This is a genomic window from Enterococcus sp. DIV1537a, from assembly GCF_051712085.1.
Classification (GTDB): domain Bacteria; phylum Bacillota; class Bacilli; order Lactobacillales; family Enterococcaceae; genus Enterococcus; species Enterococcus faecalis.
Genome location: NZ_JBIOOE010000001.1, coordinates 921,713 through 979,383 on the forward strand (window position 1 = coordinate 921,713; position 57,671 = coordinate 979,383).

The 57,671-nt window shown below is 36.5% G+C and carries 54 protein-coding genes, 2 tRNA genes, 1 other RNA gene and 1 other annotated feature (1 of these 58 cut by a window edge); of the genes, 45 read left to right on the forward strand and 12 right to left on the reverse strand.

From position 1 onward, the window contains the following. The first annotated feature begins 1,055 nt into the window (after positions 1 to 1,055). From IGJ41_RS04695 to IGJ41_RS04830, 28 genes are all read left to right on the forward strand, one after another. The gene (locus IGJ41_RS04695) at positions 1,056 to 1,523 is read left to right on the forward strand and encodes an ArpU family phage packaging/lysis transcriptional regulator (RefSeq protein WP_002380819.1); all 468 of its coding nucleotides are present in this window, start codon (positions 1,056 to 1,058) and stop codon (positions 1,521 to 1,523) included. Between the two features lie 301 nt (positions 1,524 to 1,824). After that, positions 1,825 to 1,896 (forward strand) — tRNA-Trp (locus tag IGJ41_RS04700). Positions 1,897 to 2,033: 137 nt separating this feature from the next. After that, entirely contained in the window at positions 2,034 to 2,336 is a 303-nt protein-coding gene (locus IGJ41_RS04705; RefSeq protein ID WP_078122819.1) for a hypothetical protein, read from the forward strand. 128 nt (positions 2,337 to 2,464) lie between these two features. Then, positions 2,465 to 3,256 (forward strand): S1 family peptidase, encoded by a 792-nt coding sequence (locus tag IGJ41_RS04710; RefSeq protein WP_085444122.1) that lies wholly within the window; start codon positions 2,465 to 2,467, stop codon positions 3,254 to 3,256. 70 nt (positions 3,257 to 3,326) lie between these two features. Continuing rightward, positions 3,327 to 3,638, forward strand: coding sequence for an HNH endonuclease (locus IGJ41_RS04715; RefSeq protein WP_078122817.1), 312 nt, complete (start codon positions 3,327 to 3,329; stop codon positions 3,636 to 3,638). A 322-nt stretch (positions 3,639 to 3,960) separates the two neighbouring features. After that, positions 3,961 to 4,395, forward strand: coding sequence for an HNH endonuclease (locus IGJ41_RS04720; protein ID WP_197080401.1), 435 nt, complete (start codon positions 3,961 to 3,963; stop codon positions 4,393 to 4,395). A gap of 128 nt (positions 4,396 to 4,523) precedes the next feature. Beyond that, positions 4,524 to 4,835, forward strand: coding sequence for a P27 family phage terminase small subunit (locus tag IGJ41_RS04725; RefSeq protein ID WP_002358082.1), 312 nt, complete (start codon positions 4,524 to 4,526; stop codon positions 4,833 to 4,835). Beyond that, on the forward strand, positions 4,832 to 6,511 hold the full coding sequence (locus IGJ41_RS04730) for a terminase TerL endonuclease subunit (RefSeq protein WP_438713968.1): 1,680 nt from the start codon (positions 4,832 to 4,834) through the stop codon (positions 6,509 to 6,511). Before IGJ41_RS04725 ends, IGJ41_RS04730 begins: the two co-directional genes overlap by 4 nt. A 56-nt stretch (positions 6,512 to 6,567) precedes the next feature. Continuing rightward, positions 6,568 to 7,332: a hypothetical protein gene (locus IGJ41_RS04735; protein ID WP_438713970.1), complete on the forward strand. Its 765-nt coding sequence runs from the start codon at positions 6,568 to 6,570 to the stop codon at positions 7,330 to 7,332. Between the two features lie 48 nt (positions 7,333 to 7,380). After that, positions 7,381 to 8,544 carry a phage portal protein gene (locus IGJ41_RS04740; protein WP_174097973.1) on the forward strand — a complete coding sequence of 388 codons (1,164 nt, stop codon included), beginning with the start codon at positions 7,381 to 7,383 and terminating at the stop codon, positions 8,542 to 8,544. Further along, a complete protein-coding gene (locus tag IGJ41_RS04745; protein ID WP_156209164.1) occupies positions 8,531 to 9,250 on the forward strand; it encodes a head maturation protease, ClpP-related in 720 nt (239 codons plus the stop codon). Before IGJ41_RS04740 ends, IGJ41_RS04745 begins: the two co-directional genes overlap by 14 nt. Beyond that, positions 9,247 to 10,434, forward strand: a complete 1,188-nt coding sequence (locus tag IGJ41_RS04750) for a phage major capsid protein (protein ID WP_016633429.1) — start codon at positions 9,247 to 9,249, stop codon at positions 10,432 to 10,434. Before IGJ41_RS04745 ends, IGJ41_RS04750 begins: the two co-directional genes overlap by 4 nt. 76 nt (positions 10,435 to 10,510) lie before the next feature. Further along, positions 10,511 to 10,792 (forward strand): hypothetical protein, encoded by a 282-nt coding sequence (locus tag IGJ41_RS04755; RefSeq protein WP_002380686.1) that lies wholly within the window; start codon positions 10,511 to 10,513, stop codon positions 10,790 to 10,792. Further along, complete coding sequence (locus IGJ41_RS04760; protein WP_025188916.1) at positions 10,767 to 11,153, forward strand: hypothetical protein; 387 nt, start codon at positions 10,767 to 10,769, stop codon at positions 11,151 to 11,153. Before IGJ41_RS04755 ends, IGJ41_RS04760 begins: the two co-directional genes overlap by 26 nt. Next, on the forward strand, positions 11,150 to 11,542 hold the full coding sequence (locus tag IGJ41_RS04765) for a hypothetical protein (protein ID WP_438713973.1): 393 nt from the start codon (positions 11,150 to 11,152) through the stop codon (positions 11,540 to 11,542). Before IGJ41_RS04760 ends, IGJ41_RS04765 begins: the two co-directional genes overlap by 4 nt. Further along, positions 11,539 to 11,934 (forward strand): hypothetical protein, encoded by a 396-nt coding sequence (locus IGJ41_RS04770; RefSeq protein WP_438713975.1) that lies wholly within the window; start codon positions 11,539 to 11,541, stop codon positions 11,932 to 11,934. The genes IGJ41_RS04765 and IGJ41_RS04770 overlap by 4 nt, the downstream gene beginning before the upstream one ends. Positions 11,935 to 11,966: 32 nt before the next feature. Next, entirely contained in the window at positions 11,967 to 12,560 is a 594-nt protein-coding gene (locus IGJ41_RS04775) for a major tail protein (protein WP_002358071.1), read from the forward strand. A gap of 73 nt (positions 12,561 to 12,633) precedes the next feature. After that, complete coding sequence (locus tag IGJ41_RS04780; protein WP_104854287.1) at positions 12,634 to 13,107, forward strand: Ig-like domain-containing protein; 474 nt, start codon at positions 12,634 to 12,636, stop codon at positions 13,105 to 13,107. A gap of 56 nt (positions 13,108 to 13,163) precedes the next feature. Continuing rightward, on the forward strand, positions 13,164 to 13,511 hold the full coding sequence (gpG, locus tag IGJ41_RS04785; RefSeq protein ID WP_002358069.1) for a phage tail assembly chaperone G: 348 nt from the start codon (positions 13,164 to 13,166) through the stop codon (positions 13,509 to 13,511). An 80-nt stretch (positions 13,512 to 13,591) separates the two neighbouring features. Further along, on the forward strand, positions 13,592 to 13,714 hold the full coding sequence (locus tag IGJ41_RS04790) for a hypothetical protein (RefSeq protein ID WP_002396883.1): 123 nt from the start codon (positions 13,592 to 13,594) through the stop codon (positions 13,712 to 13,714). An 18-nt stretch (positions 13,715 to 13,732) separates the two neighbouring features. Then, entirely contained in the window at positions 13,733 to 18,481 is a 4,749-nt protein-coding gene (locus IGJ41_RS04795; RefSeq protein WP_438713978.1) for a phage tail tape measure protein, read from the forward strand. After that, positions 18,481 to 19,380, forward strand: a complete 900-nt coding sequence (locus IGJ41_RS04800; protein ID WP_002371567.1) for a phage tail domain-containing protein — start codon at positions 18,481 to 18,483, stop codon at positions 19,378 to 19,380. The genes IGJ41_RS04795 and IGJ41_RS04800 overlap by 1 nt, the downstream gene beginning before the upstream one ends. A gap of 2 nt (positions 19,381 to 19,382) precedes the next feature. Then, positions 19,383 to 20,507 (forward strand): siphovirus ReqiPepy6 Gp37-like family protein, encoded by a 1,125-nt coding sequence (locus tag IGJ41_RS04805; RefSeq protein WP_438713981.1) that lies wholly within the window; start codon positions 19,383 to 19,385, stop codon positions 20,505 to 20,507. A 10-nt stretch (positions 20,508 to 20,517) separates the two neighbouring features. Then, positions 20,518 to 21,573 (forward strand): structural protein, encoded by a 1,056-nt coding sequence (locus IGJ41_RS04810; protein ID WP_438713983.1) that lies wholly within the window; start codon positions 20,518 to 20,520, stop codon positions 21,571 to 21,573. Positions 21,574 to 21,584: 11 nt separating this feature from the next. Continuing rightward, the gene (locus IGJ41_RS04815; protein ID WP_104854291.1) at positions 21,585 to 22,301 is read left to right on the forward strand and encodes a pyocin knob domain-containing protein; all 717 of its coding nucleotides are present in this window, start codon (positions 21,585 to 21,587) and stop codon (positions 22,299 to 22,301) included. 11 nt (positions 22,302 to 22,312) lie between these two features. Continuing rightward, the gene (locus IGJ41_RS04820) at positions 22,313 to 22,711 is read left to right on the forward strand and encodes a phage holin family protein (RefSeq protein ID WP_002358058.1); all 399 of its coding nucleotides are present in this window, start codon (positions 22,313 to 22,315) and stop codon (positions 22,709 to 22,711) included. Positions 22,712 to 22,764: 53 nt separating this feature from the next. Beyond that, the gene (locus tag IGJ41_RS04825) at positions 22,765 to 24,003 is read left to right on the forward strand and encodes a LysM peptidoglycan-binding domain-containing protein (protein ID WP_438713986.1); all 1,239 of its coding nucleotides are present in this window, start codon (positions 22,765 to 22,767) and stop codon (positions 24,001 to 24,003) included. Between the two features lie 73 nt (positions 24,004 to 24,076). Beyond that, positions 24,077 to 24,150 (forward strand) — tRNA-Ile (locus tag IGJ41_RS04830). A gap of 56 nt (positions 24,151 to 24,206) precedes the next feature. Here the strand turns inward: IGJ41_RS04830 and IGJ41_RS04835 are convergent. After that, positions 24,207 to 24,950 (reverse strand): hypothetical protein, encoded by a 744-nt coding sequence (locus IGJ41_RS04835; protein WP_048955606.1) that lies wholly within the window; start codon positions 24,948 to 24,950, stop codon positions 24,207 to 24,209. A gap of 405 nt (positions 24,951 to 25,355) precedes the next feature. Here IGJ41_RS04835 and IGJ41_RS04840 point away from each other — a divergent pair, with 405 nt between their 5' ends. After that, positions 25,356 to 25,841: a hypothetical protein gene (locus tag IGJ41_RS04840; RefSeq protein ID WP_174098142.1), complete on the forward strand. Its 486-nt coding sequence runs from the start codon at positions 25,356 to 25,358 to the stop codon at positions 25,839 to 25,841. A 236-nt stretch (positions 25,842 to 26,077) separates the two neighbouring features. On the opposite strand, the gene ssrA is transcribed toward IGJ41_RS04840, so the two are convergent. Next, positions 26,078 to 26,444: a transfer-messenger RNA gene (gene ssrA, locus IGJ41_RS04845) on the reverse strand. Positions 26,445 to 26,582: 138 nt separating this feature from the next. Then, complete coding sequence (locus tag IGJ41_RS04850; RefSeq protein WP_002375213.1) at positions 26,583 to 26,888, reverse strand: DUF898 family protein; 306 nt, start codon at positions 26,886 to 26,888, stop codon at positions 26,583 to 26,585. A 334-nt stretch (positions 26,889 to 27,222) separates the two neighbouring features. Here IGJ41_RS04850 and IGJ41_RS04855 point away from each other — a divergent pair, with 334 nt between their 5' ends. The 3 genes from IGJ41_RS04855 (at position 27,223) to IGJ41_RS04865 (ending at position 31,630) form a co-directional block, all read left to right on the forward strand. Continuing rightward, positions 27,223 to 29,106 (forward strand): collagen binding domain-containing protein, encoded by a 1,884-nt coding sequence (locus IGJ41_RS04855; protein ID WP_173963590.1) that lies wholly within the window; start codon positions 27,223 to 27,225, stop codon positions 29,104 to 29,106. A 124-nt stretch (positions 29,107 to 29,230) separates the two neighbouring features. After that, positions 29,231 to 30,826: an ATP-binding cassette domain-containing protein gene (locus IGJ41_RS04860; protein ID WP_173963589.1), complete on the forward strand. Its 1,596-nt coding sequence runs from the start codon at positions 29,231 to 29,233 to the stop codon at positions 30,824 to 30,826. 69 nt (positions 30,827 to 30,895) lie between these two features. Then, positions 30,896 to 31,630, forward strand: coding sequence for a class I SAM-dependent methyltransferase (locus IGJ41_RS04865; RefSeq protein WP_104855639.1), 735 nt, complete (start codon positions 30,896 to 30,898; stop codon positions 31,628 to 31,630). On the opposite strand, the gene IGJ41_RS04870 is transcribed toward IGJ41_RS04865, so the two are convergent. The 4 genes from IGJ41_RS04870 to IGJ41_RS04885 all read right to left on the reverse strand — a co-directional run bounded on the left by IGJ41_RS04870 (position 31,627) and on the right by IGJ41_RS04885 (position 34,314). After that, on the reverse strand, positions 31,627 to 32,028 hold the full coding sequence (locus IGJ41_RS04870; protein ID WP_438713990.1) for a YxeA family protein: 402 nt from the start codon (positions 32,026 to 32,028) through the stop codon (positions 31,627 to 31,629). The two genes, IGJ41_RS04865 and IGJ41_RS04870, sit on opposite strands and share 4 nt — an antisense overlap. A gap of 109 nt (positions 32,029 to 32,137) precedes the next feature. After that, positions 32,138 to 33,490: an amino acid permease gene (locus IGJ41_RS04875; protein ID WP_002382100.1), complete on the reverse strand. Its 1,353-nt coding sequence runs from the start codon at positions 33,488 to 33,490 to the stop codon at positions 32,138 to 32,140. Positions 33,491 to 33,660: 170 nt separating this feature from the next. Next, positions 33,661 to 33,846 carry a hypothetical protein gene (locus IGJ41_RS04880; RefSeq protein ID WP_002358046.1) on the reverse strand — a complete coding sequence of 62 codons (186 nt, stop codon included), beginning with the start codon at positions 33,844 to 33,846 and terminating at the stop codon, positions 33,661 to 33,663. Positions 33,847 to 34,026: 180 nt separating this feature from the next. Then, positions 34,027 to 34,314 carry a hypothetical protein gene (locus IGJ41_RS04885; RefSeq protein WP_002390077.1) on the reverse strand — a complete coding sequence of 96 codons (288 nt, stop codon included), beginning with the start codon at positions 34,312 to 34,314 and terminating at the stop codon, positions 34,027 to 34,029. Between the two features lie 369 nt (positions 34,315 to 34,683). Here IGJ41_RS04885 and IGJ41_RS04890 point away from each other — a divergent pair, with 369 nt between their 5' ends. The 9 genes from IGJ41_RS04890 (at position 34,684) to pheT (ending at position 50,110) form a co-directional block, all read left to right on the forward strand. Next, the gene (locus IGJ41_RS04890) at positions 34,684 to 35,445 is read left to right on the forward strand and encodes a (Fe-S)-binding protein (protein ID WP_075582634.1); all 762 of its coding nucleotides are present in this window, start codon (positions 34,684 to 34,686) and stop codon (positions 35,443 to 35,445) included. A 12-nt stretch (positions 35,446 to 35,457) separates the two neighbouring features. Continuing rightward, positions 35,458 to 36,930 (forward strand): LutB/LldF family L-lactate oxidation iron-sulfur protein, encoded by a 1,473-nt coding sequence (locus IGJ41_RS04895; protein WP_002358041.1) that lies wholly within the window; start codon positions 35,458 to 35,460, stop codon positions 36,928 to 36,930. Then, positions 36,923 to 37,642 carry a LutC/YkgG family protein gene (locus tag IGJ41_RS04900; RefSeq protein ID WP_002358040.1) on the forward strand — a complete coding sequence of 240 codons (720 nt, stop codon included), beginning with the start codon at positions 36,923 to 36,925 and terminating at the stop codon, positions 37,640 to 37,642. Before IGJ41_RS04895 ends, IGJ41_RS04900 begins: the two co-directional genes overlap by 8 nt. A gap of 220 nt (positions 37,643 to 37,862) precedes the next feature. Continuing rightward, entirely contained in the window at positions 37,863 to 38,411 is a 549-nt protein-coding gene (gene lepB, locus IGJ41_RS04905; RefSeq protein ID WP_002358039.1) for a signal peptidase I, read from the forward strand. A gap of 110 nt (positions 38,412 to 38,521) precedes the next feature. Beyond that, complete coding sequence (locus IGJ41_RS04910; protein ID WP_173963587.1) at positions 38,522 to 42,112, forward strand: PD-(D/E)XK nuclease family protein; 3,591 nt, start codon at positions 38,522 to 38,524, stop codon at positions 42,110 to 42,112. Further along, positions 42,105 to 45,899, forward strand: a complete 3,795-nt coding sequence (gene addA, locus IGJ41_RS04915) for a helicase-exonuclease AddAB subunit AddA (protein WP_438713993.1) — start codon at positions 42,105 to 42,107, stop codon at positions 45,897 to 45,899. The genes IGJ41_RS04910 and addA overlap by 8 nt, the downstream gene beginning before the upstream one ends. Positions 45,900 to 45,968: 69 nt before the next feature. Continuing rightward, the gene (locus tag IGJ41_RS04920; RefSeq protein WP_002358035.1) at positions 45,969 to 46,313 is read left to right on the forward strand and encodes a winged helix-turn-helix transcriptional regulator; all 345 of its coding nucleotides are present in this window, start codon (positions 45,969 to 45,971) and stop codon (positions 46,311 to 46,313) included. 43 nt (positions 46,314 to 46,356) lie between these two features. Continuing rightward, positions 46,357 to 46,575: a binding site (T-box leader), on the forward strand. Between the two features lie 57 nt (positions 46,576 to 46,632). After that, positions 46,633 to 47,679 (forward strand): phenylalanine--tRNA ligase subunit alpha, encoded by a 1,047-nt coding sequence (gene pheS / locus IGJ41_RS04925; RefSeq protein ID WP_002358034.1) that lies wholly within the window; start codon positions 46,633 to 46,635, stop codon positions 47,677 to 47,679. A gap of 7 nt (positions 47,680 to 47,686) precedes the next feature. Beyond that, positions 47,687 to 50,110, forward strand: coding sequence for a phenylalanine--tRNA ligase subunit beta (gene pheT, locus IGJ41_RS04930; RefSeq protein ID WP_002358033.1), 2,424 nt, complete (start codon positions 47,687 to 47,689; stop codon positions 50,108 to 50,110). Between the two features lie 197 nt (positions 50,111 to 50,307). Here the strand turns inward: pheT and IGJ41_RS04935 are convergent, their stop codons facing one another. The 4 genes from IGJ41_RS04935 to IGJ41_RS04950 are packed head-to-tail and all read right to left on the reverse strand — an operon-like array spanning position 50,308 to position 53,337. Then, entirely contained in the window at positions 50,308 to 50,973 is a 666-nt protein-coding gene (locus IGJ41_RS04935) for an amino acid ABC transporter permease (RefSeq protein WP_002382114.1), read from the reverse strand. A gap of 11 nt (positions 50,974 to 50,984) precedes the next feature. After that, on the reverse strand, positions 50,985 to 51,698 hold the full coding sequence (locus IGJ41_RS04940; protein WP_002363695.1) for an amino acid ABC transporter permease: 714 nt from the start codon (positions 51,696 to 51,698) through the stop codon (positions 50,985 to 50,987). Positions 51,699 to 51,743: 45 nt separating this feature from the next. Continuing rightward, positions 51,744 to 52,571 (reverse strand): transporter substrate-binding domain-containing protein, encoded by an 828-nt coding sequence (locus tag IGJ41_RS04945; protein WP_438713996.1) that lies wholly within the window; start codon positions 52,569 to 52,571, stop codon positions 51,744 to 51,746. A gap of 34 nt (positions 52,572 to 52,605) precedes the next feature. Beyond that, positions 52,606 to 53,337: an amino acid ABC transporter ATP-binding protein gene (locus IGJ41_RS04950; RefSeq protein WP_002377841.1), complete on the reverse strand. Its 732-nt coding sequence runs from the start codon at positions 53,335 to 53,337 to the stop codon at positions 52,606 to 52,608. Positions 53,338 to 53,601: 264 nt separating this feature from the next. On the opposite strand from IGJ41_RS04950, the gene racE reads away from it, so the two are divergent. The 3 genes from racE to IGJ41_RS04965 are packed head-to-tail and all read left to right on the forward strand — an operon-like array spanning position 53,602 to position 56,302. Further along, a complete protein-coding gene (gene racE, locus IGJ41_RS04955; RefSeq protein WP_289855386.1) occupies positions 53,602 to 54,429 on the forward strand; it encodes a glutamate racemase in 828 nt (275 codons plus the stop codon). Then, positions 54,422 to 55,777, forward strand: coding sequence for a ribonuclease PH (rph, locus tag IGJ41_RS04960; RefSeq protein WP_289855387.1), 1,356 nt, complete (start codon positions 54,422 to 54,424; stop codon positions 55,775 to 55,777). Before racE ends, rph begins: the two co-directional genes overlap by 8 nt. Before the next feature lie 12 nt (positions 55,778 to 55,789). After that, positions 55,790 to 56,302 (forward strand): metallophosphoesterase, encoded by a 513-nt coding sequence (locus tag IGJ41_RS04965; RefSeq protein WP_002386618.1) that lies wholly within the window; start codon positions 55,790 to 55,792, stop codon positions 56,300 to 56,302. A 93-nt stretch (positions 56,303 to 56,395) separates the two neighbouring features. Here the strand turns inward: IGJ41_RS04965 and IGJ41_RS04970 are convergent, their stop codons facing one another. After that, positions 56,396 to 57,160, reverse strand: a complete 765-nt coding sequence (locus IGJ41_RS04970) for a DeoR/GlpR family DNA-binding transcription regulator (RefSeq protein ID WP_002382117.1) — start codon at positions 57,158 to 57,160, stop codon at positions 56,396 to 56,398. A 193-nt stretch (positions 57,161 to 57,353) separates the two neighbouring features. Between IGJ41_RS04970 and ulaG the strand changes: the two genes are divergently transcribed. After that, on the forward strand, positions 57,354 to 57,671 hold the beginning of the coding sequence (gene ulaG, locus IGJ41_RS04975; protein ID WP_289855388.1) for an L-ascorbate 6-phosphate lactonase. Its footprint extends 750 nt past the window's final position; only the first 318 of its 1,068 coding nucleotides appear in the window; it begins with the start codon at positions 57,354 to 57,356; its stop codon lies off the right edge, out of view.

Here is a 57,671-nt window from a genome sequence, read left to right on the forward strand (position 1 = left end):
GAAAAGTATGAAATAAAATGAATTAAAGATGAAATAAATATTCTTACAGAATAAGGTTGATTCATATAAAATTCATCTAACTTAGGGGATTTTATAAGCAGATTCGTGCCTATAAAATCAGTAATAGCAAATAGGAACCCCTTGTTGTCATAACCACTAACCCAAGTAGTTATAACGATAAGACTGAACAAGCTCAATAGAATTGTGAATAAATACTTTTTCATGTAGAATGCTCCTCAAATAATTTATTAAAACTAATTTTAGATGGAAATCAAAACCAGATTTAATCAGTTTATTGCATACATTATCCATAGAATAAACAGTATTAATAATATAACGAATAAAGCAGAACCTGTGGCAATAAAAAAGAAAGGCCAATCGACTGAATTTTTAAAGTCAGGCCATGTTTGAATTTTTCCATTTTTAATTACATCAATTTCCAAGTTATATAAATAACTCAATAAAATAAGTCCTAAAAGGATTGAATAATCTTTATGATTGAATACTATATAAAAATAGATTATTAACCACACAATGCTCGATAATATTCTTTTACGCAAGATAAATGTTAATTTTCTTTTCAATTGAACGACTCCTCGAAATTTTCGTTAATTTTCTTAGGAAGATACACATAAATAGTATATGACTACGGACTATGAAATTTTAGTTAAAAGCCAGCCGACCACTGACTGGCTAATGTGTTAGAAGACAACTGTTTTCCGCCAGTCGTCCTTTAGGTGTGCATTAGCACTTGTCCTAAGTAAAGCGCTAGAGTTCGTGTGACCGTATAGGTCAATAAAGCGTCTCTGGTGGAGACAGGAACTACTGGTAACTGTTTGCTCGCAATTACCATAGAAAAAGAGGAAATTATTCCAGAAATAAAATCCCCAAGAAAGTTAACAAGATTATATCATGAGTAAATGTATTTGAAAATAATATCACATAGTTCGTATTGTAAAAAGTTTATTTAGTAGAAAAATAAAAAAGCCGGATTCCTCCGACCGTTGGTAATATTCTCGACACGAATATTATACCATAAACGGGGGAATCAAGGGATGGTACTTTTTGACGTAAAGAAATATGAAACACCAGATGCAAAGGACGTAGATATGGAGCAAACTAAACATAACGTCAGTGTGTTCCTGTCTGCCTATCTTGCTGCTAGATGTCGTGTTGGTCAGCCGAGGGAACCAAAAGTAACAGCTTCATTCTCTTTGGTTCCACCATCAACGGCCAATAACGTTTTCGAAGCCGAGCAAATGTTAATCCAGAAAGAAGAAGCCCAAGAAGAGTTTGATTACCTTCATAAGCTTTTTGTTAGAGGTTATTCTGCGATTCAGCATCCGCACAAACCAGATGTTACCGAGCGAAGAAAAAGAATCTTCTATGACCGTTATATCAACGGCAATCCGATCTATCTAGCAGCGCAACGGAATTGCATCAGCGAAGAATCAGTGAAACAAGAATCTAATATGATTATTGTTCAATTTGCTTCGGCACTGGAACTGGTTGCTTTTAAGTAGCCATTTATTACACTTTTTATACCTCTTTTATACACTTTATCTACACTTCATATACCTTTGAAACGGGTTATTATGATAGTGTCAAAAAAATAAGAAATGCGACACACTTACACAAATACATTAACGGAACGATTGCTTACTTATTTTTTTGATTTGAGATTACAAGGAAGTAAAAAAATTCTACTTTCTTCGTTTAGTCACTTGTGATCTCATTTAGATTCTCTCGCAAACCACCAATTATAAAACTAAAGAAGTGAGGTGAACTTCCTCTCTCTTTTTTCTACAGGTTTGCGAGAGTTAATGGAGCATAGCTTAATCGGTAGAGCAGCGGTCTCCAAAACCGTTGGTATAGGTTCGAGTCCTATTGTTCCAGTAAGTGGCATAAGCTGCTTAAATAATATAGATCGTCAATGAATGTTCGGACAAACAAATTGACGCTACTACCTTTCACGAGGGCTGCATTTATATGCAGTCCTTTTTACATAATTTTATAAGGAGGTTGTTACATCTATGAGTAAAAAAGAACAGATTAAAAAGCAGCAAGCACAGTTCTTAGAAATCATGAAGAAGGTTCGTGAAGAGAAAGATATAGATGCGCTTGCAGAATTATTTATTGAAATCATTTCGGTATATGGTCTGAAGATGGATGAGACATCAGCATTACTTTATTACGTTCAGAAAGAAACACTTGAAGCAGATCACAATGCACAGTTCTTAAACGAACGATTGAAACTTGATGTTAAGTCGCTAGGTATTGAAGGTGTGCTGCAAGTACAACGTGCGTTGGTTAATACGTATACATTAACTTTATAAGAAAGGAATAACTACTACTCCAATATTGAAATATCTATTTGTTCTATAAAATAATCAATTTATGCCTTTTACTTAACCTTATAATTTAGATATAATACTGTTAACAAAATAGAAAGGTGGAAATATTCATGGATATAGGAGAACGATTACTTTCGTGTACTGTGAGATTAGAAACTGAAAGTAGTGTTGGTACAGGCTTTTTTTATAAGATGAGAGTAGAAACTAATGGAGATTTTAAACCAGTTATAGTAACTAATAGACATGTACTTGAGGATGCAAATGAATTAAGTATAAGGTTGAGATGCGAACATAAAGATGGAACAATTATCAATCGCGATTTTCCTATTACTAATCTTGAAGGTAATGTTGTATTTCATCCCAATCCGGATATTGATTTAGCGGTGTTTCCTTTCCCGGGTTTATATGTTATAGCATCTCTATTTGAACTTACCCCTCTGATTACATATGTTTCAGAAGAAGATATTCCTAATGAAAATGAAATAGAAAAACTAAGTCCTATTGAAGATGTTATTGTAATTGGATATCCCAATGGTCTGTGGGATGACATCAATGTAAGACCGTTAGTCAGAAGAGGAATAACAGCATCAGATTATAAATTGGATTATCAAAATAAACCACAATTTATTATTGACTGTTCTATATTTCCTGGTTCAAGTGGTTCGCCGGTATTTTTGTATAATACTGGGCCTTATCAGGAGGGGAATGATGTTTTTTTAACTGGTGTACGAGTGAAGTTTTTAGGTATAAACTCTAGTGTTTTTATTCAAAATTTAGAAGGTGATATTGTTGAAAGGCACGTTCCTACAAAACTAAGTACAGTTTCAAGACTACCTATAGGATTAGGGATAATAATCAAAGCTAACCAACTTAAAGAAATGGAAGAACTTTTACCAGAGTAAATATTATAAACAAAAGGACTGATTAAAAATAATCGGTCCTTTTGTTTAGAGAAGGGATAAAAGAGTAATTTTGATTGATGTATCATCCAAGCAAGCAAGATCAAAGTTCTATGGTTCATCAAAGTGGAGAAGATTAAGACAGCAGTGTTTAGAGCGGGACCATTACGAATGCCAGTGGTGCAAACAAGAAGGTAAGTTAACAACTCAATATGATTCTATTCTTGAAGTGGATCACATTAAAGAGTTGGAACATTATCCGCAGCATGCATTAGATATAGACAACCTTAGAACGTTATGCAAAGACTGTCACAATAAACGACACGGAAGATTTAACTATAGAGAATCGAAAAGAAAAAGAAAGTGGGATGATGAATGGTGGTAGAAGCTGATATAACAACGTTTATACGATATAATAAATAAGAGGATGAGTTAGGAGTAGCTACCTGATTTAAAGAATGTCTTTCCTCTTTATTTTATCGGAACAATCGGAGGTAATTAAAATGAATAAGGAATGCGAATGGTGTGGCGATAAGTTACTTAACACCAAGAGTCCCAGACGTAAATTTTGTGATGATGTTTGTAGGGCCAGATATCGTAGAGCGAATGCTGACAAGACAGGTTCATACAAAGTTACATGTGTATGTTGCGGTAATAGTTTTAGAACATATCATGATACTAAAAAGTATTGTTCAGAGGAATGTCGGTTGACAGGTTCATCAGAGCACTTGACTAACAGAACTAAAGTTATTCACGAATTGAAGTGTAATGAATGCAGTAATACATTCGGTTCGACTAATAAGGAGCAACGCTTTTGTTCTTACAAATGTAAAACTAGAAACAGAAATAAACTTAATGAACTAGAAAGAAGAAAGTATTATGCTGAAGGTGATAAGGCGATAACTTTATCTAAACTAATAGGTAAAGAAAATAATATTTGTTATATATGTTTAGGGGGATGTGACTCAAATGATTATATAGAAGATGCTAACGGTACAATCATTTGTGGTAACAAATATCCAAGCGTTGAACATGTAATACCTTTAAGTAAGGGTGGCAAACATGAATGGGATAACGTCAAGTTAGCACATAGAGGATGTAATATAAAGAAGTCAAATAAAGTACAAAAGAATCTCGCTTGAGGTTCTTTTTTTACGCCCCCAGTCAAAAAGTTTTAAATAGAAATTGTCATATGGGATACCGGTGGATGGGGTCAACTGTCTAAAAATATACGTTAAATTTTTTTATAGGGGGGTGATTGCTATTGAAAATGGCAGACTTGAAAAAACAGTTGATGAGTCAAATTGACGAAAACGATCAACTAGAAGTTGAAAAAGTCGAGAGATATCTTGATTTAGTAAAGCTTTATAAAAAAATGAATTCGTCTATTTCTAAGTATGGAACTATTGTAGAGTTTGAAAACGGAGCGCAGAAATACTTAAAAATCAATCCAGCAATCGCCGAAAAAGTTAAAATTTCACGTGCATTGATTGCTTTAGGAAAAGATCTTAACTTAGATGAATCAACAAAAATTGTGACTAGCGTTGATGATGATAATTATAGCGAGAGTGACTTAGTATGATTAAGCAAAAACATGTCGATTACTATATACAACAATATAAAAAAGGTGAAATAAAACTAAATAAAGAAAGAATTGAACTAATAGAATATCTTGAAAGAGATATACTTTCAAGAGACGATATATATTTTAATGACAAAATGATAGACGATTGCATCAATTATGGTGAGAAATGGTTTTTTGAATTACAGCCATTTCAAAAATTTTTGATTGCTTTCGTCTTTTTGTATTTTAAAAAGAATAACAGAAATTTTTATCGTAAATTTCTATGGATGTTTGGCCGTGGTGGCGGTAAAAACGGGCTTCTTTCTGTCGTTCTTAATTTTTTACAAACTGAATTACATGGAATTCTAGATTACAATATTTCGATTGTTGCGAATTCAGAAGATCAAGCAAAAACTTCTTTCGAAGAGATTTATAATACAATCAAACGAAATAAAACACTTCAAAAAGCTTTTGAGTATGGAAAAACAGTTATAACCTCTAAAAAGACTGGCAGCTATATAAGATTTAGAACGTCGAATGGCGATACTAAAGATGGTTTAAGAGATGGAGCGGTAGCTTTCGACGAAATTCATCAATACCCTTCGAACAAAGATGTGAAAGTGCATATTTCCGGATTAGGAAAAAAGCCAAACCCTAGAGAATTTTATGTAGGAACAGATGGATATGTTAGAGAGGGATTTTTAGATTCTCTTAAAGAAAAAGCCAAAAGAGTGTTAAGTGGTTCTAGTCGACCTAATGCTATTTTCCCTTTTATTTGCAAATTAGATTCAGAAGACCAAGTGACAGAATCAGAAAACTGGGAATTAGCAAATCCGATGTTTCATCAACCTTTATCAGAGTATGCCGAGAGCCTTTTAGAAACTATTTTTGAAGAATATGAAGACTTAGAGGACGATCCGTCAAATAGAGAAGAGTTTATGACTAAACGAATGAATTTACCAGTTACAGATTTAGAAAGATCAGTGGCTAGTTATGAAGAAATAATGGACACCAATCGTCCTTTACCAAATTTAGAAGGTAGACAAGCAATTGGATGTTTGGACTTTGCTAGCTTGCGAGATTTTGCTGCATGTGGTCTTTTATTTAAAGATAGGGATGACTATGTTTTTAAAACCCATTCATTTGTTAGAAAGCAATTTGCAGACATATATTATGGATATTCCAGGAAAGCATCAGAACAAACAAAAGAACGATTCGCACCGATAAAAGAATGGGAAAACAGAGGATTATTATCTGTAGTTGATGGAGCTACAATTGAACCACAAACAGTTGTCGATTGGTTTGTTGAACAACGATATAAATACGGGGTTACAAAAATTGTTGCCGATAATTTCAGAATGGATGTATTGAGACCGTTATTAATAGCTGCGGGATTTGAAGTGGTTGTGATAAAAAATCCTAGAGCGGTCGATAGTTTGCTTGCACCAAGAATAGAAACGGCGTTTGCTAATAGACACATCATTTTTGGAGAAAATCCGTTAATGCGGTGGTACACGAATAATGTATTAGTAAAGACAAACAATGATGGAAATAAGACGTACTTAAAAAAGGAAGAAGTTAGAAGGAAAACAGATGGATTTAAAGCATTTGTGTGCGGAATGTATTTGGCAGATGAACTAACAGATTATAATTTTGAAGATGCATTTACTATACTAAATGATATTAAATTTTAATTAATGACGACTCAATATTGTTATTGTATAATTGATTTAAAATGGAGGTTTTTAATTTGAATCGATTTGGAAAAGAGATTAAGTCTTTTTTTAATAATCCACTGGGGATTATTGGTATGTTCTTAGTATTGACCGAAGGAATAGCAGCTATTGTTATTACTCAATCACAGTTAGAATTTGTATTGAACTTAATACTTGTTATTTTCATAGTTTTATTTCCTATAGTCACGCTATCTTGCTTTGTTTATCTAGTGATAAAACATCATAAAAAATTATATGGACCATCTGATTATAAAGATGAAGCTAACTTTTTACTTACTTTCAATAATGAAACACAGGAGACAGAAGTTATAAAGGTTACATCTGTATCAGAAAATAAATCTTTGCATATTGATAGTAATATGCAACAATTTGAAAAGAAAGACTTTCAGGTACTAGTGAATCAAAGATTAGATAATTATGGAAAACTAATTGATAATTTAGAACTTAAGTCTATACCTGCAAAAATTTATAGTAGTAGTCTTAACTATGGAACGAATGAAGATGATGCTGCAGAATCAATATGGCTAGGTAAAGATGTCCCTCTAGATCTTGCAAAAAAAGTTTTGGATATTTGTTTCAATACAAGTGAAAAATTAAAATATATCAGATTAAGCGAACCTAATATAGGAAGTGCTCAACTACAAATATTTATTGGTGGAAGCAAAAACACATCTTTGAAAAGAGGAACAAAAGAACTAAACGATGAATTAAAAGAAAAATTGGTAGCTTCAAATACAATAGAAGAATTGCATAGTTTGATTATGGATAACTATATATAAAAAAAGCCTAGAAATAGGTTTTTTTTTATTGTGAAAGGGGGTGAATGAGTGAGTTTATTTGATGTCTTCAAACTATCAGCAAAAAATGAAGAACCGTCTGACTGGCTTCCAGATTTTGTTGCAGGGGATGAATTAGCTACACGATCATATTTAAAAACAATGGCTAAAAATACCGTTATAGATTTTGTTTCAAGGACTATGTCCACATTAGAAATAAAATTCAAAAGTACAGGAATGGAAGAATGGGATTATATATTAAACGTTCGGCCCAACTCTGATATGTCGGCTACCACATTTTGGCAAACCTTCTTCTTTCGCTTGTTAGATGAAAATGAAGTATTGGTTATTTTAAAAGATGATCAACTTTTAATAGCTGATGACTATACAAGAGAACAAAAAACAATCACAGATGATTGCTTTAGCAACGTTTACGTTAAAGATCAAGTGTTTACAGAAAAATTTTACATGTCAGACGTCATTTATTTAAAGTACAACAGTAAAGAGCTTGATTCATTTACTAAGGGTTTATTTAATGACTATTCGGAATTGTTCGGACGAATACTAGAAATCTCCATGCGAAATAATCAGATTCGTGGTTCTGTTTCAATTGAAGCCACTGGATCAATGAATGAAGAAAAAGGAAAAGATGGCAAAACACGTTCGGAAAGATTACAAGAGTATGTAAATAAAATTTATCACGCTTTTAGCACTAAAGCAGTTGCTATAGTCCCAAAAGTTAAAGGATTTGATTATGAAGAATATACGAACAAGCAAGGTTCTTCTAATCAGTCTCTTGAGGAATTAAATAAAATGAAATCATCGTTAATTGATGATGTAGCAAACGCCATAGGGGTACCTACGGCGCTTATTTATGGTGAAAAATCAGAACTTGATTCCAATATCAAAGCTTTTAGAAAGCTATGTATTATTCCTTTGATGAAAAAGCTGCAAGATGAATTAACTGCAAAAGTTCTTACACGTCAAGAGTATAAAAACGGTGAACGAATTAAAGTAACTAAAGTTTTACCTGTAAGTATTCTGGAAAATGCAACTCAAATTGACAAAATCGTCTCTAGTGGAACATTCCTAAGAGATGAAGTGAGGGAAGAAACGGATTATGATTCGTTGCCAGATAAAGAAGGTAAGAAGCTAATTATGACTAAAAATTATGCACTCGTGAAAGGGGGTGAGGAAGAGAATGACAAAGACTAGAAACGTGCCGTTTCAGTTTTCTAACGAGTTAGTTGAAGGTAAAAGAGTTTTAACTCTTTCGGGAAATATCAGAAAAAAATATTGGTCTGATGATGATGTTATTGATGCGAAGAGCATCAGGGAAACTTTAGATGGAGTGACAGACGATATTACCATTAAATTAAATAGCCCAGGCGGAGATGTGTTTGAAGGTGTTGAAATTTACAATTATTTAAAAGATCACCCCTCAAAAGTAACGGTAGAAGTTACTGGTGTAGCAGCTTCAGCAGCAACATTCATTCTGTCGGCAGCTGATGAAGCAATTATGAATGTAGGGACTTCAGTTATGATTCATGAGGCTTCAACATTTACATGGGGAAATAAGCAAGACATTCAAAAGACTTTGAATGCTTTGGAAACTATCGATGATTCCATTCTTTCAATTTATTCACAAAAAACAGGTCAAACAACAGATCAATTAGAAACATGGATGAGGGAAGAAAAATGGTTCACAGCTGAAGAAGCTGTAGAATATGGTTTTGCAACAGAAGTTAAGAAAAACGCCGAAAAAAATTCAACTGATTCAAAGGAAAATATAGCTGAAATGGTGAAAAATGCTGTTGCGGAAGCTATGTCTTTAAACCAACAAGCTGTGACGAATGAAGCAAAACAAGAATCAAAACCAAAACAAAAGTCTTTAATAAATAGATTAACTAAAGGAGCATGATTATGACATTAACATTAAAAAACAAAACAGATGAAGCGAAGAAACAATTTAATGCAGTATCAACAAATGAAGAGGCGACACCAGAACAGGTAAATGCTGCTTTAGAAGCATATGTTACTGCTGTTGCAGAAGATGCAGGAAAGCAAGTACGAGCTGAATATGAAGAGCTGAAAAATGTAACAGATAACCGTGTGCTTGAAGCTCGTGGCATTCACACTTTAACTAATGAAGAAACAAAATTTTATAACGAAGTTGAAAAAGCGGGTGGATTTGATGAAGATTTAGTCTGGCCAGAAACAATTTTAGAACGTGTTTTTGAAGGTTTACAAGAAGAACGTCCATTGTTAAAAATTATTAATTTTACCCCTTCAGTAGGTAAAACTAAAATTACTCGTTCTCGTCGTAAAGGTGTAGCGGTATGGGGGCCACTTCATAAAGATATTGAAGGGAAATTAGATGCACAATTTGGTGCAACAGAATTTAATCAATTAGCTTTAACAGCGTTTTTCTTAATTTCAAATGACACTTTAGAATTAGGTCCACGCTGGGTTGACCGATACGTTCGTTTATGTTTATCTGAAGCAATCGCAGAAGCATGGGAAAAAGCAATTATCAATGGGTCTGGTCATAATCAACCTATTGGACTAACAAAAGATATGAATGCGGCAATTGATCCGACAAATGGATATGCTGATAAAGAATCAGCAGGGATCTTAACTTTTAAAGATTCACAGACAATGGTTAAAGAATTCGCAATGTTATTGAAGAAAGCTTCTAAATATACTGATAAAGTCGGCGATGGTGACGAGGGAGAGGAAAAAACAAGAAAAGTTAAAGGGAATGTATACTTAATTGTTAATCCATTGAACTATTACGATATTGTTGCTCGTGTCACTACTCAAAATGCAAATGGCGTATTCGTTTCAAACTTACCATTTATTTCTGAAGACCATATCATTGAATCTTTAGAAGTAAAAGAGAATAAATTGATTGCTTTTGTTGGTGGAGAGTATGATGCTACTCAATCACGTGCAGAAAAAGTCTATGTTTATAAAGAAACATTTGCAATGAAACGTGCAACATTATACGCTGCCGACTTATTGGGCAATGGTGAGCCAGCTGATAACGATGCAGCGCAAATTTATGATATTAAAATTGACGATGGAGAACCAGCAACAAAGTAAACACCCCTGTTGTTAATAAGATAAACCCAACAACAGATGGGGCAACTATCGATTTGAAATAGCACGGGGGGATTAGATGGAATCATATTTAAAGGAGTTCAAAGAAAGAAATCAAATCTTTCATTCGTCAGACGATGACTCTATAAAAGAACAATTAAATGATTCCTTTGAAGATATTCGAACGCTTATAGGAGATTTTGATCCAAAAGTATATCGAAAAGGAAAAGAACTTGTTTTTGAAAGAACTCGTTATGTAAGAAACGAAGCCTTAGAATATTTTTATCCCAACTTTCAGCAAAGCATTATGGATGCTTCCATCGATATTTCAGGAGGTGAAGGATTTGGCAATACACCCTAATTATAAACGTCCCAAAATAGGAGCTGGCGAATTAAAAACGCCAGTTTCTTTTTTTCAGTTTATTCCGGGAGAAGGACCTGAACCTGGCGAAATAGTAAAGAAAGAACTTCATTCATGTAAAGCGCAAATCTACAATCCATCAATGAAAGACATGGAAATATTGAACGCAAAAGGAACTAAAGAGGGGCTGACAATTAAAATCCGTGATCCACACCAAGACTATATCCCTAGCAACAAACATAAAGTTGTTATTGACGACTATAGAGCTTTACCAGTGGGCAAAGAATGGGAAATAGTAGATGTTTCACCAGATTTTGAAGATAACCGTTTTATCAAGATTGTTCTAGGGATAACGTCATGAGCGAAGTGACAGGGTTAGAAGAAATTCTCAAAAATATGGAAGATAAACTAGGTCAAGCACGAGTAAATAGAATTTCAAACAAAGCTTTAAAAAAACAAGGCGAAAGAAACAAGCAGACTGTAAAAAAATACATGGCTAGTTATATAGATTCCGGAAAAACGCATGACTTAGTTATAATTAGTGGTGTGAAAAGTAATCCAAAACGAGTTGAGACTGGCTGGGCTTCAAAGGAACGTGCGCCTATCGTCCATTTAAATGAGTTCGGCTATACGCGCTATGGTACTTATGTACGACCTCGTGGAATGGGAAAACTACAGGCTGCAGCTGATGAAATTCAAGCGAAAGCATTTGGAGAGATGAAGTCGGATATGGAGGAATTAGCTAAATGAAAGATATGATGATGGAAGTTTACAATGCCTTGATTGAAAATGAAACAATTAATGAACTTGTGACACCTCAAAGAATTAAATTTTATGAAGTACCAGAAACTTTGGATACTACCAAGCCTTTCATTATCATTGATAACTTTCTTGGTCCACAAAACAACGCCTATTTTGCCAACAACAAAGCTTTGTCAATTCGCTTCAATTATCAAATAAATGTTGAAAGCATGGACAGAATGGTAACCAAGCAAATTTCTAAAGCAGTTGAAGAAACGATGAAACAAATTGGATTTGGTCGCCTAGATGGTGGCTTAGATCAGTACTTTAACGAAACAAAACGTTTTGTAGATGCAAGACGTTACCAAAAAAATACACAAATTCACGACACCGACTATTAAGTTGGTGTCTTTTTTTTAGGAGGAAAAAATTTATGCAAACATACGGATTTAGCAGAATCACTATTCAACAATTGGACAATGAATTAAAGCCAGTCGCTGGTAAGAAACATGTCATTGATGGCAAGCCAAAAGAAGGGGCCGCAGCAAGCTTTGAAATTACAGGACTAACCAAAGAACCGTCAAAAGTTTTCGGATCAAATATTGCATACTACGTGGCACGTAAAGGGCACGGAGATATTGCAGCAAACTTAGGTATCTTAGATGTACCATCAGCCATTGAACATGAAATGTTAGGGCATAAAAAAGCTAGCGAGGAAAGCAAAGTTTATCATATTGGCGAGGATACAGAGCCACCTTACTACGCAGTATTAATCGAATCAGAAGATTTATATGGCGAAAAACTTGGCTTCGGTATGTATGCAGGCACATTCTCATTAGATGGTGTCAAAGGCGAAACATTAAATGATGACGACTTTACGCCAGAGCCTGGCGAATATGTTTATTCTGCTGTTTCTCGTCAAATTAACGGTAAAAAAGTTACTGTCGGTTTTGCAGATAATTCAGAAGCTCTAGCAGAATTGACAACAGAATTATTTGGTGAAGAAACACCAGCGCCGGAAAAGTAGCAAGCCCCACAGTGGGAGCTGTTACTCCCACCACAGATGGGGCCAATATTGAATTAAGTTAGGAGGACAAGAAATGTCGTTTATTCCACCAGAAAAATTTAGACTTTATAAAAAAGGTGAAACTAATCCTGTTGCAGAAGGTGTTTCGCCTTTAGCTATTACAGGAATTACCGCAAACACAGATGTTTTAGCTGGTGACTTTACTGTCACAGGTGTTGCCACCGTTGGCGGTGAAGAAAAAGAATCTGATCATGTTGATGTACCAGCATTTAAAACATTACCTATTGCAGTAACAGGAATTACCTTGGATAAGACTGAATTAGCTTTAAAAGTTGGTGAAACAGCAACGTTAACACCTACAATCATGCCAGAAAACGCAACAAACAAAGCGTATAGATTCAGTTCTGAAGATGCAGCGATTGGAACGGTAACGCCAGTGCAAGGAAAAGTAACAGGCGTTTCGGAAGGTATTACAAAACTTGTTGGCACAACTGAAGACGGTAATTTTACAGCAGAATGTACTTTGACTGTATCAGCAGCAGAATAAAAATTTATTGATTAAGGACGGCTTTAGTTAGTCGTCCTTTTTTTGGAGGTTAAAAAATGGAACGTAAAATTGAACTAACTTTACGCATTGATGGCGAAGAAAAAACTTTTACACAGGACTTTGTGCCGTTTTCTAAGCGTACAGACTATATAAAAAAAGAAAATTCACTTAGAGAAGAAAAAACAAGCGAAGGATTAGAACCAACAGCTGACGAGTATTTAGAAATGCAAATTCAATTCGTCGCCGATTTATTCGATGAAAAGGAACTTACTAAAGAAGCAATTCTTAACGGTATGGATGCTTTAGACATTGATAAAATATGGGAAATTATCAGCTATCGAGTTCTTGGTCTATCTAAGACAGATGTGGAAGAGTCAAAAAAGGAAAAGGCGGAGGAAATCTAAGTTGGTCTGAATTTTATGACCTGCAGGTTGGTTTTGTCCGTGATTCAGTTACAGAACTTGGGTGGACGATTCGGGATTTCATGAATACTGATTGCTTGGATATTGATGAAATCTTATTGAAAGCACCAAAGAAAAAGAAAACTAAAAAGAAAAAACAAGAGGTGCGACCACTAAGTGAATTAGTCAAGCGTAGTGGCGCATAAAGGGAAGGAGGTAACTAAATGAGTGGTGGAACGCCGTTAGGAAATATGGTCATTAAGTTGGGCTTGGATAGTTCTGATTTCGGTCGTGGTGCAGCAAATGCAAAAAAAGAAGTTCGTTATTTAGCCAAAGAAATGCAAGCTAATGCAAAAATCGCTGATATGGCGGGCAATCAAATGGGCAAGCTTGGCACTCGTTTTGATGGTTTAACTAACATTATTGGGGCGCAGGAGAAACAAGTTGCTGCATTGAAAAAAGCTTATAACGAGTCATTTGTAGATGGGAAAGCGACAGAATCAACTAAAAGGTTAGCAACTCAATTGCAAGATGCTAATGGTAAACTAGCAAATTATCGATCTCAATTAATTCAAACAGCTGGTCAGATGGCAGAAATGCAAGTCAAAACTACTGGTGCCACTGGCGCCATTTATAACGCTAGTGAAAAAATGATTGCTAGTGGACAAAAAATGGAAAAAGTTGGGGGAGCCTTGACCAAGGGTGTGACTTTGCCAATTCTCGTAGGAGCTGCAGCAGTAACAACGGCCGCTGTTAAATGGGAATCTGATTTTGCAGGTGTGAAAAAGACCAATGATGAAGTTGTGGATTCGACAGGTAAGGTTGTTTACTCATACAAAGATTTGGAAAATGGTCTTCGTGGATTAGCGAAAGAATTACCTGCAAGTCACACGGAAATTGCCAATGTTGCAGAAGCAGCAGGACAGTTAGGGATCAAAACTAAAAATGTAGTTGGTTTTACTAAGACCATGATTGACTTAGGAGAATCAACGAACATGAGCGCAGAAGAAGCAGCAACTGCCTTAGCTCGATTGGCCAACATCACAGGAATGCCACAGACAGAATTTGATAAGTTAGGTTCGGTTATTGTTGATTTGGGTAATAATTTTGCGACAACCGAATCAGAAATAACCGCAATGGGCCTACGTCTCGCTGGTGCTGGTCACCAAGTGGGGATGAGCGAAGCTCAAATCATGGGATTTGCGGCTGCATTGAGTTCTGTAGGGATTGAAGCAGAAGCAGGCGGTTCCGCATTTTCTAAAGTAATGGTTGAAATGCAATTGGCTGTAGAAAATGGAGCCAATGCATTTGCAGGGTTAGAGAGTTTAAGCCAACAAACTGGTGTATCTATGGAACAGGTTTCTAGCGCTGTTAGAAATGGCGGTAAAGAGTTAAAAAACACTGCTGGTGCAATGGGGTTAACTAGCAAAGAATTAAAAACAATGCATAAAGAAGCCACCGATGCATCAGGAAAATTAAATGATTTTGCAGAAGTAGCTGGAATGTCTGCAGAACAATTTTCTAAAGCTTTCAAAGAGGATGCTTCAGGTGCTATTATCAAATTTATTGAAGGGCTAGGAAAAACGAAGGAACACGGACAATCTGCAATTGCTGTTTTAGACGAGATGGGAATAACAGAAGTTCGTCTTCGTGATAGTTTGCTACGTGCAGCTGGTGCCAGTGATGTATTTAAAAGTGCTGTAGATCGTGGAACTAAAGCATGGGGAGAAAACACCGCTTTAACAGAGGAAGCTAACAAGCGATATGAAACTACTGAATCTCAATTAAAGATGCTTAAAAATGAAGCAGTGGACGTAGGCATCACGTTTGGTGGTCCTTTAGTAAAAGCATTGAGAGATGCGCTGCAAGCGACTAAGCCAATGATCAAAACGGTAACGAATTTAGCGGAATCTTTCTCAAATGCTGATCCTAAAACACAGCAAACAATTGTTAAAATGGTTGCATTAACTGCTGCAATGGGGCCTGCTATCAAGTTAACAGGTACTTTAACAAAGGGTGTAGGATTTTTAGGCAAGGGCTTTGTTGAGACAATGGCTGCTATGTCTAAAAAAAGAGCGATTGATGATGTTACAAAAGCTTTTGCAGAAGGTAGTTCTGTTTCTGTTGGATTCGGAAAAGGCATTGCTTCTTCTGGTTCGGCGTTAGGTGGATTAACAGCTAAAATTGGAGGAACCACAACACAAATTGGTTCATTGACTAAAGGGTTTAGTTTATTGAATCCTTGGGTGTTAGGTGCAACTGCAGCGATTGGGGCAGGTGTAGCAGTGTGGAAACTCTGGGGAGAAGAGGCATGGAATAGTTCCCAACGAACACAACGATGGGGAACTGATGTAGGAAAAGCCACTGACGATGCTTTAACTAAGTTTCAAGGTTATAGCAGAGGTGCTAGTGGAGAATTTTCTTTATTAGAACAAGGGATTTCAAATGATACAGGATCAATTGTAAATAACTTTTCTAAAATGGGGCAATCAATTGAAACAACAATGACTAAAAAGATTGAGACACTGAAAGGGATAGTTAAAACTTTACCTGATGATGTCAAAGAAGCTGGTAATCAATTAATTTCAGAAAAGCTAGCAAAAGATGAAAAGTATTTAACAATAGTTAAAGAAAACAACGACAAAATTACTCAAATTAAACAGACTGCTTCAAATAATAACCGTCAGATTAGTTATGAAGAAACTGTTCGCATAAAGGCTTATGCGAAAGAAAGTGCTGAAGCCTATGTAAATTCTTTAGGAAAAAGCGAAAAAGAATCTAAACAAATATTGAATGCAATGACTGGAAATGTGAGTGATGCTTCGAAAGCACAAGCTAGAGACTGGTTGCAATCACTAGGAAAACAAAGACAACAGTCTTCTCTCGAATATCAAAAGATGCGAGATGACTTGAAGAAACAATTAGTAGATGGTGGAGAAGACTTGAATAGTGAGCTTTCTAAAAATTTATTGAATTTATTAAAGGAAAGCAGTGAGTCAGCAACTCAAATAACTAATGATCAAATGGCAACGATTCTTGCAAAATATCCAGAACTAACAAATGAAGTGTTACTTTCAAATGGTCAATTAATAAATACCATGGGAAATGCATCAGAAGCTGCAGTTGCACAAAATAAAGTGATTGCTTCTTCATTTAAAGATATGACAAATACTTCTGCTAAAGCAGCAGAAGACAACGCAAAAAAAGTTGAACTTATGTCAGAAAAAGGCGGCGAGTATGCTGATTTTTGGAATGATTTAGTTTTAGAAGACAAAGACGGACATGTGAAATCTAATGCCCAAGAAGCAATCACAGAAGCTGCAAAATCTGAACAAGGATGGAATAAACTACTATTTGCATCAAAAAATGCAGATTTAAAGAGCAATGCTAAGTTGATGATTGCAGAAGCTGCCATCGCTAATGGACGTTGGGAGAAAATGACGTTTACCGAACAACAAGCTTTGTTAGATAGTAACGTTACAAAAACAATGACACAAGCATTGCAAGCAAAAGGCAGCTGGGGTAAATTGAATTTCGAAGAGAAAAAAGCTGTTCTTTATTCAAATACGCCAGAGGTAATGGCTGAAACAATGCTTAATTTGGGATTGTGGAAAGACTATCAGCCGCAGGTTAAAGAATTAAAGGCTAAAAACCAATCTTTTCTTGATGTGTTGAGCCAATCCCAAGATAAAATCGTTCATTGGTCACAAGTCCCAGTAGATATAAAAGAAATTCTTGGTGATAATTACGATTTACTTTCAAAAATATACGGATCAGAGCAATCGTATAATCGTTGGAAAAATTTACCAGATGATGAGAAAAAACTTCTAGCTAATAATTCTGATGTGCTACAAAAGATTATGACTTCCGATACTAGTTTAAAACAATGGAATGCCTTGCCAGCTGATCAGAAAAAAATGCTTGGAGATAATACCGACTTATTAACAAAAGTTATGGCGTCGGAAGAAAGCTTTAATGCGTGGAAGTTATTACCTGATCCAGTAAAAAAAATGCTTGGTAATAATGAAGATTTAAAAGCAAAAATAGCTGATGGAACATTAAGCGTGCAAACTTATGACCAAATAAAGCCACAATTAAAAAAATTACTCGGAGATGCTTCCAATGTATCAAATCAATCACAGGTAGGTATTCAAAACTTAAATGCATTTAACGCGAACAATCCAGCACAGAAAATACTACGTGGAGATTCTTCAAATGCGCAAGCTGCAGCTCGACAAGGTGGCAATGCATTGAACACCTACAATGCCAACAATCCAGGAACGAAAAACCTGCGAGGAAATGCAGGTGGAGTTGTCGGTGCGGCTTCAAGTGGTAATAGTAGCTTAAATATTTTTGCAGCAAACAATCCAGTAGAAAAACTATTGAGGGCTAATGATCAAGCGAGTGGCCCAGCATCTCAAGCGAAAAATGCAGTAAGTGATTTTAATTCTGGCCCTTCGGTAATTACTAAAACTTTAAACGTAGTAGCTAATTTAGGCGCTGGCGTAGCAAAAATTTTAGGACTCGAAACAGGAACCAATAATCATATTGGTGGTCCGGCAATCGTCAATGACCAAAAAGGACGCACTTATAAAGAATTGGTAATTCCTAAAGGTGGTGTGCCTTTCATACCAGAAGGTAGAAATGTATTCTTACCAGATTTACCAAAAGGATCAAAAGTAATCAAAGCTTCAGAAACAAAGAAACTAATTCCTCATTATGAAAACGGCGTGGGAGTTCCGAGAAACTCTTCAGTTGTTAAAAATCTAATTGCTGTTCAAGATTCACATGAATCAAATGATTTTAGCGAACTTGCTTCTCTAATGCGTGAAATGGTTTCTTACTTGAAAGACGGAAATATAAAAAACATGGAAGTAACACAATATATCACAGGTGCTGACACGAAAACACCGAGAGAAACAGCGATTGAAACAAAACGCCAACTACGTGACTTGGCTAGGGGGTTTAAATAGTGAAACTAGAATTAGTTTATACGAATCAAAATGGGGAGCAACTCGTTTTTAATGAGGAGGCTCCTTATTTTTTGCAAAATGTGGAAGGTTTAGAAGCACCAGAAAATGTCGTGCTAGCAGAAGAAGTATTTGGAGAAGATGGCGCAAAAGTTGTTGGAATCCGTTTAAGCACTCGGAAACCATTGCTTGAAGGCACTTTAATTGGAAAAACAGAAGAAGAAATTTATCAGTTGCGCCGAGATATGATTCAAAAAATCGATCTAAAACAAACAGGTAAGCTAACTCTTAAAGTCTATGACAAGGAGTATGAAACCGACGTATTACCAATCCAAGCGCCTAGTTTCAAATTATACGAGGATAATCCTTATAAGGTTGATGAATGGAACTTATTCTCTTTACAGTTTGAAGCATTCGATTCTTATTTCCGGGACGTATCGTTTTATAACTCACTGGTTCCTTTGGCAACATTAAAGCCAACGCTTATTTTTCCAATGGTTTTTGTTCAAGGCGAGAAGCATACGTTTGGCCGCTTTGAATCAGGGAATATTGAAAAGATTGTAAACAATGGAGATGTGCAGGTTGGAGCGGTTTTTCATATGAAATGTGTAACAACCGTAACTGATCCGCAGATTTACGATGTGACAAAACAAACCTTCTTTGGATTTAAAGGAACCTTTGAACCTGGAACAAGATTCGAACTTTCAACGGTACGTGGAAAGTTGTATGCGAAAAAAATTGTTAATGGTGTAGAAACTAATGCTGTTCCAGAACGTATGGAGGGCAGTAGTTTCTTTCGATTATCTAAAGGAGATAACTATTTACAACTAAAAGCGGCCAACAATTCTCAAAATGGAATTACATGTGAAATGCAATTTACACCATTAGTTAGCGGGGTGTAGCTATGGATTTTATGCCATTACCTTTTGTAGAGGTGTTTCGAAGAAAGTCTGGCTTTGATTATGAGTCAACGGCAATTCTGGACATATGGAAATCAATGAGTGTCAAAGAAAATTTCAAGTCAGCCAATACTTTTGAAACGGTTGTTCTTTTAAAGTACATGCCAAAAGAATTAATGGACGAAGACACAGTGCTATTGATTAATAATTGCTTTTACTATATTGATTCTATTATTTGCGATGATTTGAGCAGTGGATTAATTACAATTTCTGGGAAGTCTCTTTTTGCAAAATCTGGTAAGAGAATTGTTTATCGAATTTACAATCAAACAAAAAGACCAGAGCTGATTTGCTACGATCACTTACGGAACGAAGTGGTCTCTCCGTCAGATGCAAAAAGAAAAATAAGTTACTTATCTGTTGAACAACCGCCAGCAATTACTAATTCAAACATTAGTTATCAAAATAGTTATGGGAATGTTGAAGAAGAGATAGAGGGACTGTGTGAAAGTTACAATTTTGGTTTTGACGAAATTCCTATCTCGAATGGGCGTATTGGTTCAACATCAAACGGCCAAGTTGGAACAAATATTCGTTTTAGAAAAAGTGAAGATGTTTCTAGTGTAGTTCAATTTAGTGCAGAGTTTGAAAATGTTACTAATGAATCATTAGAAAAGAACAACTATGATGAAGCGACTACAGCCCTTATTTATGGAGAAGGCGAAGGAAAAGCTCGTAAGCATACTCAAGTAAATAACAATTTGAGTGGCCTCGAACGAAAAGAAATATACGTCGATGCTCGTGACTTACAACAGACTGTTGATGATGTAAAAATGCCAGATGCACAATATATTGCCACATTGCAATCAAGAGGAAAAGAAAAATTAACTGAACAACCAAGAGTTTTGGCATTGAATGGGACTATCAATTTGAATGATAGTCTTTTTGTTTATGGTCGAGATTATAAATTGGGGGATCGTGTAAAACGTATTTCTTCTTTTGGCTATTCAGATACAGTGGTTCTAAATTCTGTAACTCAGACTTGGGATGAGAAAGGCTACCATATTGACGGCGAATTCGGTAACCAAAGTAAAACAATTATTGATGTAATCAAGAGAAAAGGAAAGTAGGTGGTTATTTTTGGCGGAATTAAGTTTATTTTATGATGCCGTTTTGCAAGATGATGGCACATACGATCGTGCTTATACATCGGCAGACTGGGCAAAATACTTTGAAAATATCTTTCGCAATGGCGTCATGATGTCAGTTGGTGAAGCATTAAGAGTGACTGCAGCTGATTCTGTTGGAATGAGAATTGTTGTAAAAGCAGGTTCAGCAAGCTTAAAAGGTTATCAATATATAAATACGTCTGCTTTTGCAGTACCTATTGACGTTGCTTCTTCAACACAAGATCGAACAGATTCAATTGTTGTTCGTCATGACTTGAACGCTAGACAAGCTTATGTAGCAGTCAAAAAAGGCAATGTCTCTGTAGAGCGCTCAACAGAAGTTTATGAAATCCAACTAGCAACGGTCAAAGTACCAAGGAACAGTTCGGCGATTACTGCAGATTTAATCACAGATAAGAGATCAGATGCAAAAGTTTGTGGTTATTCAACACCTTTTGCCAATGTTTCTGTATCAGGATTAGAAGCACAATATGAAGCAATGCTAAAAAAAATTGCAGAAACCAACAAGACGAGTTATGAAAAAATCTTAAATGATTTTAAAAACTACGTTGCAAAAGCACAAACCGATATGGATTCTAATATTGAAGAAATTATCCGCACAGGCAATGGAAAAGTAAGTGCCTTTGATGTCTTAGTCCACGAATGGTTTGCAGCTTTAAAAAATGAATTAGATACAAATCAAGCATCAAATTTACAGAATCAAATCAATGAAATGAAGGCCACGGAAGACCTGCCAGCTATTGTCTATAATTTACGTAGTTATCCTAAAGTACAAGTTTTGTACTGGGAGTATGGCATTGGACTAGCAGGGCTAGCTAATGAGCCGACAGGTCTAGGCGGTAGCAATGTGAAAAAGATTCCTCACAGTGTAGAATATCTTGATTTATTCAGCTTTAAAGTTAAAGTACCAATGAACTTTAAATTGGTAAATCCAACAGTAACCAAAATAGATAATAGAACTATTCGTTTTATTGAAGCATACAAAGTTATAGAAATTAGGTATTAAGGAGGAAAAGAATGTATACATTTAAAAAAGGTGATGCAGACTATCAAGTCATGCTGAACGAAAACTTTAGTGAAATAACGGATGCTTTAGAAAATGGCGCACTGGTTTCTAAGAAAACCGTTATTAAGGCACAGGACTGGGATGAAATTTTAGACAAAGGAATTTACACCGTCTTCGGTGCTTCTGGCGCAAATAGACCTTATTCGGGTGCAGCTTATGGTGCTTTAGTTGTTTATGCTGATAATACATTTGTAAGTCAAACGTATATGTATAAAGGTGAAACATACACCCGTAGCAGACAAGGGAGCCCTGCCACGTGGACACCATGGAATAAATTAGCTAATGTAAGTCAGCTGAATAATGAAGTGCTGCTAAATAGACAGCCTATTAAATTTTCTGATGGCACAGTCACGTTGCTCGACAATGTAAGCAACTATGAGGCAGTAAAATTTATTTGTGAATATCAAGGTAATCGAACAGATGCTACCATCCTGAATAATAAATCTGGCGAAATAGATATTAGAAGTTCTGCAATTAACATTTACGATGATCCTACAAGCAATGGTTGGGATATGGGAGAGATGCTAATTCATGTTTCTAATAATAAAATTAATTTCACGTATGCAAAAACTATTTCTAAAAGTGGAACTATTGAAACAAAAACAGATAATCTTAGAGTAATTCATGTTATTGGAGTTAAGAAAGCTCCTCAACTACCTGGAAATTAAGGGAGCTTAATATGGAAAAATATTTTAACCACCTATCAATTGCAGCAAGTATTGTAGGTGGTATTTGCGTTAGCTTTCTTGGGGGAATGGATCAGTTGCTAGATGTTTTGTTATTTTTGATGATTGTTGATTTTGTAACAGGTTGGCTTAAAGCAATCGCTACTAAATCACTATCAAGCAAAATAGGTATGTTGGGAATCGCCAAAAAAGTAATGATTTTATTTGTAGTGGCAGTTTCTGTGAAAGTTGAAAGTATTGTAGGGAATAATATTCCTATTAGAGAAATGGTGATTATTTTTTACATTGCGAATGAAGGTATTTCATTTTGCGAGAATGTATTGGAATTCATTCCTTTACCTGAAAAGTTAAAGGATTATTTTATTCAATTACGAAATAAAGACAAGAATTGAAGCGGCTTGTGTCGTTTCTTTTTTTGTTTAAAAAATAGGAAAGAGGTTTTTAAATGAAAAAGAAAATTTTAGCAGGAGCGCTTGTCGCTCTGTTTTTTATGCCTACAGCTGTACTCGCCGCTAAAGGAGATCAAGGTGTGGATTTGTCTATTTGGAATGGGTATCAAGCAACATTTGGTTATGCACATGATAAATTCTCAATTTCACAAATTGGTGGGCAAAACAACTATGGGATTTATGATCAAGTTACTTATTCTAGTCAAGTAGCTAGTACGATTGCTCAAGGTAAACGAGCGCATACGTATGTATGGTGGCAAAACGTCCTTACCTACGAAAATGCAAAGCAAGTATTAGATTACTTTTTACCTAAAGTTCAAACACCAAAGGGATCAATTGTCGCCTTAGATGCGGAAGACGGCGTTCAATCGACGGATGTAACGCTATGGGCGTTAGACTATATCAAAGAGGCTGGATATACACCGATGCTTTACGGATACAAAGGGTATCTTACTTCATCTTATGATTTATCACGAATTGCAAAGAAGTATCAATTATGGATGGCAGAATATCCAGATTATGAAGTGACACCTTATCCAAATTACAATTATTTTCCTTCATTTGAAAATATCGGTATTTTTCAGTTCACGTCAACCTACGTTGCAGGAGGGCTAGATGGTAACGTTGATTTAACAGGTATTACTGATAATGGTTATACAAAGAATAACCAACCAGCAACAAACACACCAGCTATTGAGGAAGGTAAAGAAGTAGAAAATACGCCAAGTTCCGATGTTAAAGTGGGCGACACTGTTAAAGTGAAATTTAGTGTTGATGCTTGGGCAACTGGCGAAGCTATTCCGCAATGGGTAAAAGGAAACAGTTATAAAGTACAAGAAGTAACTGAGAGCAGAGTATTGCTTGAAGGTATCTTGTCATGGATCAGCAAAAGCGATATTGAATTATTGCCAGATGCGGCAACTGTTCCTGATAAACAACCAGAAGCGACTCATGTGGTACAATACGGCGAAACATTATCAAGCATTGCTTATCAATACGGAACAAACTATCAAAGATTGGCGGCTTTAAATGGATTGGCTAATCCAAATCTTATTTATCCTAGTCAAGTTTTGAAAGTCAATGGATCAGCAGTAAGCAACGTTTACACGATTCAATACGGTGACACATTATCAAGCATTGCAGTTAAGCTTGGCACGACTTATCAAGAGTTAGCACAACAAAACGGTTTAGATAATCCTAACGTGATTTATCCAGGACAAACGTTGAACTATTGATAGTTTTAATATAAAATAAGGATACACTTATTAAATTTCTCTTGAGTCGTCTTCCCCAAGGCGGCTCTTTTTAGGACCATTAGCTCAGTTGGTTAGAGCAAACGGCTCATAACCGTTCGGTCGATGGTTCGAATCCGTCATGGTCCATAAGAACATGATTGATAATTTTTCAATCACTAACAAGAAATAATTGCTTTAATACATTATTCTAATACAGGTATGCTTTTATAGCCTACATAATTAGATGCCACATTATAAAAAGCTCTTTCAGTATTATCAAAGTTGAGTAAGTTTAATTTTTTAGTTAAAATTTTATCTCGAAATTCATCTACGGGGACTTTTTCTAATGCACTTAGCTCTTCTTTGGTTGATTTAACAAGCATGTAGTTATCTGTTTCTCCGTTATCATTATCAATTTGAAGAAAAATTTGATAATTATTAGGACTATAGGGGACATAGAGCATTAAGTCGTGAAATAATTTATTACCGTCTTTACCTTCATTCATGTTAGCGGTAAAAAAGTTATCGGCGATACGAGCTAGAGTTGAGAAAGTTTTATTTATTAAATCTGGTTGGGTAGCTAATTCATCTAATGCATTCGGTATCTCTAAAGAAGCAGTGTCATTAATGAGTTTAGTTGAAAAATAAGCCTTACTATCATTGTTAGTCAACTTTTCGTAATTTATATAGGTAATTACTATAGGATCAGAATTTTGTTTTTGAGATTTATTTTTTAGTCCAATATAATAGCCTTCAAGGTTTGACAAATTTGTTGAAAAAATTTTTTTTGAAGAAGGTTTAGTTTCTTCTTTATGTTCTTCAACAAGCACTCGTTTTTTTGAGTTTTGATTAAGTGCAAAACATCCTACTGTAATGATAACAAGCGATAGTATAATTAATTTTATAGGTAGTTTTTTAGTTCTAAAATTATCATGGCCTAAGTGCACTATAATTCCCCATTTCATAAAAATTTTATTGATTCAAGTATATGTCATTTTATTATATCATAAACTTTTTCAGTGATTCGAATTAGTTAATTGGAATTCAGTATAAAATAACGTGGATTTTCAATTTTTCGTGGGCAGAAACGTGGGCATAAAGTTGTAAAAGTTACTCAAAGTTGTTTAAACACAAGACATATAATTGTTTATCTTAAGCGAATTTAAGTTAATTCTTATTGTTATTTAGTAACTCGTAACGCGTAGGTCACAGGTTCGATCCCTTTATGGTCCATAGTAAAACACCTAGCTCTCTTTCTTATGAGAGATAGGTGTTTTTTTGTTATGTTAATATTTTTTGTTGAAAAATAGAACAAACGTTCGTATGATGTTTCTGATAGGAGAGTGTATCAGATGGTGAGACGAACTAAAAAAGAGTTTAAACCTTACAACGATTATGTTGACCGTCCTTTTGAATTAAAGTGGCCAACGGCGTTTCCGTTAGGCGAATTAACTGAAGCAATAAAGAGTACTGATGAATATCACGCTCGCAATATCGAGAGACTGCCGCAGCAATCCCAAAACCAAATAGAATATTTTTTAGATCGCTCAATTAAACAAAATAAGGTACTAGAAATTCAGCTGAACTCATTAGATGAATATGATCGTGTTAAACCACATGTTTTTGGTGTTTTCCGTGGGATGGCAGAATTCGATGTTGTGCTGATTGGTGAACAAGAAATCGATTTTTACGATATAAGACATATTCAGATTCATAATTTCACGAAATGGAGTGAAGAACATATACCTGAAGAAAATCCATTCGAGGAAGAACCAGAACACTGCGAAACAATAGATGAATTTGTGGACGAATATTTCGATGATGAATGGATAGAATAATTAGAAATGTAAAAGTTCTACTTCTCAATCATGGAGAGTAGAGCTTTTTTGTATGTAAAATATGCGAATAGTATTTGATGAAATAAAAATAGACTTTAAAATGATCAGAATGCAAAACCAGTGCAAAATATTTTGCATTTCTCTTCTTTTTTATCCTTTTCTTATAGAAATTAAAAGAGCTAAAACCTTTATTTTATAAGGTTTTAGCTCTTTTTTGTTTTTCTCTACTTTTCTAAAAATGGAGACGGCGGGAGTCGAACCCGCGTCCAAACATATTGCCACTTAAATCTCTACGTTCATAGACACTCATTTAAAGGTTCGCTTTACAGCGTGCCGAGTGACAGGCATTCTGTATTGCTAGTCTGGTAAGCTCTTCTAAATTTTACAGACGGAAAAATTTAGCGTATCCCACTTCGATTAGGACCCTGACCCGAGCACATGGGCGATGCCGGGAGGATCTTCGCTAGCTGGTTTTTAGGCAGCTAAAGCGAAAGAATTGTTTTCGTTTTTAGCAGTTATATTTAACTGTAACGTTTTAACGTAGCCGTAACCTACGAAACGCAATTCAAGCTCAACTATGCCTGTCGAATCCGTAACGCCCCCGAAATAACATAAGTATCCCTTGATACTTATCAAAGTATAGCATAAATTCCTTGTTTTTTCAAAGAGTAGGATAACACTCTGTTAGATATTCATAAAAAGAGGAAGGATGGACCGTAACTCAGTTCATCCTTCCTCTTTTTATGCAAGTGTGTGGGTATGTTTTGTAATCCATTGTTGCAAACGGATATTCAACCAAAAACCATAAATTCCTAAAGTAATTATAGTTAATAAAAGCCATTTAATCCAATGACCGAATAATTGCATAGCTGTACCGTCAAAATAAAGGCGTTTACCATCAATAACGGTATGCTTGATTTTCCAGTTGTACATCATACAAATTCCCCAAGGTGCGCAAATGCCTAATGTAAAGACAGTAATCAAGGTTGCTAAAATTGAAGTCCCGATATACGTGGCTAAACCACCGTCAAAATATGAATTTTTCATTCTTTTCCTCCTTATCTCATAACTTTTATTATAACAAGAATAAATGGCCGGGGAAACAAAATGAGGATGAAATAAGTATTTTTATTCATTATTGATGTGAAATATGTTATTTATGCAACTCAAACTTGGCAGCATTAGATATTTTGTAACAAATGTTATCTAATGTAACTACCATAATAAAACGTTTTCCTTAGGAAGTGAATTAGAAATTTAAAAAAAAGGCTACTTAAATGAGCATTAATATTGTACGAGACATATCTTTTTGCTATTGTCAACTTCTGAAAAAGACCACTAAGTGGAAAAAATAAGAGAAAAGAAGGGTGAATAATTTTTTATGACAAAAAGTGTAAAATTTTTAGTGTTACTGTTGGTAATGATTCTACCAATTGCGGGGGCGTTATTGATTGGTCCAATTTCGTTTGGCGCCGAATTGAGCAAAAGTTCAATCGTTGACAAAGTAGAATTAGATCACACTACTTTATATCAAGGGGAGATGACCTCCATTAAAGTATCTTTTAGTGACAAAGAAAATCAGAAAATAAAACCTGGAGATACTATTACTTTAACTTTACCAGACGCACTAGTTGGAATGACCGAGAACGATGGTTCACCACGAAAAATCAATTTAAATGGTTTAGGGGAAGTTTTTATCTATAAAGATCATGTTGTAGCAACATTTAACGAAAAAGTTGAATCTTTACATAATGTGAATGGGCATTTTTCTTTCGGGATTAAAACGCTTATCACCAATAGTTCGCAACCGAATGTGATAGAAACGGATTTCGGAACAGCAACGGCGACTCAACGTTTGACGATTGAAGGAGTGACTAACACAGAGACTGGCCAAATTGAGCGAGACTATCCGTTTTTTTATAAAGTAGGCGATTTGGCTGGAGAGTCAAATCAAGTACGTTGGTTTTTAAATGTGAACCTCAATAAATCCGATGTCACTGAAGATATTTCAATTGCGGATCGACAAGGAAGTGGTCAACAATTAAATAAAGAGAGTTTTACATTTGATATTGTGAATGACAAAGAAACTAAATATATTTCACTTGCCGAGTTTGAGCAACAAGGTTATGGCAAAATTGACTTCGTAACAGATAATGACTTTAATTTACGTTTTTATCGGGATAAAGCACGCTTTACTTCCTTTATCGTCCGTTACACTTCGACAATCACAGAAGCAGGCCAACATCAAGCAACATTTGAAAATAGTTATGACATCAATTATCAACTAAACAATCAAGACGCAATGAATGAAAAAAATACATCACAGGTTAAAAATGTTTTTGTAGAAGGCGAGGCAAGCGGCAATCAAAATGTGGAAATGCCAACAGAAGAAAGTCTAGACATTCCTTTAGAGACAATAGAAGAATGGGAACCAAAGACACCTACTTCGGAACAGGCAACAGAAACAAGTGAAAAGACAGACACAACAGAAACCGCAGAAAGCAGCCAACCAGAAGTTCATGTTTCACCAACAGAAGAAGAAAATCCAGATGAAAGTGAAACACTAGGCACGATTGAGCCAATCCTACCTGAAAAACCAAGCGTAACAATTGAAGAGAATGGCACAACGGAAACTGCAGAAAGCAGTCAACCAGAAGTCCATGTGTCGCCAACGGAAGAAGAAAATCCAGATGAAAGTGAAACGTTAGGCACGATTGAGCCAATCATACCTGAAAAACCAAGCGTAACAACTGAAGAGAATGGCACAACAGAAACTGCAGAAAGCAGCCAACCAGAAGTTAATGTGTCGCCAACGGAAGAAGAAAATCCAGATGAAAGTGAAACGTTAGGCACGATTGAGCCAATCATACCTGAAAAACCAAGCGTAACAACTGAAGAGAATGGCACAACAGAAACCGCAGAAAGCAGCCAACCAGAAGTTCATGTCTCGCCAACAAAAGAAATTACTACAACTGAGAAAAAACAGCCATCCACAGAAACAACTGTGGAGACAAATAAAACTATTACATCAAAAAATCAACCACAAATACTAAACGCTCCATTAAACACATTGAAAAATGAAGGAAGCCCACAGTTGGCTCCCCAACTGCTTAGTGAACCAATTCAAAAATTAAATGAAGCAAACGGGCAACGAGAACTTCCCAAAACAGGCACAACAAAAACACCGTTTATGCTAATAGCAGGAATACTGGCAAGTACATTTGCCGTTTTAGGTGTAAGTTATCTACAAATCAGAAAGAATTAACAATAGAAAAGCCATCCAGCTTTCGCTGGGGGGCTTTTCTATTATCTGGAGATAAATTGCTGATAGGCGCCAATCAAAAACTATGCTACAGTAAGGTATGTATTGCTCGAAAAGGAGGGAGTAAATGACTAAAAAAATATGGTCGCACTTTCAGAAAAGCTTCACTTGGTACATTTTGATTGGTGTGATTGTTTCATTATGTAGTGCTTTAGCAATTTATTTTTTTCAACAGTTGTTAGATCATTATCAAAAAAGTTTCCAACTAGGGTTGTTAGTAGCGTATGGAACGACAATTATTTTAATTCCGCTATTGTCTTACTGTGAACAGAAACCGAAAGCTTACTTAACTAATGGCATCTATTTCTATTTGAAGAAATTAAGTTTAATAAAAATGAGCAAGATTTCCTATGAAGAATATCTAAAACTGGGAGCGGGAGCTTTACTACAAAAAGTAGAAGTTGGTGCAGCAGCTGGGAGAAATATCCACTTGAATTTTTATGGACGCTTATTTCGAGAGCTAATTCCAGAGACGTTATTTAATTTATTTTTCATAGCATTGATTGATAAAAAATTACTGCGAGCAATTCTAATTGGTTATGTGATTGTATTTATTTTAACCAAAATACTTTTGAAAACGCTACAAAAAATGAAAGAAAAAACACTTATTTCTGAAGAAGCAATGAATGCTACTTTGATACGAGGGATGACAGAACTAGTAACTTTTAGAATTAATCGAAAATATAAAAAAGAGATTGAAAATTACGCGTTAATGGCAGAGGAAAATAGTCAAAATATAACAAAAATGACTATGATCCATGAATTTTTCTTTGGCTTTTTTGCTTTGTTAGTCGCACTTATCAAAGTAAGTATTGTCGTACTTAGTTTTACTAACGTCGTGACGTTAAGTTTAGGTGGACTTGTAGCGATAGTGATGTATATCGATCGAATTTATACGCCGATAGCCATATTTAATGTTTTATTTGTTCAATATAATTTGGATAAAGTAGCCTATCAGCGCTTGGAAGATTTTTATAAAAAAGAAGATGATCCTGACTTAGCGGTTTCGGGCAAAGCGTTACCTGAAATTCAAACAATTTCATTAAAAGATGTGTGTTTTAGCGTAGATAGTCAAACGATTATGTCCCAACAAAATCGACAATTTTCAATGAATAAAATCTATGGCTTGATTGGAAAAAGTGGGACAGGCAAATCTACCCTGATTAAATTGATTTTAGGATTATTGAAGCCGACAGAGGGGACAGTTTATGTGAATCAATTTCCTCTAACACAATTTAATTTGGAAGATTATTATGAAAAAGTTTTTTATTTATCTCAAGATGTGCCAATATTTCAAGGAACGTTGAAAGAAAATATTGTATTGAATCAAGAAATTTCTGATGACCAAGTAATTGAAGCTATGTATCGTTTTCAGTTGGGGGAACTTTATGAACGGTTACCGGAAGGCTTAAACACTATTGTGAGTGAAAAAGGAATGAATTTTTCTGGTGGCGAGAAACAACGGATTGCTTTCACACGCTTAGCATTTACACAAGCAGAGATCCTTATTTTAGATGAGGCGACTTCTGCATTGGACGAAAAGACCGAAGAAAAAGTGTTACGAGAAGTACAAAAATTTACCCACAATAAGTTGACTATTTTGGTTACTCATCGACCTAAAACCCTGCGATTTGTAGATGAAATTATTGATTTAAATGAGTGAACTTGTTAGCTCTTTGGCGCTTCTTTTGCTACACTTTTTATAAGAATTGAGAGAAAGGGGCAACTATTGATGAATAATAATGAGCAAGAATTAGCGGAATTTTGGGATGAATTTGCAGAAGAATATGAAGAAATTCAACAAGAATCGCCATTTCCAATTGCCCGAGAATTACGTGATTTCTTGGTCCAAGAAGGTCTTTTTCCGTGTCAGACATTTCTGGATATTGCAGGTGGGACAGGACGATACTTACCTTTTTTTCAAGAGCAAGTCACGGAGTATACGCTAGCCGATATTTCTCAGAGAATGTTGGAGATCGCGGAAGCAAAAGCACCAAGCAACGTTGTTTTTCTTCACCAAAGCCAAGAAAGACTGATTGAGACTGGGAAAAAATTTCAAGTCGTTTTTTCAGCGATGAACCCTGCTTTGGATACGCCGGAAAAAGTTAATGCATTGTGCCAATTAAGTGAGAAATGGTGTCTTATATTTCGGCTAGTGGAAGAGCAAGATTCGTTATTTTCTCCTTTTGAGCAAGAGAGCAACCCGCAGTTAAATTGGATGGCAAAATACAAAGCATTTCTAAAAAAAGAACAGCGACCTTTTTTCACAAAAAAATTTTTCTTTGAAGCATCAGAAACTATTTCAAAAGACTTTTTCCGCAACTATTTTGAAGAACAATGGTCAGTTACAATTTTAGAACAACGCGTACAAGAAATTTTTGGTTCTCATGAAATTAAGCAAAATCAGCGTACCATTATTTATGAATTAATTGTTATTCCATGTAAAAAAACAACCAGCGATGACTAATTATCGCTGGTTGTTTTTCGGTTATTTAATTGTGCGAAAGCTTTTTCTGGAATCTCTTTTTTATCAATTTTGACAGGAGATTGGATGATTCTTTTTTTACTAATGGTTGCTTCTATGTAAGCATTTGGTTCCAAAGGTTGCGGATTTTTGTCTGTCCGTTCGTAATCCATGACTTGTGTTTTTCCATTACTTTTAACAAAAGTTAGTCGATAGTGTAAAGAATATTGACCATCTATGCTTTTTTGATTGTCATCTACTGTTTGTTTTCGTTCAGTAATTTCTAGAGGAACTTGTGCATAGGCTTTTTCACCCTTATATGTATCTGCATAATAACGATAGCCTGTATAACCACCAACAATCAATAAGCCAATAAATAAAATAGCGCCGATTTTTTTCATTTTTTCTCCTCCTAACAATTTACAAAAATAGCATAGCAAAAGAAGAAGGAGATGGAACATCGAAAAAACGAACAGTTCTCTTACAAAACTGTTCGTTTTTTCAGTCTATTTAGCTTTCATCAGAGAGTAGAAAGGAATCATTTTTCTTACGATAACTAAAGAAAATAACAAAGTACAATAGGCCTGTTAAAAGAGTAACGCCTAACGAATTTGTAAATAAGATGCCAATAAAGATGAGTCCTAAAATGATTAAAGCAAGGAGATTAATACTTTTTTCAAAGAGAGACCCTCGTTTTAAAGAAAGAACAAACGCCGCAGCGCTAATTAAAATCCAAATTAGCAAGACAGTGTAAGAGAGAGAACCGGCTAAGTAACCAAATAATTCATCGCCAACAAAATAAGAAAGAATAACGCCTAGATATAAAACACTGGCGCAGAAGAAAACTGAACGTTGAGGTACTTGGTGCTTGTTTAAAACCGCAAGTTTACTCATGGGTCCTTTTTTATCTTTTAAGCGAAAATATAAAAGGCGAGAAGAGGCGTATACTCCAGAATTAATAGAAGAAAACAAGGCTAAAATAATCACAAAATTTACGATGTCAGCAGCAAAAGGAATATTCATTTTTTCAAAAACCATAACAAATGGACTCACCGTTGTGCCTGCTAATGTATTCCAAGGGAAAATAATCAAAAGTAAGAATAATGGAATGATATAGAAGGAAATAATCCGTCCCATCACACCACGAATCGCTTTAGGAATGGCTTTTTTAGGATCATCTGCTTCACTGACAGTAATCGCGATTAATTCTGAACCGCCATAAGAATAAATAACTACTAATAAAGAATTAACAATACCTTTCATGCCATGTGGGGCGAAGCCACCATGATCGGTGATACTTTGTAAAGTAGGGAAGACACCACTGCCTAGCATTTGTTGTCCCACCAGATAAACACCAAAAATAATTAACAAAATGATGACACTAATTTTAGCAAACGCCAACCAATATTCTGTTTCTGCAAATAAACGAACCGAGTAAAGATTGATGAGCGTCGTTAAAATAGCTAAAATGAAAACAAAAAACCAAGCAGGAATATTAGGAAACCAAAGTTGTAAAAAGGAAGCTGCGGCAACCGCTTCTGCGATAATATTAATTGTCCACATGGAATAATAAACCCAATCAATAAAGTCAGCAGAATGTGCACCTAAAAATGGTCGAACTAAGCCAGACAAACCATGATGTGTGTCTCCGCCATCTAAAACAAGTTTTCCTAAACCACTCATGACGATGAAGAGAACAGCACCGCCAATTAGAAAGGCGATTAAAACAGAAGGACCAGCAATACCAATTGCTTCGCCACTTCCTTTAAAAAGACCTGCGCCAATCGCTCCCCCTAAGGCTAACATCGTAATGTGGCGCGAGCTTAATTGTTTTTTTAAGGTTGTTTGTTGTGTTTCACTCATAGGATTCTCCTTTAATTGAAAAAAATAATATGAAAATAACTTTCTTTATTATATACAATTTTCTGACAATTACAACTATTCTGTCAATGAAAATGAAAAAATAAGTGAAAAATATTATGAAAATAAAAAAATCGAGCAATTTAAGTGATTAAAATCGCTCAATTTTTTTATTAATTTTTATTTTTTAATAGAGTCATAATTGTTAATGGAACAGTAATGACTACATAGCCGATGATACTAGCCACTACTAAATAAGCTATAGGACTCGAGAAATTAAATAAGTCCGTTAAAAGTATTGCGACAATCATTGAAATAGCATAACAAATGAATAATTGAATAAACCGCTTTGCAGACAAAAAATCACCTCTTCCTAATTAGTTAAAGTCTCTTTTCAATCATTTAGTATACACCTGAAAAGAAGAATAAACTATCATTAATTAAAAGAAAAAGTGAAACAACTAGCGGATTTTTTGTTCAGCTGATTATCTTAAGAATTAGAAAATGGGACATAAGTCATTTCGACTTATGTCCCATTTTCATTTATGACGTTGGCTTCGTGTAAATTGAGAAGTCTCGTCCTCTCTAGTGGTTGGTTTCTGTGTTCGTTGTACGGCTTGCTTTTCCGGCTCGCTCTTTTTTGCAACATCAGTCACAACATTTGGCTTCTGAGAAGGGGGAACGGTTGTTTTTTTGTTTAAAGTTGGCGTAGTTCTTTTTGTTTCTTTCTTTTGTTTCTTTTTATTATTTTTATCATTTCCAGTGACTGTCAAATAGATAATCAGAAAAATCATTAGGATCGTTGCAACAATTAATAGAATAAACATGTTAAATGAAATGAACATGCATGGCCCTCGTTTCTCGTTTTTTCTTAGTTTACCAAAATTTCAAAATTTCGTCACTCTTTTCTTCAGAAAAAACGAATTTCAAAGGGGTTAAAAGAAACTTTTATAAAAAAGCCTCCTTTTTTGTGTGAAAATGCACAAAATTTCTGGAATCGTTTGCTGTTAAAACCAGATACTGGTAAAATAATTATTGTATAAGAATCATTTTAAAAAACGATTTTTGTTACAAATAACGTATTTGTTGAAAAGGCACTGTGAAGTAGTTAGAGACGACAGCCAAGTGACTTTTAATGACAGCCGCCCAATTAATTTCATGGAGCCTTTTCGTAGAAAACGAGGAGGTTATTTTGCGTGAAAGTGAGTATATTTTCGACATGCGTGGTGGATTTACTTTTTCCAAATGTAGGGCAAGCAATGGTAGAGGTTTTGGAACGGTATGGCTGTGAAATGGTTTTACCAACAAGCCAAACGTGTTGTGGTCAGCCAACGTACAATAGTGGCTATGTGACAGAGAGCACGACAACGCTTAAGAATCAAATTGATAGTTTTGACGGTGCCGATTATGTGGTGGGACCTGCGGGGTCTTGTGTCGGCATGATGAAAGAATACCACAAATTTTTAGCAGATGATCCTATTTATGGACCAAAAGCACAACGTTTAGCTGAGCGAACTTATGAGTTTAGTCAGTTTCTTTATCGTGTCTTAGGGGTCAAAGATGTTGGCGCAACGTTACATGGGAAAGCCACTTATCATCGTTCTTGTCATATGACGCGAATTTTAAATGAACGAGAATCGCCTTTTGTTTTGTTAGATCATGTGAAAGGATTAGAAATGATTCCTTTAGGACATCTTGAAAATTGTTGCGGATTTGGCGGAACGTTTTCAGTGAAAATGCCAGCTATTTCTGAACAAATGGTGACGGAAAAAATGAACGATGTGATTGATACAGGCGCAGAAATTTTAATTAGTGCGGATATGGGTTGCCTGATGAATATCGGGGGTAAATTCAATCGTGATGGGAAAAAGATTAAGATTATGCATATTGCAGAAGTCCTTAATCACGAAGTGGATGAATCACGCATGGACCAACCACAAATCATATCGGTAGGGTAAGGGGGAAGAACTGTGGGATTATCAACGAGCAATAAGCCGTTAAGTGAACGAATTGAAGAAAGTAAAAAAGATGTGTTTATGCAAAAGGCTGTCGCCAAAGCACAAGATGCCCAATGGGAGAAACGAGAAGGTGCGCGGGAAGCTTTAGGCAATTGGCCACAATGGCGTGAACTGGGAGAACAAATTCGCCAACATACAATTCAGTATCTGCCTGACTATTTAGAAGAGTTCAGTGATAACGTCGCCAAACGAGGTGGCAAAGTCTTTTTTGCTCAAACCGCCGAAGAGGCCAATGAATATGTGAAACAAGTGGTTCTAGAAAAAAAGGCGAAAAAAATTGTGAAATCTAAATCAATGGTGACGACCGAAGTCGATATTGATCCAATGTTATTGGGATTAGACGATGTCAGTGTGATGGAAACAGACTTGGCGGAATTCATTTTACAAATGGATGACTGGGATGAGCCGTCACATATTGTTTTCCCAAGTATTCATAAAAATCGCGAACAGATTCGTCAGGTTTTTGCGAAAAAATTAGGGTATCAAGGAGATAATGACCCGGTAAATTTGGCACGCTGTGCACGAGAAGTGATGCGCAAATTCTTTTTGGAAGCGGAGATTGGCATTACAGGTTGTAATTTCGCTATTGCGGATAGCGGCTTAATTAACTTAAATACAAATGAAGGAAATGCTGATTTGACCATCAGTATTCCTAAGACACAAATCGTGTTAATGGGAATGGAAAGAATCGTACCAACAATGCGTGAAGCAGAGGTTTTAGATAACCTTTTAGCCAGAAGTGCCGTTGGTCAAAATTTAACAACGTATGTGACGTTTGCCGGGCAAAAAAATGCGGATGAATCCGATGGTCCAGAAGAATTTCACGTGGTCATTTTGGATAACGGACGTTCAAAAGCGTTAGGAACAGCCTTTCAGCCAGTCTTACAGTGTATTCGTTGTGGGTCTTGTCTGAATGTTTGTCCGGTCTATCGCCATATTGGAGGGCACGGTTATGGCTCTATTTATCCAGGACCAATTGGTGCTGTGCTTTCTCCAATTTTAGGTGGATATAAACAGTTTGGGGAATTGCCTTATGCGTCTAGTCTTTGTGGGGCATGTACGGAAACGTGTCCTGTGAAAATTCCATTGCACGAATTATTAATTGAACATCGTAAAGTGATGACCGATGATCTGAAAATGAAACATGGATTTGAAGATTTCCAAATGCGTATGGTAGGTAAAGCCACTGGTTCACCAGCAATGTTTAAAGCAGCCATGAAAGTCGATCATGCTGCAGCGGGCATTTTAAGTAAACAAAAAGAAATTACTGTTGAAAACATGTATAATCATGGGGGCTACCTTGATAAAGGACCAGGGTTAGTAAAAGGTTGGACCGATGTTCGTGATTTGCCAAGACCACCAAAATCTTCAGAAAACTTCAGAAGTTGGTTCAAAAAACATCAAGAAGGTGAAAAAAATGACTAACGAAGCGATTCAAAATCGAGAACCTTTTTTACAAAATCTACGAGAAAAATTAGACGTAGAAAAACAGCCTGTTTCGGCCCATCCATTTGAGCCAGTTAATCATTTACCAGAAGAACAGTTGGCAGATAAAACACCAGCAGAGCTATTAACGATTGTGAAAGAACGTGTGGAAACGATTCACACGAACTTAGTGGAAACCACACAAGAAAATTTACTGACGACGATTCAGCAAATTGTTGCTGAGTTTGGTGGGGGCAATCTTTTATTGCCAACAGATGCACGTTTTGAAGCCTATGGATTAGCTGATTTAGCTAAGTCATTAGAGGCTGTTTCTGTTAAGCAATGGCAACCTGGAAGTGAGCAACGAGAAGCGAATATTCAAACAGCTGCTCAGGCAAATATTGCGATTGCCTTTGCTGAGTTTTTACTAGCTGAATCAGGAACGATTGTGGTGGAGTCCAATGCGGGACAAGGCAGAGCCTTACATTTTTTACCGAAGCATTACATTTCAATTATACCGTTTAGCAAACTCGTTCCACGTTCGACTCAGCCAGCAGCTTTTTATACAGAAAAAATAGAAAAAGGCGAAAAAATCGGCTCAGCGATTCACTTTATTTCAGGGCCTTCTAATTCAGGAGATATTGAAATGCAACTGGTTGTCGGGTTGCATGGTCCTTTAGAAGTTTGTTACGTGGTTGTGATGGATCGCTAAAACGCTAGAAGCATAATCAATTCAGCCCTTTTTAGAATTGATTATGCTTTTTTTATGAGCAGGATCAAAAAAGTAAGAATCAAATTTGAAAGAAATACGTTTTTTTTCTGACCATTTTGTAAAAAAAGCGTACATAAAAATTAATTGGGTGTTAAGCACTATAGGATTGATTTACTTTGTGGTAGAATATGAGACATAAGATAATAAGGTTTTTGGAGGAATGAGTTTGAAATCAAAAGAATTAATTAAAACAGTCGTCTTTTTTGCCTGTTTAGCTTTGGGTCTGTTTTTACTGAGACAATTTGTATTTACGCCTGTCGTAGTGAGAGGTCATTCAATGGATCCAACGTTAGCAGATGGTGAACGGGTAATTACGTTAAAAAACACAGAAATTAATCGTTTCGATATTATTACTTTCCCAGCGCCAGATGAACCAGATAAAAATTATATTAAACGTGTGATTGGTTTACCTGGAGATACAATTGCGTACAAGGATGATACGTTGTACATCAATGGAAAAGAAGTTGACGAACCCTATTTAGATGAATTTAAAAAAGCCTTAACAGATGGTCAACCTTTGACAGGCGATTTTTCATTAAAAGAAAAAGTACCAGCAGATAGCTACTTTGTTTTAGGTGATAATCGACGGAATTCAAAAGACGGTCGTGTCATTGGTTTTATTCATAAAAAAGATATTTTGGGTGAAGTGAAATTTGTGATGTGGCCATTCTCACGGTTTGGTCCAATACCAGAAGTGTCAAAACAATAAAAGAGACAATGAGTAAAAGAGAAGGACGGAAATGTGTAAAAACAAACACATGTTTCCGTCCTTCTTTTGTGGTAAAATAAAGGCAGTGCAAAGGAAAAGGATGTGAAACCATGAGTGTGCAGTTTATTAGAGGAACCGCCGTGGCAGACTTAGAAGCGCCACTTATACAGGCGACAAAACAATGGCTAGAGGAAGACGCACAGCATGAAGTATTCTATTTAGTCCCGAACCATATTAAGTTTGAGCAAGAAATTCAAGTCTTGCAAAAGTTACGTCAATTACAGACAACTACGTCTGATTCAATAACCAGTACCCGTCTGCAGGTTTTTAGTTTTTATCGTTTGGCTTGGTACTATTTACAACATACACCTTTTTACTCGGCAGATGTTTTATCTGATGCAGGCGCTGCGATGATTTTCCGCAAAATTTTAGTAGAAGCAGAAGAAGAGTTACAAATTTTTAGAGGTGAAATTAACAAGCCTGGCTTTATTCAGCAACTATTTCAGCTTTATCAAGAAATGCGCGAAGGCAATATTGAAATTGCGGAGCTTTATCCATTTTTAGAAAAACAAACGGAGAACCCTAAAGGACAAGATTTACAACTTAAGTTTCAAGATTTAACGTTAATTTTTACGCGATTCCAATTGCAAATGAGTCAGTATGGCTATGAATCAGCGGAGATTATTCAACATTTAAGCGAGTATTTACAAACGGTTGATTTGTCGAATGTTCAATTCGTTATTTCAGGCTATCAGCAGTTTACTGCCAGAGAATTAAAGTTGATTGAAGTACTAATGGCGCAAGCAGGTTCTGTGAAAGTAGCCCTTTTATTGGACAAACAATATCCGCATGACTTACCTGATCCGCGGTCGTTATTTTATGAAGCGGGACAAACCTATCATCAGCTTTATCAACTAGCAAGACAGAAGCAAATCCCGATTCTTTCAGATTATGTGGAAAAGAAAGAGGTATTAATTACAAACCCAGACTTGCAAGGATTAAATGATTATTGGATTCAATCGCAAGAGCACCTGCCTCCATTAAGCACAACTGACCGGAGAGGCGATGGCTTATTTCTGTGGCGTGCTGAAAACGTTAAAGAAGAATTAACACATGTTGCAACCGAAATTCGCCGTTTAGTAGTGGAAGAAGGGTATCGGTACAAAGAAATTCAGGTGTTGACTCGTGATTTAGATTGTTATGAAAATTTATTAGAACCGATTTTTGCGGAACACGAGATTCCTGTTTATGTCGACCGAGATATGGCTATGGATCGGCATCCTTTAGTCGAATGGATTGAATCTTTATTTGCTATTCATTCGTACAATTATCGTTATCGCGATGTGCTCCGTTTTTTGAGAACGGAATTATTTATGCCAATGAATCAACTCGCTATTTCTGAAGAAAGCTTGACTGATTGGTTAAACCAACGGAATGCTTGGCGTAGAAAAGTTGATATTACCGAAAATGTGGTCCTGGCATACGGCTATGAAGGTTATTATTGGTCGCAAGAAAAAGATTGGGAATTTATTCGGTATGATTTTGAAGCGGAAGAGCAAGAAGATGTCGCTACGATGGAAGAAGAGTCAAATGCGATTCGTCAATCGCTTCAACAGCTGTTACCTAGTTACTTTCAAGCAATGATAAGTGCCAAAACTGGTTTGGAAGCAGCGACCGTCTTCTATCACTTTTTACTGCAAAGTGGTGTGGCAACACAATTAAAAATGTGGCGCTTACAAGCTATCGAAGCAGGTCAACTAGAAACAGCTCGTAACCATGAACAGACTTGGGATGCATTGATGTCGTTACTAGATGAATACGTCACTGTTTACGGAGAAAGTTCGTTTGATTTTACAACGTTTCAAGAAATATTTGTTAGTGGCTTGGAAGGTTTGCACTATAGTAAAGTGCCGACAGCGATTGACCAAGTACAAGTTCGCGCAATGGATTTAACGCGACCTGGCGCTGCCAAGGTTACTTTTGCTATTGGGATGACGGAAGAAATTTTTCCACAAAAGATTGAAAATAAAACACTATTGTCTGATGAAGAACGTCAGACAATCAATGATACTTTAACGGAAAACCAATATTTACGTGGGACAACCGGACGCAAAATTGCGCAAGAACCGTTTGTTGCGTATCTCGTCTTTTCTTCAGCGCGAGAACGGTTATATTTAACCTATCCAAGTGTTAAAGACACCGCTCAAGAAGTCAAACCGTCTCCTTATTTTAAAAATATCCAAAAAGATTTAAACTTGCCCGTTTTTGAAAAAAATGAAACAACCATTTTCGATGATGAAACGACCAGTTTAGCCCATATTAGTACGTATCGGACGTTAATCGGTGAATTAACGCGTTTGAAAAGACAACGGAAAGAAACGCAAGAAGGATTGTTGCCTTTCTGGTTAAATATGGAAAAAGCGCTAATGAACCAATCAATTGCGCCGCTAGCCAAGCAAGTTTTCGAAAGTTTAACGCATCAAAATATTCCTGAAAAGATTGATGAGGTCTTAGCAGAACCTTTATATGGTAAAGATATTTATACATCCGTTTCTCGGATGGAGAGTTTTTATCGCTGTCAGTATCAATACTTTTCTCGCTATGGCTTACGTTTGAAAGAAAGAGATGTCTTTGGGCTTTCGCCAGCAGCTACAGGGGAATTTTTCCATGAAGCATTGGATCAGTTCTTTAAATTATTGATTATGAATCAACGGAACTTATCTGAGCTAACCGATCAGGAAGTCAATTTATTGGCGGAGGAAGTACTAAATAGTATTTTAGGGGATGCACGTTTTTCTGTATTAACGACCTCTAATCGCATGAACTATATTCGCTATCAATTGAGTCAAACAATTAAAAAAGTCAGTTGGGCGCTGAAACGCCAAAGCCAACGAAGTGGCATGACGACTGTTCAAACGGAAGTGTTATTTGGCCAAATTGCCGCTAAAAAAGGAATTTCTGGTTTGGAATTACCATTAAAAAATCAAGGGAAAATTCATGTTCGGGGGAAAATCGACCGGATTGATCAATTGGTTACACCCGAATCAACCTATTTAGGTGTGATTGATTATAAATCGAGTCACCGTAAATTTAATATGACAGAAGCGTATTACGGCTTAGCCATGCAAATGCTGACGTACTTGGATGTGGCTTTAATGGATGCTGTGCAATTAGTTGGTCAAGAAGCTAAACCTGCTGGCTCACTTTATCTGCATGTACACAATCCTACGTTATCTTATGAAGGCAAAGACGACATTGAACAACAAATACTTAAAAAATATCAGTTTGATGGTCTTTTGATGAAAGACCCAGATTTATTGGATCATTTAGATACGAGTCTGCAAGCTAAACAAAGTTCATTGCTGTTTCCAATTGAAGAATCAGCCAAAGAACAAATTAAACCTGGTCGTCGCCAAGAAGATAAATTTGTGACAGAACCAGAATTAGGCGCCTTGCTTTCCCATAACCGAAATAAATTTATTGAAGCGGGGAATCAAATTATTGGCGGCGAAGTTCAACTTAATCCCGCTTATCAAGGCAAGGAACGGATTGCTTGTCGCTATTGTCCGTTTCGAAGTGTCTGTGATTTTGATGTGATGCTAAAAGAAAATAATTATCATCGTATTGAGAATTTATCCAAAGAGGAAATTATGGCGCGCTTGTTAAACAAAGATGAGGAAGGAGCAACCGAAGATGAGTAAAACAATTCCACTACGTCCAGCCAATGAGCAATTCACCGACAGTCAATGGCAAGCGGTGTTTGATGGCGATGAAAATATCTTAGTTTCTGCTTCGGCTGGCTCAGGAAAAACCACCGTTTTAGTCCGCCGTGTCATTGAAAAAGTCAAAAGCGGCGTCGATATCGATCGTCTCTTGATTGTGACGTACACTGAAGCCGCCGCCCGTGAGATGAAAGAACGGATCCAAGTGGCTTTACAAAAGGCAATGAATGAAGAACAAGATCCAGAAAGAAGACGGCATTTTTCTCGTCAAATTGCTCTTTTGCCAACAGCCAATATTAGCACGTTACATGCCTTTTGTTTAACTGTTATTCGTCGTTTTTATTATTTAATTGACATAGATCCGGTTTTTCGGATGTTAACAGATGAAACAGAAACATTGTTATTAAAAGAAGATGTTTGGGATGCATTACGTGAACAATTTTATGCGGAAAATCAAGAAGCGTTTTACCAATTAACAGCGAATTTTTCCAATGACCGTAGTGATGACGGACTCACTAACTTAATTTTTTCTTTTTATGAATTTGCCAAAGCCAATCCTGATCCAGAGGCGTGGATTAATGGCTTAACACAAGCCTACGAAGTAGGGGATCGGCTAGGCGAATCAACGTTATTTCAGACGTATTTAAAACCGCTAGCCGTTGAGACGTTACAACGAACTCTTCAGCGTTACGAAGAAATGGTGACCTTAACAGAGGGCGAAGAGAAACTTCAAAAGATTTGGTATTTAGCTCAAAATGAAAAGGAACAAACAAAACAATTTTTACAATTTTTAGAGAGAAATGATTTAGAAAGCGCCTATAATTTGACTGAATTGTTAAGCTTTGACCGCTACCCAACGGTTCGTGCCGAAGAGTTGAAACCAACCGCGGAACAAGCCAAACAGTTACGAGAACAAAATAAAAAAGCGTTAAATGATTTGAAAAAGCAACTGTTTACACTTTCTCCAGATGCCATGAAACAAGTCTTGAAAGAGGCCACGCCCATTGTTCAAGAAATGGCTCACGTGGGGAAACAATTTATGGAGGCCTATGGCGCAGAAAAACGGCTTAAAAATTTAGTGGATTTTAACGATTTAGAACATTATACGTTAGCTATTTTAGCGAAAAATCAGGCAGATGGCTGGCATGCATCAGAAGCCTCGGTTTACTATCGCGAAAAATTTGATGAAGTGTTAGTCGATGAATACCAAGATATCAATCAATTACAAGAATCTATTTTGTATTGGTTGCGCCGCCCGCTTAGCGCAGAAGGAAACCTTTTTATGGTAGGAGATGTGAAACAGTCTATTTATTCTTTCCGCTTGGCAGATCCTACATTGTTTATTGAAAAATACAATCAGTATGGGCAAGGCAAAGAGGGTAAACGAATCATTCTAGCTGAAAATTTTCGTTCCCGCAAAGACGTTTTAGACTTTACGAATTTAGTATTTAGTCAATTAATGGATGATCGAGTGGGCCAAATTACTTACGATGAGTCAGCTGCTTTGGTTCATGGTTTTGATCAATTTTCGGAGGCGGCTGATTATTCAACTGAATTGCTAATTTATGAAAAAAAAGCAACAGAATCAGTTGAATTTCCAGAATTACAATCCCCTGAGTTGTTGATTGAAGATAAGACAGAAGGGGAACTTTACGTTACTGCTTTGAAAATTCGTGAATTAATTGACCAAAATTTCTTAATTTATGATAAAAAGCTGAAAACGGATCGACCGATTACTTATCAAGATATTGTCTTATTAACGCCTACAAAGAAAAATAATTTAACTATTTTAGATGTCTTTAAATCATTAGAAATTCCAGTTCAAGTCAATGATGCTCAAAATTATTTCCAAGCAACGGAAATTCGTACAATGATTGCCTTGCTTCAATTGATTGATAATCCCTATCAAGACATTCCTTTGGCAGCTGTGTTACGTTCACCAATTGTTGGATTAAAAGAAAACGAATTAGTGCTTATTCGTTTGGCTAATAAGGAAACCAGTTACTACGAAGCATTTTTAACGTTTAATCAAAAGATGGAACCAACCATGGAGGAAGCAGTTGTTCAGGAAAAAACTATACGTTTTGCTGAATCATTAGAAAAATGGCGGGAACAGGCTCGACGCAACCAGATTAGCACCTTGCTGTGGACGATTTATCGGGAAACGGCCTACCTTGATTATGTTGGCGGGTTGCTTGTTGGCAAACAACGCCAAGCCAATTTATATGCGTTGGTGGATCGGGCCGCGGCGTATGAAAAAACAACCTTCCGCGGATTATTTCAATTTGTTCGCTTCATCGAAAAAATGCAAGAAAAAGACAAAGATTTAGCGGAACCAGTCGTTTTAAGTGAAGAGAATGCCGTACGCGTCATGACGATTCACGCTAGTAAAGGGTTAGAATTTCCGGTGGTATTCGTTTTAGATATGACCAAAGAATTTAATGTCAGTGATTTGAATGAACGCTATATCTTTGAAGAAAATTTAGGGGTAGGCATTCGTTATTTACAACCTGAAGAACGAGTTATGTACGATACTTTACCATTTTTGGCGATTAAACAAGTACGATTGAGAAAATTACTATCCGAAGAAATGCGGAAGTTATATGTGGCGTTGACACGTGCAGAACAGAAACTTTTTCTGGTGGGCTCCTATAAAGACCAAGCGGCGATGTGGAAAGAGTGGCTGAAAGTTGGCGATGTAGAAACACTGGTGCTACCAGCTGAAAATCGCTTGCAAAGTAAAAGTAGTTTAATGAATTGGGTTGGGATGACATTGGTACGCCATCAAAAAGCCGCTGAATATCAGCAAGAAGTAGTAGTAAGTAACGTTCCGCAAGTTAAAAAGCACCCAGCTAACTTTCATATTCAGTGGTTCAACGAAGAACAACTACGAGCAGCCATTCAGCAATTACAATTGCCAGAAAGACAAGCAGAGGATTTAGCCGAAAAAGCGCAATTATCTGCTGACAAAATCAATCGTGGCCTTGCACGGTTAAGTTTCAACTATCCGTTTGAAGTGGCTACTCGGACCACCAGTTATCAGTCTGTTTCTGAAATCAAGCGAGTATTTGATGACCCCGATAACAAAGAAATTGGTAAAATTGAGGTTCGGGAAGACAATACTATTCAAGCGCAACCGTTGATTGTCAATCGAATGATTGAAGGAGATTTAAGTAAGCCTAAATTTTTAGATACGGTTCAAGCGCCCTCAGCAGCTGAAATTGGGACAGCAACTCATTATTTATTACAACTAATTGATTTAAGTACACAACCTTCTTATGAAGAAGTGCGAGCTGTTCAAGAACGTTTAGTGGAAAATAAATTGATTTTACCAGCAATTGCTGAAAAAATGAATCTGGAACAAATCGTGGCCTTCTTTGACACCGCCTTAGGAAAACAATTGATTCAACACCATCAAACCGTTAGAAGGGAACAACCTTTTTCTATGCTGATTGAAGCAGAAAAGCTTATTCAAAATTATCCAGAAACGACACAAGATGATTTATTAATTCATGGGATTATTGATGGTTATATCGAATTAGACAATCAATGCATTTTGTATGACTATAAAACCGATCATGTAAAAGGCACCTCTCCCCAAGCGATTTCTGAAATTGTCGAACGGTATCGCGGACAGATGAATCTTTATCGTAGAGCGCTACAAGAGGCAACGCATAAAGAGGTGTCGCACGTCTATTTAATTTTATTAAATGGAGGAGTAATTATTGACATGCAGACAGGAAATGTTGTAGATTTTATAAAGTAGAAAAAATTAGAAGCAGAAACACTTACATTTTGTAAGGAATGTGCTATACTCATTGAAGAGGTGAGGAAGATGGAAAAAGTAAAAACAGAATCGTTTGTACTTTGTCCCAAATTTGAAAAATCATTTTCAATACTTGGTAAAAAATGGAATGGTTTAATTATTGATGTTTTATTAGAACGAGGTCCTCAACGTTTTGGCGAATTAAAAGAAAAAATTCCAATGTTAAGTGATCGTGTCTTAGTAGAGCGATTGAAGGAACTAGAAGCTGAAGGAATTATCACCAAAGCTGTTCGTTGCGGTGAAGGAAATCGCTTAGAATATTTCCTAACCGAAAAAGGCGAAGACTTGCAATTAGCAATGGAACAAATTCAACATTGGGCAGAAAAATGGGTAAAAGACGAAGAATGCAGTTGACCGCAAGCAAAACTTCTTGTAAACTAAACGTAATTAAATAACTAAAAAAACAGTGATGGAAACAAGTAGTTTGAATTGACGTGTTTTAGGGAGAGTCAGCCAGAGACTGGAAGCTGATTTACACAGTCACCAAGCGAAATTCACTTCCTGAGTTTGTTTGTTTTCAAGAAGAAAGCAAACCGGTAATTGCCGTTAAATGAAATGAGTGCATGACAACAATTTGTTATGAATTAGGATGGTAACACGATAGCTCGTTCCTTTGAAAGGAATGGGTTATCGTTTTTTTTTAGTTTAAATAAAAGATAGAGGGGAACGCATAATGACATTACAAGCGCAATTAGAAGCTCTTAGAGACAATACGCTCAAAGAAATCGCACAAGTTGCTACTTTAAAAGAATTAAACCAAATTCGCGTAGAAACATTAGGGAAAAAAGGGCCAATCACCGAAGTATTAAGAGGCATGAAAAACCTTTCACCAGAAGAACGACCAGTGGTGGGGGGCTTTGCAAATGAAATTCGTGATTTATTAACCGAAGCAATTGAAGCGCGCAAAGTTGTTTTAGAAAACGAAGCGTTAAATGCGGCACTAAAAGAAGAAAGTTTAGATGTAACTTTACCTGGAAAACAAATGCCTCAAGGTACACGTCATATTTTGACACAAGTTATGGAAGAGATTGAAGATATTTTCTTAGGCATGGGTTATCAAGTAGTGGAAGGATACGAAGTAGAATCGGATCACTATAATTTCGAACGCATGAATCTACCAAAAGATCATCCGGCACGCGACATGCAAGATACGTTTTATATTTCAGATGAGATGTTAATTCGTACGCATACTTCACCAGTTCAAGCTCGAACAATGGAAAAACACGATTTTTCAAAAGGTGCATTACGAATGATTTCTCCTGGGAAAGTATTCCGTCGTGATACAGATGATGCGACACATAGTCACCAATTCCATCAGATTGAAGGCCTTGTTGTCGATAAAAATGTCACAATGGGTGATTTAAAAGGGACGTTAGAAGTCATGATGAAAAAAATGTTTGGTGAAGATCGTAAAATTCGTTTACGTCCTAGCTATTTCCCTTTTACAGAACCTTCAGTCGAAGTAGATGTTAGCTGTTTTAAATGTGGCGGCGCAGGTTGTAACGTCTGCAAACATACAGGTTGGATTGAAATTTTAGGTGCAGGGATGGTTCATCCAGATGTGTTACAAATGTCAGGGATTGATCCAACAGAGTACTCAGGCTTTGCCTTTGGCTTAGGACCAGATCGCGTTGCTATGTTACGTTATGGTGTAAATGATATCCGTAATTTTTATCAAAATGATTTACGTTTCTTAAATCAATTCAAGGTAAAGGAGTAGTTGAAAAATGTTAGTTTCTTATAAATGGTTAAATGAATATGTTAATCTTTCAAACGTTACTCCGCAAGAATTAGCGGACAAAATGTCTGTGACAGGTATCGAAGTTGAGGGCGTTGCTGTACCTGAAGAAGGCTTAAAGAAAATTGTTGTCGGTGAAGTAAAAGAATGTGTTCCTCACCCAAACTCTGACCACTTATCAATTTGCCAAGTAGACATCGGTGAAGAAGAATTGTCACAAATTGTTTGTGGAGCACCAAATGTAAAAGCAGGAATTAAAGTCATCGTAGCGTTACCTGGTTCAAGAATTGCAGGAAATCAAAAAATTAAAAAAGGTAAAATGCGTGGCGAAGTTTCTAACGGAATGATTTGTTCGTTAGAAGAGCTAGGATATTCAGATAATGTCGTACCAAAAGCCTACGCTGAAGGAATTTATTATTTACCTCAAGAAGCAGTGAATGGGACACCTGTTTTCCCTTATTTAGACATGGATGATGCGATTATTGAATTATCAATTACACCAAACCGTGCAGATGCATTAAGTATGAGAGGGGTAGCCTATGAAGTTGGCGCAATTTATCGTCAAACACCTCAGTTTAATGATCCCGAACTCAAAGAAGATGCTTCAGATAACGTGGAAAATTACGTAACAGTAACTGTTGAAGATTCACAAGATGCGCCAGCGTATCAAATTCGTGTTATTAAAGATGTGACGATTGCAGAAAGTCCTCAGTGGTTGCAAAATCGATTGATGAATGAAGGAATCCGTCCGATTAACAATGTGGTCGACGTGACAAATTATATTTTATTATTATTTGGTCAACCGTTGCATGCATTTGACTACCAAAAATTAGATAGCAAAGAAATCTTGGTTCGTCGAGCAACAGCAGCAGAAGAACTAATTACATTAGATGGTGAAACACGTCAATTAACAGAAGAAAATATCGTCATTACGAATGGAAAAACGCCTGTCGGCTTAGCCGGTGTAATGGGTGGGGCTAATTCTGAAATCAGTCAAGAAACAACAACTGTGGCTTTAGAAGCGGCATTGTTCAATCCATTGTCTATTCGCAAAACGTCTAAACAATTCAATTTACGGAGTGAATCTTCAAGTAGATTTGAAAAAGGCATCAACCAAGCGACAGTTGGGTTAGCTTGTGATGTGGCAGCCGCGATGATTGCAGAGTTAGCCGACGGAACAGTGGTTTCAGGCACTGCAGTTGGTTCTGAAGTGGCCGTTAAAGAAGCGCAGGTAGCTGTGACTTTAGAACGAATCAACCAATATTTAGGTACTGCATTAGATGAAGCAACGGTGAATGAAATTTTTGAAGCACTCGGTTTTGCTTATGAAGTAAATCAAGGCGCATATGAAATTACGATTCCACCAAGACGTTGGGATATTGCGATTGAAGCAGATATTATTGAAGAAGTGGCGCGCATTTATGGATATGATCATTTACCTTCAACATTGCCAAGTGGAGAAACAGTTGCTGGAAGTCTAACCAAAGCACAACATGTTACGCGCCAATTAAAGAGCTTACTGGAAGGTCATGGTACGAGTGAAGCCATCAGCTATGCGTTGACAACAGAAGAAAAATCCCGTCAATTTATGATGAAAGAAAGTCAAACAACACGTTTGCAATGGCCAATGAGTGAAGAGCGTTCTGTGTTACGTATGAACTTAATTTCTGGTTTATTAGATGATGTCGCATACAATGTGGCACGTAAAAATAATAATATCGCCTTCTACGAAGTAGGACGCGTTTTCTACCAAACAGAAGATCCAACAAAAAATTTACCTACAGAAGAAAATCACTTAGCACTTGCTTTAACTGGTAATACAATGGTTAAAGATTGGCAAACAAAAGCAACAGCCGTTGATTTTTATACAGTAAAAGGCTTAGTGGAAAGTATTGTAGCTGTTTTAGGATTAACAGAAAAAATCAGTTATCAAGCGACAACGGCGATTCCAGAAATGCATCCAGGCCGGACAGCATGGATTTATTTAGAAGATGAAGTGGTTGGTTTTGTCGGACAAGTTCACCCAACGACAGCAAAAGCGTACGATATTCCTGAAACATATGTTGCTGAATTAAACTTGCAACAATTAGTAGCCACAGAAGCAGGCGGGGTTACTTATGAAGCAGTTTCTAAATTCCCAGCAGTTTCTCGAGATATTGCTTTATTAGTCGATGAAACAGTTACCAATCAAGAACTAGTTAAAACTATTTCAGATAACGCAGGTAAATATTTGAAAGAGATTCATTTATTTGATGTATATCAAGGTGAAAAACTAGGCGCTGGCAAAAAATCAATGGCGTATAGTTTAACTTTCGTTAATGCAGAAGCGACATTAGTGGATGAAGAAATTAACCGTTCAATGGAAAAGGTTGAAAAAGCGCTAATTGAAAAACATCAAGTAGAAGTAAGATAAAATAAAAACAGGAAAGTGGGGCATAAGTCGAAATGACTTATGCCCCACTTTCTAAATCTTAAGATAATCAGCTGAACAAAAGCAGCTCCTTCGGAAATAAGCCGAAATTCTCCAAAAATTAAAGAACAATTTTCGGAAATTCCTTCTTATTTCTTGGAGCTAAACACTTTTGTCTCAGCCTCCTGGTTTTAACTACATTAATAACTTTTCGCCCAATTTCGTGAAAGCCAACGTGAAAATTGTGAGATACTAAAGTTAATAATGAAATAAATTAGGGCGACGATTCCGTAAATAGTGAATACTTGTCCTGTTTGTGCGTAGCGCCCCATTAAGATATAAGATTTGCCAAAGAGTTCTTGTAAAGCAATCACGGAATACAAGAAACTTGTATCCTTGATGACAGTAACAAACTGAGAAACAATTGCTGGTAAGACATTGCGAATGGCTTGAGGCAAAACAATATGATAAAGAATTTGCCAATTTGAAAAACCTTGAGAACGTGCCGCTTCAATTTGGCCTTTATCGACCCCATTTAAACCACCACGAATAATTTCCGCTAAAGCAGCGGTGGTAAACACAGTAAAACTCACAATTCCAGCAGGTGTGGATTTGATTTTGAAAATCAAAAAAATAACATAAATCCACAATAAGTTTGGAATATTACGCACCACTTCTACATAAATACTGGCAAGTAACTTCAGTGGTCCATGGGTTTGATTTCGCAAAACGGCTAGAATGGTGCCAAAAATCGTACTCAAAATAATTGAGACGAAGGAAATATAGAGCGTCAATTTTAAGCCGTTAAATAGAAATTGAAAATTATTTGCTGTCAGTAATTGACGCATTTCTTCTGAAAAAGGCATCTGTTTTCCTCCTATCTGCTATATGCTTTCTTATTTTTTTCTTCCATTTTTCTAGCCAAATTCGCTAATGGGAAGCAAAGAATGAAATATAAGAAACCAGCAAGCGCAAAGGCGGGAATATAGTTCAAGTTGACAGACGACCAACTATTGGCAGCAAACATTACGTCAGCGCCAGAAATAATGGCAACTGTTGACGTATTTTTAATTAGATTCACGACTTGATTAGTTAAAGGCGGTAACATAATCCGCCATGCTTGTGGTAAAATCACATACCGCATCGTTTGACCATACGTTAATCCTTGGGAGTAAGCCGCTTCAAATTGTCCTCTTGGGACAGCTCCGATTCCTGAGCGAACTACTTCAGAAATGTAGGCGCCATGATAGAGGCCTACACACAGAATGGCAATCGTAGTAATAGAAAATGAAAGCAGCGGGCTTAGCAGAGGAAAGCCATAATAGACTACGATAAATTGAATCAACAAAGGTGTGTTTTGAAAAAATTCTACATAGACACGACTAATTGCGTGTAAAAGTTTACTTTTGGTCGCTGATAAACTGCCAAAGAAAATGCCTAAAGCAAAGGCAACTAAGATCGCTCCTAAAGAAAGCAGAATAGTATAGAGAAAAGCCTGACCAAAAATTCGCCAATCTTGAAATAAAGCTTCCCAACGATATAAGGCGAATGGCCCTTCTTCAAGCCAGGAAATATTGGCTAACAAAAACATAAAAATCCCTCCTAAAATTTTTGATTCTTCAAGTCTTAGGAATGATTAATTTTTTAAGCCCCAGTCTTGATAAATTTTTTCTAGTGTGCCATCTTTTTCCCATTTTTCAATTAAACCATTTAGATAATCATTTAATTCAGTATTTGCTTTCTTTGTGGTAATTCCATATTCTTGTGGCGAAAAACCATCTTTTAAAATTTCTGTCTTGCCATCCACATAGCCAGATAGGATTGATTTATCCACTGAAAATGCATCAATTCGTTTAGAAGTTAACGCTGTTTTTAATTCTGGATAGGAACCTAATTCTTGATAAGTAAATTTGATTCCTTCCTCTTGCGCTTTTTTCTCTAAGTTTTCTTTTGTCGTAGCAGATTGTGCAACGCCGATTGTTTTTCCGTCTAAATCTTTCATGCTGGAGAAGCTATCCTCTTTGCGCACAAGGAAACCAATCTCATCTGTATAATAAGGAGTTGTAAAATTATAAGTCTTTTTACGTTCATCAGTAATTGTAAATGTAGCAATTACCATATCTAGTTCACCATTGTCTAAAAGGGGACCGCGCGTTTTCGCTGTCACGCCCACAAATTCCACATTCTCTTCGCTGCCGGTAATTTCTTTCGCAATCAAGCGTGCAATATCTGGTTCCATTCCTTCATTTTTGTTTGTATCAGGATTCATATAGCCAAAATTAGGAATGTCTTCTTTGACACCTACTTTAATTTTCCCTGCTTTTTTTAATTGTTCTACTGTGACCGTTTTGTTTGATGAAGCACTTTTGGAAGTTGAGTCATTGTTGCCGCTACCACAGCCCACAATGATGCCTGCTAATACAAGTAAGGAGAGTCCAGCTAGCCATTTATTTTGTTTTTTCATTGTTCATTCCTCCAATTTTTTGTTTTTTTATTCATTACCCGTTATGAATAATTTTGCTTAGAAATTCTTTTGCACGAGGGTTTTCAGTGCTTGTAAAGAAATGTTCAGGCGTTCCTTGTTCAATAATCTCTCCTTGGTCCATGAAGATTACACGGTCAGCCACTTGACGAGCAAAGCCCATTTCATGTGTGACACAAACCATGGTAATATTTTGTTTGGAAAGATCGACCATTACATCTAAAACTTCTTGAATCATTTCTGGGTCAAGTGCCGAAGTCGGTTCATCAAAAAGGATAATCTCAGGATGCATATTTAAGGCACGAGCAATAGCGACCCGTTGTTGCTGCCCGCCAGAAAGCTGCGAAGGATAAGCAGAAGCTTTATCAGCTAAGCCGACTCGTTCTAAATACTCCATACCAGTACGAACCGCTTCTTCTTTGGAAACGCCCATCACTTTAATCGGTGCTAACGTTAAATTATCAATAATCGTTTTGTGAGCATATAAGTTAAAATTTTGAAAGACCATGGCAACTTTCTGGCGAACCTTTTGAATCGGTGCTTTCGGTTTGGTGATGTCAATGTTATCAATTACGACGGAACCATCATTGACTTTTTCCAATTGGTTCATACACCGAATTAATGTACTTTTGCCAGAGCCAGAGGGTCCGATAATGACAATTTTTTCTCCTTGCTCTACATTCAAAGTAATATCTTTTAAAACGTGATGCTCCCCAAAATACTTATTTACATGTTCTAAAGAAATCATAGGCAGTCTCCTTTGCAATCATTTGGTAGAAAAGATAACAGAGGATTCGGTGAGAAACGTGTTATTTAAATTAAATTAACCAAATGTATTTCTAATTGTATTCTTAATGTTAGGAATTATAACATACAAAAAAATGAATTACTAGTTTTTTAATCGAAAAAGATTTCCTTCAAAAAAAGAAATAAATGAGAGCAAAACAGGAAAAATTGACAATAGTCCTTAAAAAGTAGAAAATAAAGGCAGTGAATAAAAGGCAAAGGTAGGATGAGAATGAGCAATCAAGAAGCCATTGGATTAATTGATTCTGGCGTTGGTGGATTAACTGTTTTAAAGGAAGCGCTAAAACAATTACCAAATGAACGATTAATTTATTTAGGAGATACAGCCCGTTGCCCATATGGTCCACGACCAGCCGAACAAGTCGTTCAGTTTACTTGGGAAATGGCCGATTTTTTATTGAAAAAACGAATAAAAATGCTAGTAATCGCATGTAATACCGCGACGGCTGTCGCATTAGAAGAAATTAAAGCTGCCTTGCCAATTCCAGTTGTCGGTGTTATTTTACCTGGCGCACGAGCAGCCGTTAAAGTCACAAAAAATAACAAAATTGGTGTCATAGGTACCTTAGGGACAATCAAAAGTGCTTCCTATGAAATCGCCATTAAAAGTAAGGCACCAGCAATTGAGGTGACTAGTTTAGCTTGCCCTAAATTTGTCCCCATTGTTGAAAGTAATCAATATCGTTCTTCCGTAGCAAAAAAAATTGTGGCAGAAACACTTCAAGCACTACAATTAAAAGGACTTGATACGTTGATTTTAGGTTGTACCCATTACCCGTTGTTACGTTCGGTGATTCAAAATGTGATGGGGAGTCATGTGACATTAATTGACTCAGGAGCCGAAACAGTTGGCGAAGTTAGCATGCTTCTCGATTATTTTGACATTGCCCATACGCCTGAAGCGCCTACACAGCCCCATGAATTTTATACAACTGGTTCTGCAAAAATGTTTGAAGAGATTGCAAGCAGTTGGCTTGGTATAGAGAACTTAAAAGCACAACAGATTCACTTAGGAGGAAACGAAAATGATTAGACATGATAGTCGTGCACCAAAAGAATTGCGAAAGATCACTATTGAAACCAATGTTTTTAAACATCCAGAAGGTTCGGTGGTTATTTCGTTTGGCGATACCAAAGTAATTTGCTCAGCCACTGTCGAAGAAAAGGTTCCCCCGTTTTTACGAGGCGGGGGAACAGGTTGGGTAGCAGCTGAATATAGCATGCTCCCTCGCGCGACGAACACAAGAAATATTCGGGAAAGTGCGAAAGGAAAATTAACAGGGCGAACAATGGAGATTCAACGTTTGATTGGGCGGTCATTGCGAGCTGTTGTTGACTTAGAAAAGTTAGGGGAACGGAGCATTGTTGTCGATTGTGATGTGATTCAAGCAGATGGGGGAACCCGTACAGCTAGTATTACAGGCGCTTTTGTTGCTCTACGCTTAGCAGTCAATCATTTATTGATGACTGGTGCGCTAGCGGAAGACCCAATTAAAGAGCATTTAGCTGCTGTCAGCGTGGGTATTTTACCCGATGGTTATTGTGTGCTGGACTTAGATTACGTAGAGGACTCGAATGCTGCAGTGGATATGAACATCGTGATGACCGAGTCTGGTGAATTTGTGGAAATTCAAGGAACGGGTGAAGAAGCTACCTTCTCAGGAGATGAGTTAAATGCCATGCTCTTTTATGGAAAAACAGGGATTGAGGAATTAATTACGTATCAGAAAGAAGCGCTTTATGCTTTAGCCTCTGAAGAAGTCCCTTCGCAAGATTCAGAAGAGAAAGTGATTGTCATTGCGACTAGAAATCCTGGTAAAGCGAAAGAGTTTAGTTCAATTTTTGGTGAAAAAGGATATACAGTTAAGACGTTATTAGATTATCCGAATTTGCCAGATGTAGAAGAAACTGGTCGAACATTTGAAGAAAATGCTCGTCTAAAAGCTGAAACAATTGCAGAAATTTTACAGAAACCAGTACTAGCAGATGATTCAGGATTAATTGTTGATGCCTTAGGAGGAATGCCAGGGATTTATTCTGCTCGTTTTGCTGGTGAGCCAACTAACGATGCTTCAAATAATGCGAAACTACTACATGAGTTAACGGGCGTGCCAAAAGAAAAAAGACAAGCGCGTTTCCATTGTACATTGGTTTTTGCTGAACCAAAGAAAGAAAGTCTGGTGGTCGAAGCTGAATGGCCAGGAGAAGTCGGTACGATTCCTCGTGGTGAAGGAGGCTTTGGGTACGATTCACTTTTCTATGTTCCAGAGCTTGGTAAGACGGCAGCTGAATTGTCTGGAGAAGAGAAAAATAAAGTCAGTCATCGTGGACAAGCAGTGGCAAAATTAAAAGAACAATGGGAAGAATGGCTAAAAAAATAGGAGTTGAAACGTATGAAAATCTTGGTAGTAAGCGATAATCATGGCGACCGTGACTGTTTAGTTGACTTAGTGAATCATTATGAAGGACAAGTCGATGCACTCTTTCACTGTGGTGATTCTGAATTAGAACCGACAGATGAACTTTGGCAAAAATTCATTGTAGTCCAAGGAAATTGTGATTTTTATGATGAATTTCCCAAAACTGTGACTAAAAAAGTGGGAGATCAAGTTATTTATATGACACATGGTCATTTGGCCAATGTTAGAATGGGGCTCACGACACTTGCTTTACAGGCGGAAGAAGCAGGAGCGACAATTGCCTTATTTGGTCACACTCATGTACTCGGTGCAGAGCGACACAATAACATTCTCTTTGTTAATCCGGGAAGTATTCGTTTACCTCGTGGACCAGTTCAAGAGAAAACATATGCCATAATTGAAAGTACACCTGAACAATATCTCGTTCAGTATTATAACAAAGAGCATCAACCGTTGGAACGATTAAAGGCAACGTTTACGAAGTAAGTGAATGTTAAGAAATAAGTGCTATTTTTTTATTTATCAGATTTTGAGCGTAGGACAAAAATCCAAAAGAGATTTTTGTCCTACGCTCTTTTTTTAGTCGACTTGGATAACCTTTAAGCCGGTCTTACGAAGTTCTGTAATTAAAGTTGATGAGCAATGTTTGTCTGTAATCAAACAATCAAAAGCGGTAATATCAGCAATTTTAAATTTAGACGTCAAGCCGATTTTTCGATGGTCTGCGACCAGAATTTTTACTTTTGTTGTTTGTTTTATCATAAGCTCATTAATTTTTGCTTCATTGAAAATTTTTGTAGTGACGCCATGTTCTAAACTGACCCCGCTACAGCCAATTACGCAAACATCGGCATGCGTTGCGGTGATTGTGTTAATGGCAATATCTCCTACCAGAACTTCTTTGGGAAAACGTAATTCGCCTCCGGTCAAAATATAATTGTATTGAGAAACATGAGGCTTGGTGGCAATTTTTAAATTATTCGTTACGATGGTCAGATGGTCGGCCTTTAAATAATGGAGAATATTCAAAGCAGTGGAACTTGAATTAATGAAAACGGTATCATAATCACTTAGATAGCTACAAGCAACACGAGCAATGGCTTGTTTTAATAACTCCGGTCCTGATTGATCAAAGTCTTTCTGATTTTGGTCGTTGTAAATACAATACCCATATTTTCGAATGATGTCATTCTTAGTTTCTAAGACATTTAAATCACGACGAATTGTGCTTAAGGAAACATTTAAAGCATCTGCTAATTTATAGGTAGTCATTTGTTTGTTTTTTTGCAGCAGCGCGAGAATGTTTTGTTGCCTTTTTTCAATGGTTTCTAATGAACTTTTCAAGTAATACAACCTCCTTTAGTTATTTTTTTGGACACGGTCCCCCATGAAATAGTATAACTCATAGGAAAACAAAACACGTAAAAGAATCATTAAAAGTGCAAACAATCATATAAAAGGGTTTTCATTGTGATTTTTTGCGGCTATGATTTTCTTATAAAGCATAACACAATCATTTGAGAAGAGGAGTGGTAGCATGAGCAAATCGATTCATGAAATTACAAAAGAAAGTTGGTTGAAGGCGACATTTCCAGAATGGGGCACTTATTTAAACGAAGAAATTAATCAGACAAATGTGCTTCAAGGAACGGTTGCACTTTGGTGGCTTGGTTGTACAGGCATTTGGCTGAAAACGCATGAGAACACGAATATTTTATGTGATTTATGGTGTGGAACAGGAAAACAAACGCACGGGAACGGCTTAATGAAAAATGGCCATCAAATGATGCGCATGAGTGGTTGCCAAAAAATGCAACCTAATTTAAGAACACAACCTTTTGTGATTGATCCTTTT

Excerpts from the sequence above, each read along its gene's own strand:
- IGJ41_RS04825 (WP_438713986.1), top strand. The coding sequence starts at position 22,765 with ATGAAAAAGAAAATTTTAGCAGGAGCGCTTGTCGCTCTGTTTTTTATG.
- IGJ41_RS04945 (WP_438713996.1), bottom strand. The coding sequence starts at position 52,571 with ATGAAAAAACAAAATAAATGGCTAGCTGGACTCTCCTTACTTGTATTA.
- IGJ41_RS04750 (WP_016633429.1), top strand. The coding sequence starts at position 9,247 with ATGATTATGACATTAACATTAAAAAACAAAACAGATGAAGCGAAGAAA.
- IGJ41_RS04950 (WP_002377841.1), bottom strand. The coding sequence starts at position 53,337 with ATGATTTCTTTAGAACATGTAAATAAGTATTTTGGGGAGCATCACGTT.
- IGJ41_RS04755 (WP_002380686.1), top strand. The coding sequence starts at position 10,511 with ATGGAATCATATTTAAAGGAGTTCAAAGAAAGAAATCAAATCTTTCAT.
- IGJ41_RS04865 (WP_104855639.1), top strand. The coding sequence starts at position 30,896 with ATGAATAATAATGAGCAAGAATTAGCGGAATTTTGGGATGAATTTGCA.
- IGJ41_RS04885 (WP_002390077.1), bottom strand. The coding sequence starts at position 34,314 with ATGTTTATTCTATTAATTGTTGCAACGATCCTAATGATTTTTCTGATT.
- IGJ41_RS04875 (WP_002382100.1), bottom strand. The coding sequence starts at position 33,490 with ATGAGTGAAACACAACAAACAACCTTAAAAAAACAATTAAGCTCGCGC.
- IGJ41_RS04765 (WP_438713973.1), top strand. The coding sequence starts at position 11,150 with ATGAGCGAAGTGACAGGGTTAGAAGAAATTCTCAAAAATATGGAAGAT.
- IGJ41_RS04695 (WP_002380819.1), top strand. The coding sequence starts at position 1,056 with ATGGTACTTTTTGACGTAAAGAAATATGAAACACCAGATGCAAAGGAC.
- IGJ41_RS04745 (WP_156209164.1), top strand. The coding sequence starts at position 8,531 with ATGACAAAGACTAGAAACGTGCCGTTTCAGTTTTCTAACGAGTTAGTT.
- gpG (WP_002358069.1), top strand. The coding sequence starts at position 13,164 with ATGGAACGTAAAATTGAACTAACTTTACGCATTGATGGCGAAGAAAAA.
- IGJ41_RS04790 (WP_002396883.1), top strand. The coding sequence starts at position 13,592 with ATGAATACTGATTGCTTGGATATTGATGAAATCTTATTGAAAGCACCA.
- IGJ41_RS04850 (WP_002375213.1), bottom strand. The coding sequence starts at position 26,888 with ATGAAAAATTCATATTTTGACGGTGGTTTAGCCACGTATATCGGGACT.
- IGJ41_RS04775 (WP_002358071.1), top strand. The coding sequence starts at position 11,967 with ATGCAAACATACGGATTTAGCAGAATCACTATTCAACAATTGGACAAT.
- IGJ41_RS04900 (WP_002358040.1), top strand. The coding sequence starts at position 36,923 with ATGACTAACGAAGCGATTCAAAATCGAGAACCTTTTTTACAAAATCTA.
- IGJ41_RS04920 (WP_002358035.1), top strand. The coding sequence starts at position 45,969 with ATGGAAAAAGTAAAAACAGAATCGTTTGTACTTTGTCCCAAATTTGAA.
- IGJ41_RS04795 (WP_438713978.1), top strand. The coding sequence starts at position 13,733 with ATGAGTGGTGGAACGCCGTTAGGAAATATGGTCATTAAGTTGGGCTTG.
- IGJ41_RS04965 (WP_002386618.1), top strand. The coding sequence starts at position 55,790 with ATGAAAATCTTGGTAGTAAGCGATAATCATGGCGACCGTGACTGTTTA.
- rph (WP_289855387.1), top strand. The coding sequence starts at position 54,422 with ATGATTAGACATGATAGTCGTGCACCAAAAGAATTGCGAAAGATCACT.
- IGJ41_RS04730 (WP_438713968.1), top strand. The coding sequence starts at position 4,832 with ATGATTAAGCAAAAACATGTCGATTACTATATACAACAATATAAAAAA.
- IGJ41_RS04910 (WP_173963587.1), top strand. The coding sequence starts at position 38,522 with ATGAGTGTGCAGTTTATTAGAGGAACCGCCGTGGCAGACTTAGAAGCG.
- addA (WP_438713993.1), top strand. The coding sequence starts at position 42,105 with ATGAGTAAAACAATTCCACTACGTCCAGCCAATGAGCAATTCACCGAC.
- IGJ41_RS04780 (WP_104854287.1), top strand. The coding sequence starts at position 12,634 with ATGTCGTTTATTCCACCAGAAAAATTTAGACTTTATAAAAAAGGTGAA.
- IGJ41_RS04870 (WP_438713990.1), bottom strand. The coding sequence starts at position 32,028 with ATGAAAAAAATCGGCGCTATTTTATTTATTGGCTTATTGATTGTTGGT.
- IGJ41_RS04820 (WP_002358058.1), top strand. The coding sequence starts at position 22,313 with ATGGAAAAATATTTTAACCACCTATCAATTGCAGCAAGTATTGTAGGT.
- racE (WP_289855386.1), top strand. The coding sequence starts at position 53,602 with ATGAGAATGAGCAATCAAGAAGCCATTGGATTAATTGATTCTGGCGTT.
- IGJ41_RS04935 (WP_002382114.1), bottom strand. The coding sequence starts at position 50,973 with ATGCCTTTTTCAGAAGAAATGCGTCAATTACTGACAGCAAATAATTTT.
- IGJ41_RS04815 (WP_104854291.1), top strand. The coding sequence starts at position 21,585 with ATGTATACATTTAAAAAAGGTGATGCAGACTATCAAGTCATGCTGAAC.
- lepB (WP_002358039.1), top strand. The coding sequence starts at position 37,863 with ATGAGTTTGAAATCAAAAGAATTAATTAAAACAGTCGTCTTTTTTGCC.
- pheT (WP_002358033.1), top strand. The coding sequence starts at position 47,687 with ATGTTAGTTTCTTATAAATGGTTAAATGAATATGTTAATCTTTCAAAC.
- IGJ41_RS04860 (WP_173963589.1), top strand. The coding sequence starts at position 29,231 with ATGACTAAAAAAATATGGTCGCACTTTCAGAAAAGCTTCACTTGGTAC.
- IGJ41_RS04855 (WP_173963590.1), top strand. The coding sequence starts at position 27,223 with ATGACAAAAAGTGTAAAATTTTTAGTGTTACTGTTGGTAATGATTCTA.
- IGJ41_RS04710 (WP_085444122.1), top strand. The coding sequence starts at position 2,465 with ATGGATATAGGAGAACGATTACTTTCGTGTACTGTGAGATTAGAAACT.
- IGJ41_RS04705 (WP_078122819.1), top strand. The coding sequence starts at position 2,034 with ATGAGTAAAAAAGAACAGATTAAAAAGCAGCAAGCACAGTTCTTAGAA.
- IGJ41_RS04805 (WP_438713981.1), top strand. The coding sequence starts at position 19,383 with ATGGATTTTATGCCATTACCTTTTGTAGAGGTGTTTCGAAGAAAGTCT.
- IGJ41_RS04770 (WP_438713975.1), top strand. The coding sequence starts at position 11,539 with ATGAAAGATATGATGATGGAAGTTTACAATGCCTTGATTGAAAATGAA.
- IGJ41_RS04840 (WP_174098142.1), top strand. The coding sequence starts at position 25,356 with ATGGTGAGACGAACTAAAAAAGAGTTTAAACCTTACAACGATTATGTT.
- IGJ41_RS04940 (WP_002363695.1), bottom strand. The coding sequence starts at position 51,698 with ATGTTTTTGTTAGCCAATATTTCCTGGCTTGAAGAAGGGCCATTCGCC.
- IGJ41_RS04725 (WP_002358082.1), top strand. The coding sequence starts at position 4,524 with ATGGCAGACTTGAAAAAACAGTTGATGAGTCAAATTGACGAAAACGAT.
- pheS (WP_002358034.1), top strand. The coding sequence starts at position 46,633 with ATGACATTACAAGCGCAATTAGAAGCTCTTAGAGACAATACGCTCAAA.